This window comes from Actinosynnema sp. NPDC059797 (assembly GCF_042732085.1).
GTDB lineage: Bacteria > Actinomycetota > Actinomycetes > Mycobacteriales > Pseudonocardiaceae > Actinosynnema.
Map to the genome: position 1 here is coordinate 1 of NZ_JBHWIE010000016.1, position 54590 is coordinate 54590.

At 70.3% G+C, this 54590-nt stretch carries 63 protein-coding genes (1 of these 63 running past the window's edge); 9 read left to right on the forward strand and 54 right to left on the reverse strand.

Features of this window, described 5'->3' with window-relative positions; translation table 11 throughout:
- The 3 genes from ACFV4N_RS07465 to eccB all read right to left on the reverse strand — a co-directional run.
- Window positions 1–1095: WXG100 family type VII secretion target (locus tag ACFV4N_RS07465; RefSeq protein ID WP_499671660.1), on the reverse strand; the 1095-nt coding region annotated here is incomplete at its 3' end.
- Complete coding sequence (locus ACFV4N_RS07470; protein ID WP_499671661.1) at window positions 1095–1454, reverse strand: hypothetical protein; 360 nt, start codon at window positions 1452–1454, stop codon at window positions 1095–1097. The genes ACFV4N_RS07470 and ACFV4N_RS07465, both read right to left, overlap by 1 nt.
- Before the next feature lie 56 nt (window positions 1455–1510).
- Window positions 1511–3148 (reverse strand): type VII secretion protein EccB, encoded by a 1638-nt coding sequence (gene eccB / locus ACFV4N_RS07475; protein ID WP_499671662.1) that lies wholly within the window; start codon window positions 3146–3148, stop codon window positions 1511–1513.
- Window positions 3149–3278: 130 nt separating this feature from the next.
- Between eccB and eccE the strand changes: the two genes are divergently transcribed.
- The 4 genes from eccE to ACFV4N_RS07495 all read left to right on the forward strand — a co-directional run bounded on the left by eccE (window position 3279) and on the right by ACFV4N_RS07495 (window position 7929).
- Window positions 3279–4640 (forward strand): type VII secretion protein EccE, encoded by a 1362-nt coding sequence (eccE, locus tag ACFV4N_RS07480; protein WP_499671663.1) that lies wholly within the window; start codon window positions 3279–3281, stop codon window positions 4638–4640.
- On the forward strand, window positions 4637–5359 hold the full coding sequence (locus ACFV4N_RS07485) for a hypothetical protein (protein WP_499671664.1): 723 nt from the start codon (window positions 4637–4639) through the stop codon (window positions 5357–5359). The genes eccE and ACFV4N_RS07485 overlap by 4 nt, the downstream gene beginning before the upstream one ends.
- Window positions 5360–5605: 246 nt before the next feature.
- Window positions 5606–7174, forward strand: coding sequence for a S8 family peptidase (locus ACFV4N_RS07490; protein ID WP_499671665.1), 1569 nt, complete (start codon window positions 5606–5608; stop codon window positions 7172–7174).
- Between the two features lie 155 nt (window positions 7175–7329).
- Window positions 7330–7929 (forward strand): Uma2 family endonuclease, encoded by a 600-nt coding sequence (locus ACFV4N_RS07495; RefSeq protein WP_499671666.1) that lies wholly within the window; start codon window positions 7330–7332, stop codon window positions 7927–7929.
- Window positions 7930–7932: 3 nt separating this feature from the next.
- Here ACFV4N_RS07495 and truA read toward each other — a convergent pair whose 3' ends face one another.
- The 38 genes from truA to rpsL all read right to left on the reverse strand — a co-directional run bounded on the left by truA (window position 7933) and on the right by rpsL (window position 32381).
- Window positions 7933–8721, reverse strand: a complete 789-nt coding sequence (gene truA, locus ACFV4N_RS07500) for a tRNA pseudouridine(38-40) synthase TruA (RefSeq protein WP_499671667.1) — start codon at window positions 8719–8721, stop codon at window positions 7933–7935.
- A 59-nt stretch (window positions 8722–8780) separates the two neighbouring features.
- Window positions 8781–9350 (reverse strand): 50S ribosomal protein L17, encoded by a 570-nt coding sequence (rplQ, locus tag ACFV4N_RS07505; RefSeq protein WP_499671668.1) that lies wholly within the window; start codon window positions 9348–9350, stop codon window positions 8781–8783.
- Between the two features lie 58 nt (window positions 9351–9408).
- Entirely contained in the window at window positions 9409–10467 is a 1059-nt protein-coding gene (locus ACFV4N_RS07510; RefSeq protein ID WP_344036118.1) for a DNA-directed RNA polymerase subunit alpha, read from the reverse strand.
- A 145-nt stretch (window positions 10468–10612) separates the two neighbouring features.
- Window positions 10613–11218, reverse strand: coding sequence for a 30S ribosomal protein S4 (rpsD, locus tag ACFV4N_RS07515; RefSeq protein WP_309117516.1), 606 nt, complete (start codon window positions 11216–11218; stop codon window positions 10613–10615).
- A 23-nt stretch (window positions 11219–11241) separates the two neighbouring features.
- Window positions 11242–11649, reverse strand: coding sequence for a 30S ribosomal protein S11 (gene rpsK / locus ACFV4N_RS07520; RefSeq protein ID WP_015105236.1), 408 nt, complete (start codon window positions 11647–11649; stop codon window positions 11242–11244).
- A gap of 33 nt (window positions 11650–11682) precedes the next feature.
- Window positions 11683–12063, reverse strand: coding sequence for a 30S ribosomal protein S13 (rpsM, locus tag ACFV4N_RS07525; RefSeq protein ID WP_380723443.1), 381 nt, complete (start codon window positions 12061–12063; stop codon window positions 11683–11685).
- A 210-nt stretch (window positions 12064–12273) separates the two neighbouring features.
- Window positions 12274–12387 carry a 50S ribosomal protein L36 gene (rpmJ, locus tag ACFV4N_RS07530; RefSeq protein ID WP_010148647.1) on the reverse strand — a complete coding sequence of 38 codons (114 nt, stop codon included), beginning with the start codon at window positions 12385–12387 and terminating at the stop codon, window positions 12274–12276.
- A gap of 53 nt (window positions 12388–12440) precedes the next feature.
- Complete coding sequence (gene infA / locus ACFV4N_RS07535; RefSeq protein WP_005166804.1) at window positions 12441–12662, reverse strand: translation initiation factor IF-1; 222 nt, start codon at window positions 12660–12662, stop codon at window positions 12441–12443.
- A 166-nt stretch (window positions 12663–12828) separates the two neighbouring features.
- Complete coding sequence (locus tag ACFV4N_RS07540) at window positions 12829–13755, reverse strand: DUF1707 SHOCT-like domain-containing protein (protein WP_499671669.1); 927 nt, start codon at window positions 13753–13755, stop codon at window positions 12829–12831.
- 293 nt (window positions 13756–14048) lie between these two features.
- Complete coding sequence (gene map / locus ACFV4N_RS07545) at window positions 14049–14822, reverse strand: type I methionyl aminopeptidase (protein WP_499671670.1); 774 nt, start codon at window positions 14820–14822, stop codon at window positions 14049–14051.
- 56 nt (window positions 14823–14878) lie between these two features.
- On the reverse strand, window positions 14879–15430 hold the full coding sequence (locus ACFV4N_RS07550) for an adenylate kinase (RefSeq protein ID WP_499671671.1): 552 nt from the start codon (window positions 15428–15430) through the stop codon (window positions 14879–14881).
- Entirely contained in the window at window positions 15430–16740 is a 1311-nt protein-coding gene (secY, locus tag ACFV4N_RS07555) for a preprotein translocase subunit SecY (protein WP_499671672.1), read from the reverse strand. Before secY ends, ACFV4N_RS07550 begins: the two co-directional genes overlap by 1 nt.
- A gap of 340 nt (window positions 16741–17080) precedes the next feature.
- On the reverse strand, window positions 17081–17677 hold the full coding sequence (locus ACFV4N_RS07560; protein WP_499671673.1) for a LysE family translocator: 597 nt from the start codon (window positions 17675–17677) through the stop codon (window positions 17081–17083).
- Window positions 17678–18031: 354 nt separating this feature from the next.
- Window positions 18032–18475 (reverse strand): 50S ribosomal protein L15, encoded by a 444-nt coding sequence (gene rplO / locus ACFV4N_RS07565; protein WP_499671674.1) that lies wholly within the window; start codon window positions 18473–18475, stop codon window positions 18032–18034.
- Window positions 18472–18657, reverse strand: a complete 186-nt coding sequence (gene rpmD, locus ACFV4N_RS07570) for a 50S ribosomal protein L30 (protein ID WP_033428588.1) — start codon at window positions 18655–18657, stop codon at window positions 18472–18474. The genes rplO and rpmD overlap by 4 nt, the downstream gene beginning before the upstream one ends.
- Window position 18658: 1 nt before the next feature.
- Window positions 18659–19267, reverse strand: coding sequence for a 30S ribosomal protein S5 (gene rpsE / locus ACFV4N_RS07575; protein WP_037330379.1), 609 nt, complete (start codon window positions 19265–19267; stop codon window positions 18659–18661).
- A gap of 49 nt (window positions 19268–19316) precedes the next feature.
- Window positions 19317–19715, reverse strand: a complete 399-nt coding sequence (rplR, locus tag ACFV4N_RS07580) for a 50S ribosomal protein L18 (protein ID WP_499671675.1) — start codon at window positions 19713–19715, stop codon at window positions 19317–19319.
- Between the two features lies 1 nt (window position 19716).
- Entirely contained in the window at window positions 19717–20256 is a 540-nt protein-coding gene (rplF, locus tag ACFV4N_RS07585; protein WP_033428587.1) for a 50S ribosomal protein L6, read from the reverse strand.
- Window positions 20257–20272: 16 nt separating this feature from the next.
- Window positions 20273–20671 (reverse strand): 30S ribosomal protein S8, encoded by a 399-nt coding sequence (gene rpsH, locus ACFV4N_RS07590; protein WP_033428586.1) that lies wholly within the window; start codon window positions 20669–20671, stop codon window positions 20273–20275.
- A gap of 106 nt (window positions 20672–20777) precedes the next feature.
- Window positions 20778–20963 (reverse strand): type Z 30S ribosomal protein S14, encoded by a 186-nt coding sequence (locus ACFV4N_RS07595; protein WP_499671676.1) that lies wholly within the window; start codon window positions 20961–20963, stop codon window positions 20778–20780.
- Window position 20964: 1 nt separating this feature from the next.
- Window positions 20965–21528, reverse strand: a complete 564-nt coding sequence (rplE, locus tag ACFV4N_RS07600) for a 50S ribosomal protein L5 (RefSeq protein WP_499671677.1) — start codon at window positions 21526–21528, stop codon at window positions 20965–20967.
- Entirely contained in the window at window positions 21528–21842 is a 315-nt protein-coding gene (rplX, locus tag ACFV4N_RS07605) for a 50S ribosomal protein L24 (protein WP_344036135.1), read from the reverse strand. The genes rplE and rplX overlap by 1 nt, the downstream gene beginning before the upstream one ends.
- 2 nt (window positions 21843–21844) lie before the next feature.
- The gene (rplN, locus tag ACFV4N_RS07610) at window positions 21845–22213 is read right to left on the reverse strand and encodes a 50S ribosomal protein L14 (RefSeq protein ID WP_015805282.1); all 369 of its coding nucleotides are present in this window, start codon (window positions 22211–22213) and stop codon (window positions 21845–21847) included.
- A 63-nt stretch (window positions 22214–22276) separates the two neighbouring features.
- Entirely contained in the window at window positions 22277–22567 is a 291-nt protein-coding gene (gene rpsQ, locus ACFV4N_RS07615; protein WP_344036137.1) for a 30S ribosomal protein S17, read from the reverse strand.
- Window positions 22564–22812 (reverse strand): 50S ribosomal protein L29, encoded by a 249-nt coding sequence (rpmC, locus tag ACFV4N_RS07620; RefSeq protein ID WP_344036138.1) that lies wholly within the window; start codon window positions 22810–22812, stop codon window positions 22564–22566. The genes rpsQ and rpmC overlap by 4 nt, the downstream gene beginning before the upstream one ends.
- Window positions 22812–23231 (reverse strand): 50S ribosomal protein L16, encoded by a 420-nt coding sequence (gene rplP / locus ACFV4N_RS07625; RefSeq protein WP_123745275.1) that lies wholly within the window; start codon window positions 23229–23231, stop codon window positions 22812–22814. Before rplP ends, rpmC begins: the two co-directional genes overlap by 1 nt.
- A gap of 3 nt (window positions 23232–23234) precedes the next feature.
- Window positions 23235–24077: a 30S ribosomal protein S3 gene (gene rpsC / locus ACFV4N_RS07630; RefSeq protein WP_499671678.1), complete on the reverse strand. Its 843-nt coding sequence runs from the start codon at window positions 24075–24077 to the stop codon at window positions 23235–23237.
- On the reverse strand, window positions 24077–24475 hold the full coding sequence (rplV, locus tag ACFV4N_RS07635; protein ID WP_037330377.1) for a 50S ribosomal protein L22: 399 nt from the start codon (window positions 24473–24475) through the stop codon (window positions 24077–24079). Before rplV ends, rpsC begins: the two co-directional genes overlap by 1 nt.
- Before the next feature lie 36 nt (window positions 24476–24511).
- Entirely contained in the window at window positions 24512–24793 is a 282-nt protein-coding gene (gene rpsS / locus ACFV4N_RS07640) for a 30S ribosomal protein S19 (RefSeq protein WP_015105260.1), read from the reverse strand.
- Between the two features lie 18 nt (window positions 24794–24811).
- Window positions 24812–25645 carry a 50S ribosomal protein L2 gene (gene rplB, locus ACFV4N_RS07645; protein ID WP_189224143.1) on the reverse strand — a complete coding sequence of 278 codons (834 nt, stop codon included), beginning with the start codon at window positions 25643–25645 and terminating at the stop codon, window positions 24812–24814.
- A gap of 22 nt (window positions 25646–25667) precedes the next feature.
- Window positions 25668–25967 carry a 50S ribosomal protein L23 gene (gene rplW / locus ACFV4N_RS07650; RefSeq protein WP_499671679.1) on the reverse strand — a complete coding sequence of 100 codons (300 nt, stop codon included), beginning with the start codon at window positions 25965–25967 and terminating at the stop codon, window positions 25668–25670.
- Window positions 25964–26656 (reverse strand): 50S ribosomal protein L4, encoded by a 693-nt coding sequence (gene rplD / locus ACFV4N_RS07655; RefSeq protein ID WP_499671680.1) that lies wholly within the window; start codon window positions 26654–26656, stop codon window positions 25964–25966. Before rplD ends, rplW begins: the two co-directional genes overlap by 4 nt.
- 2 nt (window positions 26657–26658) lie before the next feature.
- Complete coding sequence (gene rplC, locus ACFV4N_RS07660; RefSeq protein ID WP_499671681.1) at window positions 26659–27309, reverse strand: 50S ribosomal protein L3; 651 nt, start codon at window positions 27307–27309, stop codon at window positions 26659–26661.
- 52 nt (window positions 27310–27361) lie between these two features.
- A complete protein-coding gene (gene rpsJ / locus ACFV4N_RS07665; RefSeq protein ID WP_003938093.1) occupies window positions 27362–27667 on the reverse strand; it encodes a 30S ribosomal protein S10 in 306 nt (101 codons plus the stop codon).
- Window positions 27668–27996: 329 nt separating this feature from the next.
- A complete protein-coding gene (gene tuf / locus ACFV4N_RS07670; protein WP_499671682.1) occupies window positions 27997–29190 on the reverse strand; it encodes an elongation factor Tu in 1194 nt (397 codons plus the stop codon).
- A 145-nt stretch (window positions 29191–29335) separates the two neighbouring features.
- Window positions 29336–31438, reverse strand: coding sequence for an elongation factor G (gene fusA, locus ACFV4N_RS07675; protein WP_499671683.1), 2103 nt, complete (start codon window positions 31436–31438; stop codon window positions 29336–29338).
- A 98-nt stretch (window positions 31439–31536) separates the two neighbouring features.
- Window positions 31537–32007 carry a 30S ribosomal protein S7 gene (gene rpsG / locus ACFV4N_RS07680; protein WP_073885923.1) on the reverse strand — a complete coding sequence of 157 codons (471 nt, stop codon included), beginning with the start codon at window positions 32005–32007 and terminating at the stop codon, window positions 31537–31539.
- Window positions 32007–32381 carry a 30S ribosomal protein S12 gene (gene rpsL, locus ACFV4N_RS07685; RefSeq protein ID WP_030473471.1) on the reverse strand — a complete coding sequence of 125 codons (375 nt, stop codon included), beginning with the start codon at window positions 32379–32381 and terminating at the stop codon, window positions 32007–32009. The genes rpsG and rpsL overlap by 1 nt, the downstream gene beginning before the upstream one ends.
- 462 nt (window positions 32382–32843) lie before the next feature.
- Between rpsL and ACFV4N_RS07690 the strand changes: the two genes are divergently transcribed.
- The 4 genes from ACFV4N_RS07690 to ACFV4N_RS07705 all read left to right on the forward strand — a co-directional run bounded on the left by ACFV4N_RS07690 (window position 32844) and on the right by ACFV4N_RS07705 (window position 34991).
- Window positions 32844–33692 carry a phosphotransferase gene (locus ACFV4N_RS07690; RefSeq protein WP_499671684.1) on the forward strand — a complete coding sequence of 283 codons (849 nt, stop codon included), beginning with the start codon at window positions 32844–32846 and terminating at the stop codon, window positions 33690–33692.
- Window positions 33693–33730: 38 nt separating this feature from the next.
- On the forward strand, window positions 33731–34018 hold the full coding sequence (locus tag ACFV4N_RS07695) for a TFIIB-type zinc ribbon-containing protein (protein WP_499671685.1): 288 nt from the start codon (window positions 33731–33733) through the stop codon (window positions 34016–34018).
- Between the two features lie 101 nt (window positions 34019–34119).
- Window positions 34120–34560 carry a hypothetical protein gene (locus ACFV4N_RS07700; RefSeq protein ID WP_499671686.1) on the forward strand — a complete coding sequence of 147 codons (441 nt, stop codon included), beginning with the start codon at window positions 34120–34122 and terminating at the stop codon, window positions 34558–34560.
- Window positions 34561–34580: 20 nt separating this feature from the next.
- On the forward strand, window positions 34581–34991 hold the full coding sequence (locus tag ACFV4N_RS07705; protein WP_499671687.1) for a hypothetical protein: 411 nt from the start codon (window positions 34581–34583) through the stop codon (window positions 34989–34991).
- On the opposite strand, the gene ACFV4N_RS07710 is transcribed toward ACFV4N_RS07705, so the two are convergent.
- A complete protein-coding gene (locus tag ACFV4N_RS07710; RefSeq protein ID WP_499671688.1) occupies window positions 34988–35914 on the reverse strand; it encodes an NmrA/HSCARG family protein in 927 nt (308 codons plus the stop codon). The two genes, ACFV4N_RS07705 and ACFV4N_RS07710, sit on opposite strands and share 4 nt — an antisense overlap.
- Window positions 35915–36015: 101 nt before the next feature.
- Between ACFV4N_RS07710 and ACFV4N_RS07715 the strand changes: the two genes are divergently transcribed.
- Window positions 36016–36615: a TetR/AcrR family transcriptional regulator gene (locus ACFV4N_RS07715; RefSeq protein ID WP_499671689.1), complete on the forward strand. Its 600-nt coding sequence runs from the start codon at window positions 36016–36018 to the stop codon at window positions 36613–36615.
- A gap of 104 nt (window positions 36616–36719) precedes the next feature.
- Here the strand turns inward: ACFV4N_RS07715 and ACFV4N_RS07720 are convergent, their stop codons facing one another.
- The 12 genes from ACFV4N_RS07720 to ACFV4N_RS07775 all read right to left on the reverse strand — a co-directional run.
- Entirely contained in the window at window positions 36720–40616 is a 3897-nt protein-coding gene (locus tag ACFV4N_RS07720) for a DNA-directed RNA polymerase subunit beta' (protein ID WP_499671690.1), read from the reverse strand.
- A gap of 101 nt (window positions 40617–40717) precedes the next feature.
- Entirely contained in the window at window positions 40718–44200 is a 3483-nt protein-coding gene (rpoB, locus tag ACFV4N_RS07725) for a DNA-directed RNA polymerase subunit beta (RefSeq protein ID WP_499671691.1), read from the reverse strand.
- A 626-nt stretch (window positions 44201–44826) separates the two neighbouring features.
- Complete coding sequence (locus ACFV4N_RS07730; protein ID WP_499671692.1) at window positions 44827–45894, reverse strand: hypothetical protein; 1068 nt, start codon at window positions 45892–45894, stop codon at window positions 44827–44829.
- A 16-nt stretch (window positions 45895–45910) separates the two neighbouring features.
- On the reverse strand, window positions 45911–46423 hold the full coding sequence (locus ACFV4N_RS07735) for an Rv1363c family protein (RefSeq protein ID WP_499671693.1): 513 nt from the start codon (window positions 46421–46423) through the stop codon (window positions 45911–45913).
- 11 nt (window positions 46424–46434) lie between these two features.
- Window positions 46435–47664 carry an MCE family protein gene (locus tag ACFV4N_RS07740; RefSeq protein WP_499671694.1) on the reverse strand — a complete coding sequence of 410 codons (1230 nt, stop codon included), beginning with the start codon at window positions 47662–47664 and terminating at the stop codon, window positions 46435–46437.
- Entirely contained in the window at window positions 47661–48824 is a 1164-nt protein-coding gene (locus ACFV4N_RS07745; protein ID WP_499671695.1) for an MCE family protein, read from the reverse strand. The genes ACFV4N_RS07740 and ACFV4N_RS07745 overlap by 4 nt, the downstream gene beginning before the upstream one ends.
- Window positions 48825–48850: 26 nt before the next feature.
- Entirely contained in the window at window positions 48851–50020 is a 1170-nt protein-coding gene (locus ACFV4N_RS07750) for an MCE family protein (RefSeq protein ID WP_499671696.1), read from the reverse strand.
- Window positions 50021–51049: an MCE family protein gene (locus ACFV4N_RS07755; RefSeq protein WP_499671697.1), complete on the reverse strand. Its 1029-nt coding sequence runs from the start codon at window positions 51047–51049 to the stop codon at window positions 50021–50023. It abuts the gene before it with no gap.
- Entirely contained in the window at window positions 51046–52074 is a 1029-nt protein-coding gene (locus tag ACFV4N_RS07760; protein ID WP_499671698.1) for an MCE family protein, read from the reverse strand. Before ACFV4N_RS07760 ends, ACFV4N_RS07755 begins: the two co-directional genes overlap by 4 nt.
- Window positions 52071–53393, reverse strand: a complete 1323-nt coding sequence (locus ACFV4N_RS07765; protein WP_499671699.1) for an MCE family protein — start codon at window positions 53391–53393, stop codon at window positions 52071–52073. The genes ACFV4N_RS07760 and ACFV4N_RS07765 overlap by 4 nt, the downstream gene beginning before the upstream one ends.
- On the reverse strand, window positions 53390–54229 hold the full coding sequence (locus tag ACFV4N_RS07770; RefSeq protein WP_499671700.1) for an MlaE family ABC transporter permease: 840 nt from the start codon (window positions 54227–54229) through the stop codon (window positions 53390–53392). The genes ACFV4N_RS07765 and ACFV4N_RS07770 overlap by 4 nt, the downstream gene beginning before the upstream one ends.
- Before the next feature lies 1 nt (window position 54230).
- Window positions 54231–54590, reverse strand: the final stretch of a protein-coding gene (locus ACFV4N_RS07775; protein WP_344036389.1) for an MlaE family ABC transporter permease. It continues 372 nt past the right edge of the window; only the last 360 of its 732 coding nucleotides appear in the window; its start codon lies off the right edge, out of view — the gene reads right to left on this strand; it ends in the stop codon at window positions 54231–54233.

Below are 54590 nucleotides of genomic sequence, written 5' to 3' on the forward strand. Positions count from 1 at the left end.
CTTCTTGGGCTTGCCGAACAGCTCCTCGGTGGTGCCCGTGATCCGGACCTTCGACTTGTGCTCCTGGTCGCCGCCCTGCTGACCGCCCGCGCCGGCCATCGGCGGCGCCATCATGCCGCCCATCACGCCCGCGCCGGCCGGTGCCGCGCCGCCCGCCGCACCGCCCGCCGCGACCGCCGCCGCCGGTCGGGGCGCGGGCTCGGCGGACGGCCCGGCGACGGTCGTCGAACCGCCCTGCTGCACCTGCTCGGGCGCGCCACCGGCGAGACCGCCACCGCCACCGAGGCCACCGCCCGCGGGCACGCCTCCACCACCCGGGACACCGCCGCCACCACCGCCACCGCCACCGGCCGCGGCGGGCTTCGGGTCGGTGGGCTGGTCTGCTCCGGGCTTGTCGGTTCCGGGCTTGTCGGTTCCGGGCTCCTCCGCGCCGGGCTCCCCCGTCGCGAGCCGGTCGGGCGCGGGCGTCCCGGGCGCGCTGAACGTCCAGTCCCGCTCGGGGTAGCGGTGCTCCAGCTCGACGGAGCCGAACCCCTCCGGGCCGGACACGCCCTCGCAGAGCCGGACGAACGCCTCCAACACGTCGCGCACCGCTTCGTGCAGCTCGCGCGCCGGGTCGTGCAGCTCGTCCAGCGCCTCCACCACGCGCCGGTCGCCGTCCAGCGGCAGGGCCGCCGCGCCCGACACCGCGTCGGCCGCGTCGGCGTACACCCGCGCCATGTCCCGCACGATGCCCCGGACGCCCTCGGCGGTCTGGTCCAGCGCCTCGCCCATGGCGTGCATGGCGTCGGACATGTCCTGCCCGGCCAGGCCGACCTGCCGCATGTGGTCGACGAACGAGTCGGCGTCCCTGCCCTGCCAGGCCGAGTCGAGCTTGCCCAGGGGCCCGGTCAGGTCGCGCGTCACGCGCTCGACCACGACCCCGGCCGCGCGCCACCGCTCGGCCTCGTCCTGCAGCTCGCCCCACTCGCCCAGCACCGGCGCGAAGTACTCGGCGACCAGGTCGCGCACGCCGAGCCGGCGGCTGATGCCGGACAGGTAGTCCAGCTCCGGCCCGACTTCGGCGGCGAGCTGCGCGCCGTCCCCGGCCCGCATCAGCCCGCACCGCCCAAACGCCTGCCGGCGGCGCGGACCAGCGCGACCGCCTCGTCGTCCTGGCTGCCGTAGTGCTCGGACACGCGGTGCAGCCCGTCGGCCGCCGCCGACAGCACCTCGCACGCCCGGTCGAGCTGCTGCCGGAGCACGCCGGCGGCCCGCTGGTAGGCCGGACCGCTGCGCAGCGCGCGCCCCAGCTCGCCGAAACCGCTCGGCGGCACGGGCGCCCGGCGCAGCTCGTCCCGTGCCCGGGACAGCTCCTCCGCGGCGTCCTCGACGCGCTCGGCGTACAGCTCGATCCAGCGCGGGTCGACCGACACACCCGTCGTCGCCGCGGACCTGAGTGGGACCTCGTTCACCCCGACACCTCCGCACCTGTGACGGGGGCCGGCGCGATCCGGTTCCGCCGTCCGGCTCAGCCGCCCTGCTTCGCCTGCTGCTGCTCGGGCAGCAGCCCGTTCTCCTTGGGCACCGGGATGGAGTCCCAGCTGCGGGAGGCGTCGGTGCGGTTGAGCTGGGGCCCGTTGGGCAGCAGCCGCAGGATCGACTCGGGGCCGGGCACGAACCCGTCCACGCCGAGGCCGAGGGCGCCCGCCGTGGTGGTGTCGGGGACGCCGTACTTCACGCCGCGGCCGGTGATCAGGTGGATCGGGCCGGTGCCGAAGTCCTGCGTGGACGTGGCGCTGCGCACCACGGCCGCCTTGCCCGGCGCCATCACGAACTGGCTGACGACCTCACCGGTCGCGCCAACCTGGTTGATGTCCACCGGCGCCACGCCGGACGGGATCGGCAGCGACGGCGAGATGGTCACCCTGGTGTGCTGCGACTTGTTGGCGGAGGTCACGTCCATCGCCTGCCAGCCCAGGCAGATGACCCGGTTGTTCTGGTTGGCCTGGAGCACTTCCGGGACCTCGGTCGGGTAGTCGTCGAAGTCCAGCTCGGTGACCTTCTGCGCGTTGTTGGTCCGGGCGATGTCCACCTGGCGCGGACGCGCGCCCTGCGCGTACTTCGCGCGGATCAGGTCGCCCGCCGCCCGGCTGATCTCCTGCAGGCCGTTGCGCAGCGCCACGTAGAACACCGGCTCGGCGCCGGTGCGCGCCACCTCGATGACCTCGCCGACCTTCAGGCGCTCGCCCGAGACGTAGTCCACGGGCTGGTCGCGGCCCTCGATCTCGGGCGCCACCAGCGGCTTGGCCTCGGGGATCGCGTTGAGCAGGCCGGAGCTGATCGCCCGCGGCCGCTGGTTGTTCAGGTTCAGCGCGGTGAGCACCTCGGGCTGGGTCAGGTCCACCTTGGCCCGCACCGTGGAGGTGGAGGTGACCTTGGAGTTCACCGGCGCCTTGTAGATCAGGTACGCCTGCTTGTCGTCGGTGCCCGCGCGCACCAGCAGGGCCTGGTTGCCGTCCAGCACCTGGTCGCCGCCGCTGTAGCCGGCCAGCACGGTGGTGGTGAACCGGCCCGGCGACGCCGGGTCGTTCAGCGACTCGTCGAGGGTCAGCGCGTCGCACACCGACCAGTCCGCGCCGATCCGGTCCTGCGGGCCGGGCAGCACGTCCGGGCCGTCCGGGATGCCGGTCAGCCGGCCCTTGGGCAGCTTCGCCAGCGCCTTCTCGGTGACCAGCTTCGGCTCGCCGCCCGCGGCCTGCGTCGCGGCCTGGGCGGAGCCCGCCGGCGCGTCCGAACCGCCCACCGCGGCCTGGCTCCTGTCGGGCTGCTGCTGGGCCAGCAGCAACAACCGCGCGGACGCCAGGTTCGTCATCGGGATGAGCGTCCGGGGGTTGCCCTGCCGCACCACGTAGACCTGGCCGGTCTCCTTGGAGATGGCGATCTGCGTCTGGTCGTCCACCTGCGGGTCCGGGGAGAAGAACCCGTAGATCAGGAAACCGATGAGGATCACGATGCCGAGCAGGACGCCGACCGCGGTCGCGCGCGAGTGCGTGCGCATCGGGTCGTGCAGCATCACCGCGTCCCTGCGGACCAGGGCGGACTGCATCCGGCGCAGCACGAATCGGTACGCCTGGACCTGTGACTTGGTGGTGGGTGTTGATGCCATTCTCGGCTCGCTGCTCTCCCAGTCGCGGTACGGTCTTGCACGATAGCCGGACGGCGGGTGGTCCGTGTGCGGGTTGGCCAGACCCGCCCGGTCCGCCCGGCGCACGCCGACGGAAAGAGAACCAGACCGGATGTCCGTCACCACTCCTCGACCGGGTCCCGCCCCGCAGCAGCAGCCGGGGCCGCCCAACCCCGCCGCGGCCCGCCCGCAGTCCGCCGGGAACGCCGTGCGCGCCGCCCTGCTCCGCGCCCGCCGCCGCACCGCCGGCGCGAGCCTGGGCGCGCTGCCGGTCGCCAACCTGGTGGTGCTGGAGGTCGGCATCGCCATCGGCCTGGTGCTGATCGCGGTCGGCGCGACCGGCGACGGCGTCGCGCCCGTGCCCCTGTACGTGGCGGGCGGCGTGGTGCTGATCGCGCTGGTCCTCGCGTTCACGAAGTCCCGGGGCCGCTGGCTGACCCAGTGGATCTCGCTCGTCGTGCGCTACAGCTCCCGCTCGCACACCCGCACCGCCAAGCGCGGCGGCCCGGTGGAGATGAAGCCGCCGTCGGAGGAGGAGAACTCGGTCATCGGCCCGGACGACCCGCGGGTGGCGCTGCTGCGCCTCGCGGTGCCGGACCTGGTGGTGGCCAAGGGCATCGACCACGAGCGCAACCCGCTGGGCCTGGCGTGGCACCAGGGCGCGTGGACCGCCGTGCTGCTGGTCGACCCGGCCCCGAACCTGATCACCGCCGTGGGCAGCGCGCCGTCGCTGCCGCTGGGCGCGCTGGCCCCGACGCTGGAGGACCGCGGCGTGGTGCTGGACGCGATCTCGGTGATCTGGCACTGCTACCCCGGCAGCGCGGCGCTGCCGGTGAACTCCCCGGCGCTGAACTCCTACCTGGAGGTGCTGGGCCCGCTGCCCGCGGCCGCGCGGCGCACCACGTGGATCGCGGTGCGGCTGGACCCGCGGCGGTGCCAGGCGGCGATCCGGGAGCGCGGCGGCGGCGTCGTGGGCGCGCACCGGGCGCTGATCGGCGCGCTGTCCCGGGTGCGCAACGCGCTGGAGTCGACCGGTGTGTCCATCCGGCCCCTGGACCCCGACGAGCTGATCCGCGCGGGCATCTCGGCCGCCGAGCTGACCTCGGTGGCCGGGTCGAACAACTCGGTGTCGCTGCGGGAGAAGTGGTCCGGCGTGACCGCGGGTGGCGTCGGCCACTCCAGCTACGCGATCACCGGCTGGCCGCCGAAGGGCGTGCGCAACAACCTCAACGCCCTGACCGGCGTGCGGGCCCTGTCGTCCACGCTGTCGCTGACCATCTCGCCGAGCACCGAGGAGGGCCAGGTCGGCCTGCGCGGCATGGTGCGGGTCAGCGCGCGGACGCCGTCCGAGCTGGACCGCGCCGACGACCGGCTGAAGGCGCTGGCGAACAAGCTCGACGTCACCCTGACCCCGTTGAACGGCCTCCAGGTCTCGGGCCTGGCCGCGACCCTGCCGCTGGGCGGTGTGGCATGACCAACCCCCGGCTGATGAACTCGCGCGGCGCGGGCGTGGCCCCGGAGTTCCTGGTGTCGCCGCAGATGTTGGACGTGGTGAGCCCGTCGGGCGACCGCGGCGGCATGGTGCTCGGCTCGGGCCTCCAGGGCGAGCCGCTGACGATCTCGGTGCTGCGGTCGACGCCCACCCGCATGGTGGTCGTCGGCGGGCTGTACCTGGCGCGGCAGATCGCGCTGCGGGCCATGGCGACGGGCGCGTGGATCACCATCGCGACCGGCCGCCCGGCGGCGTGGCAGCCGGTGGTGCGCGCGGCGGGCGCGGGCCAGGACGGCCGCCCCTCGCCGCTGGTGCAGCTGCGCCGGCTGAGCCCGGTCGAGCTGCCGCGGCCGTCGGAGGACAGCCCGCTGCTGGTCGTGCACGACGGCGGGCACGTGCCGCAGGAGCTGTTCCCGCCGCGCTCGCCGTGGCAGACCACCATGTACGTGTTGCCGTATTTGCACCCGCAGGCGGCGACCACCGCGAATAGCGCCGACCTGGTGCTGCTCCAGCGGCTGCCGGTCGGGCAGGCGCAGTTGGCGTCCCAGATCTGGCGCCTGCCGCCGCAGATGGCGCACCAGCTCACCACTTTGAAGGACGACCAGGTGATCGCGCTGGGCACGAACCTGTGGCGACCGCTCCGGCTCGTCACCACGCCCGGTGAGCAGCAGATCCTGGGCGCCGTGCGCCGCGGCGACTGACCGCCGACCCGTTTTGCGCCCCCGGACCGCGAGGTTCGGGGGCATATTTTTTGCGATCGGTCCAGGCACTCTCCGCAGCAATTCGTTGACAGCGGCGGAAAAAGTGTTGAATGACCGTTCGTCCTCTGTTTCGGACTAATTCTTGCGCGCGCACCTCAGGGCGAACTAGGAACGAATCACCGTGTTCGGACGGTATCGGGGCCGACACCGTCCGAACACACCCCTGCGAAGAGGAGACGCCGCACCATGGGAGATGCCCACACGTCCTGGACGAGGAGGCTCGGCGCGGCCGGCCTCGCCACCGGCACGGCGTTCGCGGTAACGGCGGCGCTGACCACCTTCAGCGCCGCGGCGGAGGGTGACATCCGCGGGCTCGGCGCGCCGAACGCGGTGAAGGACAGCTACATCGTCGTGCTCAAGGACCTCGGCGCGAACAGCGCGAGCAGCGCGAGCGCGCTGAGCGGCAAGTACGGCGCCGCCGTCAAGCACACCTACACGCGCGCCCTGCGCGGCTTCTCGGCCACCATGACCGAGGCGCAGGCCCGCGAGCTGGCCGCCGACCCGGCGGTGTCGTACGTGCAGCAGGACGGCGAGGTCACGATCTCCGGGACGCAGGCGCCGACCCCGTCGTGGGGCCTGGACCGGGTCGACCAGGCCGCGCTGCCGCTGGACAACTCCTACACCTACCCGAACGAGGGCGCGGGCGTCACCGCGTACATCATCGACACCGGCATCCGGAACTCGCACGGCGACTTCGGCGGGCGCGCGTCCTCCGGCCGCGACACCGTCGACAACGACGACGACGCCTCCGACTGCAACGGCCACGGCACGCACGTGGCGGGCACCGTCGGCGGCACCGCGCACGGCGTGGCGAAGCAGGTCGACCTGGTCGGCGTGCGGGTGCTGAACTGCGCGGGCTCCGGCACCTACGCGGGCGTCATCGCCGGTATCGACTGGGTGACCGCCAACGCGGTCAAGCCGGCCGTGGCGAACATGTCGCTGGGCGGCGGCGCGGACGCCACGGTCGACCAGGCCGTGCGCAACTCCATCGCCTCCGGCGTCACCTACGCCATCGCCGCGGGCAACAGCAACGGCGCGAACGCGTGCAACTACTCGCCCGCGCGCACGGAGGAGGCCATCACGGTCGGCTCCACCACCAACACCGACGCCCGGTCGTCGTTCTCCAACATCGGCACCTGCGTGGACATCTTCGCGCCGGGCTCGTCGATCACCTCGGCCTGGCACACCGGCGACACCGCCACCAACACCATCAGCGGCACGTCCATGGCGTCGCCGCACGTGGCCGGCGCGGCGGCGGTCTACCTGGCCTCCAACCCCACCGCCACCCCGCAGCAGGTGCGGGACGCCCTGGTGAACGGCGCCACGGACGGCGTGGTGGGCAACCCGGGCACCGGTTCGCCGAACAAGCTGCTGCGCGTGGTCGGCGACGTCACCCAGCCGCCCACCGGCTGCGACGCCCAGACCAACGACACGGACGTGGCGGTGCCGGACCAGGGCACGGCGACCAGCTCGATCACCGTGTCGGGCTGCGCGGGCAAGGCCGGCGCGGCGGCGCGGGTCGAGGTGCACGTCAAGCACACCTACCGCGGCGACCTGGCGGTCGACCTGATCACGTCGAGCGGCGCGGTGAAGCGGCTGAAGGTGGAGTCGGGTTCGGACAGCGCGGACAACCTCGACGCGACCTACACGGTGAACCTGTCGGCCGAGGACGCGAACGGCACGTGGCAGCTGCGGGTGCGCGACGCGTACCGGCAGGACACCGGCCACATCGACTCGTGGACGCTCGACCTCTGACGCCCGACCTCTGACGCCCGACCCGTGCGCCCCGGACAACCGGGCGCACACCGCGCGCGGCCCCCTCACCACCTTCCGCCGGTGAGGGGGCCGCCGCGCGTTTCACCTGGTCAGGCGAGTTGTCGGGCCAGTGGGACAACGACAGGCTCATACTCATGTCGATCCTGGAGGTGGAGATGCCCGCAGCTCTGCAGCACCCGATCGGCCCCCACACCGTCGAGGAATGGCTTGACCTGCCCCCTTCGGAGGACGGGTCTCGCACCGAGCTGATCTACGGGTACCTACACGTGTCTCCCCAACCAGCTTGCAGGCACCAGCGGGTGTCGGGCAGGCTCCTCAGGTTCATCGAAGACGCCGTCTGGGCCAACGACCGCCGGGACCTGCACGTCCTGATGGAGCCGGGCGTCAAGATCTCCTCGGTGCTCCGCACCGGCCTCATCCCGGACGTGGCGGTCTTCGACCGCGACCCCGAGCCGGAGGTGGTCCTCCCCCCGGAGTCGCTGCTCCTGGTGGTCGAGGTGTGGTCGCCCGGCAACACGCGGGCCGAGCAGGAGACCAAGCTGGCCGCCTACGCGATGGCCGGTGTGCCTTTCCTGTGGACGCTCGAACTGGAGGACGGGCTGGAGCTGACCACGCATCGGCTGGTCGAGGAGCAGTACCAGGTCCAGGACGTCATCCACGTGGGCGAGCCAGTGACCATCGAGGCCGCGCCGCTCCCGATCACCCTGGACCTGAACCGCCTCGTCAGCTGGTAGCCCTCAGGCCGGCGCCCGGCGCACGTTCCGCGTGACCGCCGCCCGCGCCGCCAGCTCCCCGTCGGCCGGGTAGTCCACCCGCACCAGCGACAACCCGTGCGCCGGCGCCACCGCCACCTCGCTCGACCGCCCGCTCAGCGACAGCAGCGACGCGGGCCACCCCGCGGGCTTCCGCCCCTCCCCCACCGCCAGCAGCGCCCCCACCAGGCTGCGCACCATGGAGTGGCAGAACGCGTCGGCCGACACGAACGCGGTCAGCAGCTCCCCCTCCCGCACCCACTCCAGCCGCTGCAGCTCGCGGATCGTCGTCGCACCCTCCCGGCGACGGCAGAAAGCGCAGAAGTCGTGCTCGCCCAGCAGCAACCGGGACGCCTCGTTCAGCGCGTCGACGTCCAGGGGCCGCGGCCACGCCAGGGTGTCCAGCCGCCGCAGCGGGTGGGCGCCGTGGGGGGCGTCGGTGACCCGGTACTCGTAGTGCCGCCGCAGCGCCGCGAACCGCGCGTCGAACTCCGCCGGCACCACCCGCGCCGAGAACACCCGCACGTCCGCCGGCAGGGCCCGCGCCAGCCTCCTGGGCAGCCCGGCGACGTCCACCTCGGGCGGCAGGTCCACGTGCGCGACCTGGCCCGACGCGTGCACCCCCGCGTCCGTGCGCCCCGCCACGGTCAGGTCCACGTCGAACCGCAGCACCGTGGACATGGTGTCCTCCAGCACGCCGCACACCGTGCGCCGCCCCGGCTGGCGCGCCCACCCCGAGAACTCCGTCCCGTCGTAGGCCAGGTCCAGGCGCACGCGAACGAGCCCGTCACCCCGCGTGGGGGCGACGGGCTCGTCGGCGAAGTGGGAGTCCGTCAGGACTCGTCCTTCTTCTCGGCCTTGGCGGACGCGTCGTCGGCGCCCTCGGCGGGCTCCTCGGCGGCGTCCTTCGTGGCGGACTCGGGCGCCTCGGCGTCCTGGTCCTCCACCTCGTCGGCCTTGGTCTCCTCGGCGGCCGGGGCCTCCTTGGGGGCCTCGTCCTTGGCGAAGCGCGTCTTGCGGGCGCGCTCGGCCTCGGAGGTGACGGTCTGCTCCGCGACCAGCTCGATCACGGCCATGGGGGCGTTGTCGCCCTTGCGCGGCAGCGTCTTGGTGATGCGGGTGTAGCCGCCGCTGCGCTCGGCGAACTGCGGGCCGATCTCGGCGAACAGCTTGTGCACGACGTCCTTGTCGCGGATGACCTTGAGGATCTCGCGACGGTTGTGCAGGTCGCCGACCTTCGCCTTGGTGATCAGCTTCTCGGCGTAGGGCCGAAGCCGCTTCGCCTTCGCCTCCGTGGTCGTGATCCGACCGTGGGTGAACAGGGACGTGGCCAGGTTGGCCAGCATCAGCCGCTCGTGGGCCGGCGAGCCCCCGAGACGGGGTCCCTTAGTCGGGGTGGGCATCGAATTGCTCCTCGGATTTCTTCCTGATCCTCTGCTCCGGCCCGGCCGCTAAGCGGCCTCAGAGCTGCTCGGTCTCCGCGTAGTCCTGGCCGTCGTCGTGGGTGTCCACGGACGTGTCCGCGGCACCCCAACCACCGTCGGTCGGGTAGTCCGACGCGGCGGCCGAGGGGTCGAACCCGGGAGGGCTGTCCTTCAGCGCGAGACCGAGGCCGACGAGCTTCATCTTGACCTCGTCGATCGACTTCGCGCCGAAGTTGCGGATGTCCAGCAGGTCCGCCTCGCTGCGCGAGACCAGCTCGCCCACGGTGTGGATGCCCTCGCGCTTGAGGCAGTTGTAGGACCGGACGGTGAGGTCCAGGTCCTCGATCGGCATCGCGAACGCCGCGATGGTGTCCGCCTCGGCGGGCGAGGGGCCGATCTCGATGCCCTCGGCGTCGACGTTCAGCTCGCGCGCGAGGCCGAACAGCTCCACCAGCGTCTTGCCCGCGGACGCGACGGCGTCGCGCGGCGTGATGGAGGGCTTGGTCTCGACGTCGAGGATCAGCTTGTCGAAGTCGGTCCGCTGCTCGACACGGGTGGCCTCGACCTTGTAGGTCACCTTCATGACGGGCGAGTAGATCGAGTCGACGGGGATGCGGCCGATCTCGGCACCGGCCTGCTTGTTCTGCACGGCGGGGACGTAGCCGCGACCGCGCTCGACCACGAGCTCGATCTCCAGCTTGCCCTTGCCGTTCAGGGTCGCGATGTGCAGGTCGGGGTTGTGCACGGTGACACCGGCCGGGGGCACGATGTCGCCTGCGGTCACCGCACCGGGCCCCTGCTTGCGCAGGTACATGGTCACCGGCTCGTCCTCCTCGGAGCTGACGACCAGCTCCTTGAGGTTGAGGATGATGTCGGTGACGTCTTCCTTCACACCGGGGACGGTCGTGAACTCGTGCAGCACGCCGTCGATGCGGATGCTGGTCACGGCCGCGCCGGGGATGGACGACAGCAGGGTGCGGCGGATGGAGTTGCCGAGGGTGTAGCCGAAGCCCGGCTCCAGCGGCTCGATGACGAACCGGGAGCGGGTCTCGTTGACCGCTTCCTCGCTGAGCGAGGGGCGCTGGGAAATCAGCACTGGGTTCTTCCTCTCCTACCCCGGCGCCCGCCATATGACGCCGTGGGATGCCAGTCGCGGAGACCGGCGAACGCGCGCGGCACACCATTCCGTGCCGCCGCGGGACCCGACCGGGAGGACGACCGGAGCCGTCCTCCCGGGAGGATCACTTCGAGTAGAGCTCGACGATGAGCTGCTCGGTGACGGGCGTGTCGATCTGCGCCCGCTCCGGGAGCTGGTGGACCAGGATGCGCAGGTTCGACTGCACGACCTGGAGCCACGCCGGCACCGGGCGGTCGCCGAACGAGGCGCGAGCGGCCTCGAACGGGAGCGTCGGCAGCGACTTCGGCTTCACGTCGATGATGTCGAACTTCGACACCCGGTAGCTCGGGATGTTCACCTTCTGGCCGTTGACCAGGAAGTGGCCGTGGCTGACCAGCTGGCGGGCCTGGCGACGGGTGCGCGCGAGACCCGCGCGGTACACCACGTTGTCCAGGCGGGACTCCAGGATCTGGAGCAGGTTCTCACCGGTCTTGCCGGTGCGGCGGACCGCTTCCTCGTAGTAGCGCCGGAACTGCTTCTCCAGCACGCCGTACGTGTAACGGGCCTTCTGCTTCTCCTGGAGCTGGAGCAGGTACTCCGACTCCTTGATGCGACCGCGGCCGTGCTGGCCGGGCGGGTAGGGACGGCGCTCGAACGCCTGGTCCCCACCGACGAGGTCGACCTTGAGGCGACGCGAGATGCGCGTGGCCGGTCCGGTGTAGCGAGCCATGGTGTCTTACTCCTCCCCGTACCTCAGACCCGGCGCCGCTTGGGCGGGCGGCAGCCGTTGTGGGGCTGCGGGGTCACGTCCTGGATCGTGCCGACCTCCAGGCCGGCGGCCTGCAGCGAACGGATCGCGGTCTCGCGGCCGGAGCCGGGACCCTTCACGAACACGTCCACCTTGCGCATGCCGTGCTCGGCGGCCTTGCGGGCGGCGTTCTCGGCGGCCATCTGCGCGGCGAAGGGCGTGGACTTGCGGGAGCCCTTGAAGCCGACGTGGCCGGCGGAGGCCCAGCTGATCACGTTGCCCAGCGGGTCCGTGATGGACACGATGGTGTTGTTGAACGTGCTCTTGATGTGGGCCTGGCCGTGCGAGACGTTCTTCTTCTCCTTGCGCCGGACCTTCTTGACCCCGGCGCCCGTGCGGGACTTGGGTGGCATTCTGGGTGATCTCCTACTTGGGGTGCGCGAGGCTTACTTCTTGCCGGCCTTCTTCTTGCCCGCCACGGTCTTCTTCGGACCCTTGCGGGTGCGCGCGTTCGTCTTGGTGCGCTGCCCGCGGACGGGCAGGTTGCGACGGTGGCGCAGGCCCTGGTACGTGCCGATCTCCATCTTGCGACGGATGTCGGCCTGAACCTCGCGGCGGAGGTCACCCTCGACCTTGAAGTTGTTCTCGATGTAGTCCCGCAGCTTCGCCAGGTCGGCGTCACCGAGGTCCTTGACCCGGAGGTCGGGGGACAGCTCGGTGGCGGTCAGCACTTCCTTGGACCGCGTGCGACCGATCCCGAAGATGTAGGTGAGCGCGATCTCCAACCGCTTCTCGCGGGGGAGGTCGACGCCAGCGAGTCGTGCCATACGGCGCTTGCTCCTGTCGGTTTCGTCTCCAGGTCTGCTCCCCGCCCGATTCCGGGACTGACTCGCTGCGTCAGTGCCGGTCGCTCTCGCGACCGGTGTCCCGGCCCCGGCCTGGAGTCCGGGGGTGTGCCTGGGCGTCGTTCACCCAGACAGGTGCGAAGAGGCTTGCTGCTTGTCGCGTCCGCGAAGACTCGACTCGTGCGGCTCTGGTCAGCCCTGGCGCTGCTTGTGGCGCAGGTTCTCGCAGATGACCATGACCCGGCCGTGGCGGCGGATCACCTTGCACTTGTCGCAGATCTTCTTGACGCTCGGCTGGACCTTCACGCCTGAGCTTCTCCTGCGTCAGCCGGCACGCCGCTGGAGCGCGCCGGAGGTCACTACTTGTAGCGGTAGACGATGCGCCCGCGGGACAGGTCGTAGGGCGAGAGCTCCACGACTACCCGGTCCTCGGGGAGGATGCGGATGTAGTGCTGACGCATCTTGCCGCTGATGTGTGCCAGGACCTTGTGCCCGTTCTCCAACTCGACTCGGAACATCGCGTTGGGGAGCGGCTCGACTACGCGGCCCTCGACCTCAATGGCCCCGTCCTTCTTGCCCATGTCCTCCGCGTTTCGTGACGGTGGGTGCTTGCTGGATATCTAGCGCGGGGCACGCGGCACCCCGACTCCGGACAAGGTCCTTGCGAACCTTGTCACCCACCAGGGAGAACCCCCGGGCATGGCGGAACCGGCGCGACGTGTGCGCCACCCGTCCATAGTACGCGCGTCAGCGCCGCATCCCAAATCGGACCAGGTGTGCGGTGAGGACCACGACGCCGAGCGGGCCGGCCACCCACAGCCACCAGGGGTAGATCGAGGTGTCGGACGTGCCGTTGATGATGCCCCAGATGAGGAGGTTGATCGCGCTGGCGAAGAACCAGACGGCGGTCAGGACCGTGAGGAAGACGGTCGTCCGGCTGCGCTTCTGCGGCACGGGCGGCGGCTCGCGCCGCCGGCGCTGGGGGGCGTAGCCGGTGTTGGCGGCGCCGGCGCCGGCCCTGGAGCCCGCCCCGTGGCCGGTGCCCCGGTCGTAGTCGGAGTCGTAGTTCGGGTCGTAGCCCGAGTCGTGGTCCTGGTCGGCGTGGGCCTCCGGGCCGATCCGGGCGCCCGCGGGGCGGGCGTCGCGGGAGCGGGGGTCGCGGGGGGAGGTGCTCCCCCGCGGCGCGTCCTGCCACACCGGGGCGGGCTCGTCGACCGGCTCGTCCCGGCCGCCGGAGCCCGAGGCGTCCTGCCACTCGGGGGCGGGGCGGGCGTCGGCGGGACGGGCGTCGGCGGGGCGTCGGCCGTTGTCCGCCGGGCGGTTGTCCGGGACCTGGTCACCCACCGGGGTGCTGCGCCACACCGGGCCGGCGGCCGTCTCTCCCTGGACCGGGAGCGGTCGGCTCTGCCACTCGGGCTCCGGGCGGCCGGAGGGCGAGGGTGCGGGTGCCGAGCGAGGGGGTGCGGTGGCGGGGCGGCCCGTGCCGGAGCGGTCCGAACCCGGCAGGTCCGCGGTGAGCTGGTGCAGCTCGGCGTAGCTGCGCGCCTCCCACACGGCGCGGCTGCGCTCGTCGAACTCGGCCTGGGTGAGCCTGCCCTCCGCGTGCGCCTTGGCCAGCTTGTCGGCCACCGCTCCGCGATCGTCGTCCGCGGCCTTGAAGTGTGACTCGTTCATGGGCAGCGCACTTCCTCCGGGCGACAGGGCGACGGGCCGTAGCTGTCCGTACCCGGAACAGCCTACGCCCGTAGCCGGCCACGCGGGGCCGGATGATCCACAGCGCAAGACGGTTTTACGAAGCTTTCACCCGAAAAGGGAACGACTGTCGCCCATTGGGTGGTGTGTGGTCACGGATCGTCATCTGCGATGTCTCGCCGCCGGACTTCCCCACCGCCTTCCGCCGGAGGTGCGAAAAGGCACCACCCGCCGCGATGGCGAGTGGTGCCCTTCCCGCCCGCGGGCGGGCGGTGTCAGTCCTCGGGGGCCGTCAGCACCCAGGGGCCGTCGTCGGTGATGGCCACCGAGTGCTCCCAGTGCGCGGCGCGCGAGCCGTCGGCCGTGACGACGGTCCAGCCGTCGTCCAGCTCGACCGTGCGCTCGCTGCCCAGGGTCAGCATCGGCTCGATGGCGATCGCCATGCCGACCTTCAGCCTGGGGCCCTTGCCCGGCTTGCCGTAGTTCGGCAGGAACGGGTCCATGTGCATCTTCGTGCCGATGCCGTGGCCGCCGTAGCCGTCGACGATGCCGTAGTCCACGCCGTGCTCGTCGCCCGCCTCGATCGTGGCCGACTCGATGGCGAAGGAGATGTCGCTCAGCTTGTTGCCCGGCACGGCCGCCGCGATGCCCGCGAGCATCGAGCGGCGCGTGGCCTCGGAGAGCTTCAGCTCGGCCTCAGTCACCGCGCCGACGGGCAGGGTGATGGCCGAGTCGCCGTGCCAGCCCTCCAGGATGGCGCCGCAGTCGATCGAGATCAGGTCGCCCTCGGCGAGGACCTGCGTGCGGCTCGGGATGCCGTGGACGACCTGCTCGTTCACCGACGCGCAGATCGACGCCGGGAAGCCGTGGTAGCCCTTGAACGACGGGATCGCCCCGGCGTCCCGGATCGTCTGCTCGGCCAGCTCGTCCAGCTCGGCGGTGCTGACCCCGGCCTTGGTGTGCGCGGCCAGCAGCGAGAGCGTGCGCGCCACCACCAGGCCGGCGGCCCTCATGGCCTCCAGCTGGCCGCGGCTCTTGATCTCGATCATGCGGTCACGGCCGGCACGACCGGGGACCACGCGCCGTAGTGCATCGACAACACCGTTCACTTCACGTCGCGCAGCGCGCGGACGGCCCGCTCGCTGATCTCTTCCACGTCACCGACCGCGTCGATCGGCACGACGATGTCGGAGTAGTGGTCGAGCAGCGGGGCGGTCTCCGTCCGGTACACCTGCTGGCGGTGCCGGATCACGTCTTCCTTGTCGTCCGTGCGGCCGCGGGCGAGCAGTCGCTCGACCACCACGTCCTCGTCGACCCGGAACTCCAGCACCGCGTCCAGCGAGTGGCCCGCCGCCGACAGCATCTCGCCCAGGACGCCTGCCTGGGCGACGTTGCGCGGGAAGCCGTCGAGCAGGAAGCCGCCGGTGGCGTCGGCCTGCGCGAGCCGACCGCGGACCATCTCGTTGGTGACCTCGTCCGGGACCAGCTCACCGGAGTCCAGGTACTCCTGGACCTCCTTGCCGAGGTCGGTCTGCTGGCTGATGTGAGCGCGGAAGAGGTCCCCGGTGGAGATGTGCGGCACGCCGAGCTTGCTGCTGAGGAGCTGGGCCTGCGTGCCCTTGCCCGCTCCGGGCGGGCCGACGAGAACGATTCGCACTAGCGGAGGAACCCTTCGTAGTTGCGCTGCATGAGCTGGCTCTCGATCTGCTTCACGGTGTCGAGGCCGACACCGACCATGATCAGCACCGCCGTGCCGCCGAACGGGAAGTTCTGGTTCTGGCCCTGGTCGGTCAGCTCCAGGAAGAAGTTGGGCAGGATGGCGACGATGCCCAGGTAGATCGAGCCCGGCAGCGTGATCCGCCCCAGGACGAAGCGGAGGTACTCGGCGGTGGGCCTGCCCGGTCGGATGCCCGGGATGAAGCCACCGAACTTCTTCATCTCGTCGGCGCGCTCGTCCGGGTTGAACGTGATGCCGACGTAGAAGTAGGTGAAGAAGACGATCAGCAGGAAGTACAGCGAGATGTGCACCGGGCTGGACTGCGTCACCAGGTGCGTCGCGACGAAGGTCTCCCACCAGCTCGGCGCGGAACCGTCGGTGGAGGCGGTCAGGCGCGAGATGAGGTCGGGCAGGTACAGCAGCGACGAGGCGAAGATGACCGGGATGACGCCGGCCTGGTTCACCTTCAGCGGCAGGTAGGTCGAGGTGCCGCCGTACATCCGGCGGCCGATCATGCGCTTGGCGTACTGCACGGGGATGCGGCGCTGCGCCTGCTCCACGTAGATGACGCTGGCGATGATCAGCAGGGCCGCGACGCAGACGAGGAAGAAGGTCAGGCCGCCGCGGTCGAAGATGATCTTGCCCTCGATCGGGATGCGGGCCGCGATGCCGCAGAAGATCAGCAACGACATGCCGTTGCCGATGCCCTTCTCGGTGATGATCTCACCGAGCCACATGATCACGCTGGTGCCGGCGGTCATCGCGACCACCAGGACGATCAGGTTGAAGATGCTCTCGTCCGGGATGACCGGCACGGGGCAGTTGGCGAACAGCTGGTCGCGCACCGCCAGGGCGATGATGCCCGTCGACTGGAGGACCGCCAGCGCGATGGTCAGGTAGCGGGTGTACTGGGTCAGCTTGCCCTGACCCGCCTGCCCTTCCTTCTTCAGCTGCTCGAACCGCGGAATCACCACGGTGAGGAGCTGGATGATGATGCTCGCGGTGATGTAGGGCATGATGCCCAGCGCGAAGATCGACAAGTTCAGCAGCGCGCCGCCGCTGAACAGGTTGATCAGCTGGTAGACGCCCTGCTGGTCGACCGCGTCGATGCACTGTTTGACGTTCTTGAAGGAGACGCCCGGCGCGGGCATGGTCGCACCCAACCGGAACACCACGACGATCCCCAGGGTGAAGAGGATCTTCTTGCGTAGGTCCGGCGTCGCGAGAGCCGAGCGGAATGCGCCGAGCACGCGAACCTCCATCAGCGTTGCCGCCCCACCTGGGTCGGCATCCGTGCGGTACCGGCTGTGTTGCCGGCACAGTCTTGCGGGCATACCGCCGGCCAACGCCGACGGTGGCGGAAGCGACGGGTAGCCGCGACCGACCCGGACGACATCCGGGTTCAGCCCGCGACTCTAACAGCCGCGAGGCCGATCGCCGTAGCCAGTCGTCCCACACAGTTCGTACCTGATCGACTACTCGTGCTCGCAAGCCCCCGAATGGATCAAGTTCGGTTGTCGATGCATGTTGTCCGGTTGGCGGCCGGTGGGGGCTTGGTCGGGGTTTGGTCGAGGTTCGAGCAGGTTCCGATCAGATTTTCGACGTGGCCAAGGCCCCCGCCATCCCCAGGAGCACCGCCCCCGTGGCCCGGTCCAGGTATGCCTTCGTCCGCTTGGTCAGGCCCGCCTTGCGGATCACCGCGCCGATGGTCACGTAGGCCGTTCCGGCCAGCAGCTCGGCGGCCAGGTAGACCACGCCGAGGACCGCCAGTTGGAGGGGGATCGGGCCCCGGGAGGGGTCCACGAACTGCGGGAGGAAGGCGGTGAAGATCAGGATGGCCTTCGGGTTGGAGATCGCCACCAGGAACTCCTTGCGGAGCGGATCCGTCCTGACCGCAGGGCTTTCGGCGGTCGGGGTGGCGGTGAGGGCCCTGATCGCGAGGTACACCAGGTAGGCGACGCCGGCCCACTTGATGATCGTCAGCGCCAGGTGGCTCGCGGACAGCACCGGGCCCAGGCCGGCCACCACCGCGGTGATCATGACGGCGAAGGCGGCCAGCCTGCCCGTCAGGGCGGTGACGGCCTTCCCGACGCCGTGGTGGACCCCGTGCTGCATGCCCAGGAGGTTATTCGCACCCGGTGTCAGGGCCACCAACACCGAGGCTCCGAAGAAGACGGCTAGCCACATGTGTCGCACGCTAACCCGGGGTGGCAAGGGGTTTTCTGCTGTGCGCGAACGTCTCGGTTGGTGGGGGGTGGGGAGGGGTGGAGAGGGGTTCACGGGCGGAAAAGACAAAAGCGGCGCTCGCCGCTGGGCAGGCCTCCGGGGGAAGGGCGTTTGCTCGTGGTCTCCCCGTATGGCCTGCCTGAGGCAACCACACTCGTCAAGGGCCCCGCGAAGGGCGTGCGGAACCCTTGACAAGCGCGGTTGGGCTGCGCCCAGGCCATACGGGGAGACCACGAGCTGGGCGGGGTGTGTGTGTTGCACATGCGGAACGGCCCCCGGAGCTTGTGCTCCGGGGGCCGTTTCGGTGTTCTCTGGTCAGAGAACGGTGGTCGTGCCGCCGGCCGCGGCGATCTTCTCGACCGCGCTGCCGGAGAACTTGTTGGCGACGACATCGACCTTGACGCCGTTGAGGTCGCCGTTGCCGAGGACCTTCACCAGCTGGTTCTTGCGGACCAGGCCGGCGTTGATCAGGGCGTCCACGTCCACCCGGCCACCGTCGGGGAACAGGCGCGCGATGTCGCCCACGTTCACCACCTGGTACTCGGTGCGGAACGGGTTGCGGAAGCCCTTGAGCTTCGGCAGCCGCATGTGCAGCGGCATCTGGCCACCCTCGAAGCGCGGCGAGACGTTCTTCCGCGCGCCGGTGCCCTTGGTGCCTCGACCGGCGGTCTTGCCCTTGGAGCCCTCACCGCGACCCACGCGGGTCTTCGCGGTCTTGGCGCCGGGGGCCGGACGCAGGTCGTGGATCTTGATGGTCACGACTGGACCTCCTCGACGACCACCAGGTGGCGCACGGCGTGGATGAGGCCGCGCACCTGCGGCGTGTCCTCGCGGACCACCGACTGGCGGATCTTGCGCAACCCCAGGGTCCGGAGGGACTCACGGTGGTTGTGCTTGGTACCGATGCTGCTCTTGACCTGGGTCACCTTGAGCTGAGCCACGTCAGACCCCCGCCCCTGCGCGAGCGCGCAGCATGCCGGCGGGCGCCACGTCCTCCAGGGGCAGACCGCGACGGGCGGCCACCTCCTCCGGACGCTGGAGGCCCTTCAGGGCCGCCACGGTGGCGTGCACGATGTTGATGGCGTTGTCGGAGCCCAGCGACTTGCTCAGCACGTCGTGGACGCCGGCGCACTCCAGCACCGCGCGGACCGCACCACCGGCGATGACGCCGGTACCGGCCGAGGCCGGGCGGAGCAGGACGACACCGGCCGCCTTCTCGCCCTGGACCGGGTGAGGGATCGTGCCCGCGATGCGGGGGACGCGGAAGAAGTTCTTCTTCGCCTCCTCCACACCCTTGGCGATCGCCGCCGGCACTTCCTTGGCCTTGCCGTAGCCGACACCGACCATGCCGTCGCCGTCGCCGACGACGACCAGGGCGGTGAAGCTGAACCGACGACCACCCTTGACGACCTTGGAGACGCGGTTGATCGCAACCACGCGCTCCAGGTGCGGGGTCTTCTCCTGGGCCGCGCCGCCGCGGCCGCCGTCACGACGGTCGCGACGCTCTCCGCGCTCGCCCCCGCCGCCTTCGCGACGCGTGCGTCCTGGCATCAGGCGTCCCTCTCAATTCCAGTGATTTGCCCAAAAACAAGGCTCATTGTCAGAACTCCAGCCCCGCCTCGCGGGCGGCGTCGGCCAGGGCCGCGATCCGACCGTGGTAGGCGTTGCCGCCGCGGTCGAACACGACCTTGGTGACACCGGCCTCCTTGGCGCGGGCGGCGACCAGCTCGCCGACCTTCGCGGCCTTGGCCTTCTTGTCGCCCTCCAGCGCCCGGACGTCGGCCTCCACCGAGGAGGCGGCGGCCAGGGTGTGGCCGGCCAGGTCGTCGATCAGCTGCACGGAGATGTGCTTCGACGACCGGTGCACCGCCAGGCGCGGGCGCTCCGCGGTGCCGCTGACCTTCTTGCGGAGGCGGAAGTGACGGCGGGTCTTGGCGATGCGGCGAGTGGTCGAGATGTCCTTGCCCACCGGCTTGCGCTTCGTTGCAGTCTCGCTCATGTCACTTACCCGTCTTTCCGACCTTGCGGCGGATCTTCTCGCCCGCGTAGCGCACGCCCTTGCCCTTGTACGGGTCGGGCTTGCGCAGCTTGCGGATGTTGGCGGCGACTTCGCCCACGAGCTGCTTGTCGATGCCGGCGACGGAGAACCGGGTCGGGGTCTCCACCGCGAAGGTGATGCCCGCGGGGGCCTCCACCTTCACCGGGTGGCTGTAGCCCAGCGCGAACTCCAGGTCGGAGCCCTTCAGCGCCACGCGGTAGCCGACGCCGTGGATCTCCATCTTCTTCTCGTAGCCCTGGGTCACGCCGATGACCATGTTCTGCACCAGCGTGCGGGAGAGGCCGTGCAGCGAACGGCTGCGCCGCTCGTCGTTCGGACGCTTCACCTCAAGGGTGCCGTCCTCGGCCTTCTCGATGATGATCGGCTCGGCGATGGTCAGCGACAGGGTGCCCTTGGGCCCCTTCACGCTGACCTCCCGGCCCGCGATGTTCACGTCGACCCCGGAGGGGACGGTGATCGGCAGCTTTCCGATGCGCGACATGCCTGGTCCCCCTCTCCTACCAGACGTAGGCGAGGACTTCGCCGCCCACGCCGGACTTGTTGGCCTGGCGGTCGGTCATAAGACCGCCAGAGGTCGAGATGATCGCGACGCCGAGACCGCCCAGCACCTTCGGCAGGTTGGTCGACTTCGCGTAGACACGCAGACCGGGCTTCGACACGCGGCGGAGGCCGGCGATGCTGCGCTCCCGGTTCGGGCCGTACTTCAGCTCGATCACCAGGTTCTTGGCCACGTCGCCCTGCTCGTCGCGGTAGCTGGCGATGTAGCCCTCGCGCTTGAGGATCTCGGCGATGTTGGCCTTCAACTTCGAGTGCGGCATCACGACCTTGTCGTGGTAAGCCGAGTTCGCGTTCCGCAGACGCGTCAGCATGTCTGCGATCGGGTCGGTCATCGTCATGGTGACCTGGTCAACCTTTCTCGCTGCGGTTCCCCAGTCAGGGTCCGTGTCGGTCGTGAGCGGGCCTACAGCGAAGTGATGTGGAAAAACCTGCCGCCGGCTGGTGCTACCAGCTGGACTTGCTCACACCGGGCAGCTCGCCGCGGTGCGCCATCTCGCGGAGGCAGATCCGGCACAGGCCGAACTTGCGGAACACCGAGTGCGGGCGCCCGCAGCGCTGGCACCGGGTGTAGGCCCGCACCTTGAACTTCGGCTTGGCCGCGGCCTTGTTGATCAGCGCCTTCTTGGCCATGTCAGTTCTCCCTGAACGGGAAGCCCAGGTGCTTCAGCAGCGCCCGGCCCTCCTCGTCGTTCGTGGCGGTGGTGACGACCGTGATGTCCATGCCGCGGGGGCGGTCGATGGCGTCCGGGTCGATCTCGTGGAACATCGACTGCTCGTTGAGACCGAACGTGTAGTTGCCGTTGCCGTCGAACTGCTTGCCCGAGAGGCCGCGGAAGTCGCGGATGCGCGGGAGGGCGATCGTCAGCAGGCGGTCCAGGAACTCCCACATGCGGTCGCCGCGCAGCGTGACGCGGGCGCCGATCGGCATGCCCTCGCGCAGCTTGAACTGGGCGATCGACTTGCGGGCCCGGCGGACCTCGGGGCGCTGGCCGGTGATGATCGAGAGGTCCTTGACGGCGCCCTCGATCAGCTTGCCGTCGCGGGCGGCGTCGCCGACACCCATGTTGACGACGACCTTCACCACGCCCGGGATCTGCATGACGTTGGCGTACTCGAACTGCTTGCGCAGCTCCGCCACGATCTCCTCGCGGTACCGGGTCTTGAGCCGCGGCGTGATCTTCTCTGCGGTGGTCATCAGATGTCCTTCCCGTTACGACGGGAAATGCGCACCCGCTTGCCCTCGTCGTTCGTCCGGTAACCAACGCGGGTCGGCTTGCCGTCCGAGTCCACCACCATCACGTTGGACACGTGGATGGGGGCTTCCTGGGTCACGATGCCGCCCGACTGCGCGCCGCGCTGGGTCTGCGTGATCCGGGTGTGCTTCTTGATGCGGTTGACGCCCTCGACCAGGACGCGGTTGTCGGCGGGGTAGGCCTGGATGACCTTGCCGCGCGCACCCTTGTCCTTGCCGGCGATGACCACGACGGTGTCGCCCTTCTTGACCTTCATGGTCAGAGCACCTCCGGCGCCAACGAGATGATCTTCATGAACTTCTTGTCGCGCAGCTCGCGGCCGACCGGGCCGAAGATGCGGGTGCCGCGCGGCTCGTTGTCGTTCTTGATCAGCACCGCGGCGTTCTCGTCGAACCGGATGTAAGAGCCGTCGGGACGGCGCTTCTCCTTGACGGTGCGGACGACGACGGCCTTCACCACGTCACCCTTCTTCACGCCGGCGCCGGGGATGGCCTGCTTCACCGTCGCGACGATGATGTCCCCGATGCCCGCGTAGCGGCGGCCGGAGCCACCGAGAACACGGATGCAGAGGATCTCCTTCGCACCGGTGTTGTCGGCGACGCGAAGCCGCGACTCCTGCTGGATCACTTACTTCTCCTGACCATTCCTGGCCCGCCAGATTTCCGACCTGACGGGCTCGGTCTTACAGCTTTACTTGGCCTTCTCGAGGATCTCGACGAGGCGCCAGCGCTTGGTGGCCGACAGCGGCCGGGTCTCCATCAGCAGGACCCGGTCGCCGACGCCGGCGGAGTTCTGCTCGTCGTGCGCCTTCACCTTGGTGGTGGAGCGCAGCACCTTGGAGTAGCGGCGGTGCTTCTTGCGGTCCTCCAGCGCCACCACGACCGTCTTGTCCATCTTGTCGGACACGACGTAGCCCTCGCGCACCTTGCGGTAGTTGCGGGCCTCGGTCTCGGTCTCGGTCACTTCGTTGTTCTCGCTCATGCCGCACCCTCACCAGTGGAAACCGCGTCGGGAGAGGACGACAGGCCCAGCTCCCGCTCCCGCATCACGGTGTAGATCCGGGCGATCTCGTGCCGGACCGTCCGCAGGCGGCGGTTGTTGTCGAGCTGCCCGGTGGCCATCTGGAAGCGGAGGTTGAACAGCTCCTCCTTCGCCTCCCTCAGGCGCAGCACGAGCTCTTCCTCGGTGAGCTCACGCAGCTCGGAAGCGGTGGTACCCGCTGCCATCAGAACTCACCACCCTCACGCGTGACGATGCGGCACTTCATCGGGAGCTTGTGGATCGCGCGGCGGAGCGCCTCGCGGGCCACGGCCTCGTTCGGGAAGCTCATCTCGAAGAGCACCCGACCCGGCTTGATGTTGGCCACCCACCACTCCGGGGAGCCCTTGCCGGAACCCATGCGGGTCTCGGCGGGCTTCTTGGTCAGCGGGCGGTCCGGGAAGATGTTGATCCAGACCTTGCCACCACGGCGGATGTGCCGGGTGATGGCGATACGAGCCGACTCGATCTGCCGGTTGGTCACGTAGGCCGGCTCCAGTGCCTGGATGCCGAACTCACCGAAGGTGACCCTCGTGCCGCCCTTCGCAGCACCGGACCGACCGGGGTGGTGCTGCTTGCGGTGCTTGACCCTGCGCGGGATGAGCACTACTCAGCCCTCCGTCTTCGCGACGTCGGGGGCGTTGCTCGTGGCAACGTCACCGGTCGTCTGGTCACTGGCCTGCGCTGCGCGCCCCGCCTCGGTGCTGGTCGCGGTGGTGCCGCTGGCACCGGAGCGACGGGCCCGGTTCGGGCGGTCACCGCGGTCGCGCCGCGGCGCGCGCTCGGCCGACGGGGCGGCGTCGCGCTCGCGCTTGGCGGAGATCCCGCCGACCACGTCGCCCTTGTAGATCCACACCTTCACGCCGATCCGGCCGAACGTGGTGCGGGCCTCGAAGAAGCCGTAGTCGATGTCGGCGCGCAGCGTGTGCAGCGGCACGCGACCGTCGCGGTAGTGCTCCGAGCGGGACATCTCGGCGCCGCCGAGGCGGCCACCGCACTGCACGCGGATGCCCTTGACCTGCGGCGAGCGCATGGCCGACTGGATGGCCTTGCGCATCGCGCGGCGGAAGGCCACGCGGTTGGACAGCTGCTCCGCCACGCCCTGCGCGACGAGCTGCGCGTCCGACTCCGGGCTCTTCACCTCGAGGATGTTGAGCTGCACCTGCTTCTTGGTGAGCTTCTCCAGCTCACCGCGGATGCGGTCGGCCTCGGCACCGCGGCGGCCGATGACGATGCCCGGCCGGGCGGTGTGGATGTCGACGCGGACCCGGTCGCGGGTGCGCTCGATCTCCACCTTGGAAATACCGGCACGCTCCATGCCGCGCGAGAGCAGCTTGCGGATCTTGACATCCTCGGCCACGTACTCGGCGTACTGCTTGTCGGCGTACCAGCGGGACTTCCAGTCGGTGGTGATCCCCAGCCGGAAGCCGTGCGGGTTGATCTTCTGGCCCACTACCGGTTCCCCTTCGCGCTGGTCTTCTTGGGACGGCTCTCCACCTCGACGGTGATGTGGCTCGTCCGCTTGCGGATCCGGTAGGCGCGGCCCTGGGCGCGCGGGCGGAACCGCTTGAGGGTCGGACCCTCGTCCACGTAGACCTTCGACACCCACAGGGTGTCGGGGTCGAGGGACAGGTTGTTCTCGGCGTTGGCCACGGCGCTCGCGAGCACCTTGCGGACCGGCTCAGATGCCGCCTGCGGCGCGAACTGGAGCACGGCCAGGGCCTCGCTGGCGCTACGACCCCTGATGAGCTCGACGACGCGACGCACCTTCATCGGCGTGTCGCGGACGTAGCGAGCCCGAGCCACGGCGCGCGGGTACTCCGGCGCTTCGGCTTCGTTGCGGGCGTTCATCGCTGCTTCCCCTTGCTCTTCCTCTAGTTCGTCGCCTTAGCGGCGGCGCGACTTCCGGTCGTCCTTGATGTGACCCTTGAACGTGCGGGTCGGGGCGAACTCGCCGAGCTTGTGCCCGACCATCGCCTCCGTGACGAACACCGGCACGTGCTTGCGGCCGTCGTGCACCGCGATCGTGTGGCCCAGCATGTCGGGGATGATCGTCGACCGGCGGGACCAGGTCTTGATGACGGTCTTCTTGCCCGACTCGTTGAGGACGTCCACCTTCTTGAGCAGGTGGTCGTCCACGAAGGGGCCCTTCTTAAGGCTGCGAGGCATCCTTCACTCCCTCCCTGCTCAGCGCTTCTTACCGGTGCGACGACGCCGGACGATGAGCTTGTCGCTTGCCTTGCGGCGGCGGGTACGGCCTTCGGGCTTGCCGGCCGGGTTCACCGGGTGGCGACCACCGGAGGTCTTGCCCTCACCACCACCGTGGGGGTGGTCGACCGGGTTCATGGCGACACCGCGGACGGTGGGCTTCTTGCCCTTCCACCGCATGCGGCCGGCCTTGCCCCAGTTGATGTTCTGGTGCTCGGCGTTGCCGACCTCGCCGACCGTGGCGCGGCACCGGACGTCCACGTTGCGGATCTCGCCCGAGGGCATCCGCAGCTGGGCGTAGGGGCCGTCCTTGGCGACGAGCTGCACGCTGGCGCCCGCCGAGCGGGCGATCTTCGCGCCGCCGCCGGGGCGGAGCTCGATCGCGTGGATGACCGTGCCGACCGGGATGTTGCGCAGCGGCAGGTTGTTGCCCGGCTTGATGTCGGCCTTGGGGCCGTTCTCGATCCGGTCGCCCTGCTGCAGCTTGGACGGCGCGATGATGTAGCGCTTCTCGCCGTCGGCGTAGTGCAGCAGCGCGATGCGCGCGGTGCGGTTGGGGTCGTACTCGATGTGCGCGACCTTGGCCGGCACGCCGTCCTTGTCGGTGCGGCGGAAGTCGATGAGGCGGTAGGCCCGCTTGTGGCCGCCGCCCTTGTGGCGCGTGGTGATCTTGCCCGACGCGTTGCGGCCACCTCGGCCGTGCAGCGGGCGGATCAGCGACTTCTCCGGCGTCGACCGAGTGATCTCGGCGAAGTCGGAGACGCTCGCACCGCGACGACCCGGAGTCGTCGGCTTGTACTTGCGAATGCCCATCTCTACGCAGTCCTCGTCGTCATCAGGCGGCCGGGCCGCCGAAGATCTCGATCGGCTTGCTCTCGGCGGACAGCGTCACGATGGCGCGCTTGGTGTCCTTGCGCTTGCCGTAGCCCGTCCGGGTGCGCTTGCGCTTGCCCTGGCGGTTGATCGTGTTGACGCTGACGACCTTGACGCCGAAGACCTTCTCCACGGCGATCTTGATCTGGGTCTTGTTCGCGCCCGGAGCCACCACGAAGGTGTACTTGTTCTCCTCCAGGAGCCCGTAGGACTTCTCGGAGATGACCGGCGCGAGCAGGACGTCCCTGTGGTCGGGGATCACTTCGCGGCCTCCTCGTCCACGTCGGACGCGGTGGCGGTCGCCTCGGCGGAGCCCTTGCCCTGCTGGGCCTTGCTCGCCAGGAAGACGTCGAGCGCGTCCTTGGTGAACACCACGTCGTCGTTGACCAGCACGTCGTAGGTGTTCAGCTGGTCGGGGGCGATGATGTGCACGTGCGGCAGGTTCCGCAGGCTCACCCACGAGACCTCGTCGGTGCGCAGCAGCACGGCCAGCACCCGGCGGGCCTCGGTGACCGTCTCCAGCACCTTGCGGGCCGACTTGGTCGAGGGGGTGTCGCCGGTGACGAAACCGCTCACCACGTGGACCTGGCCGGCACGCGCCCGGTCGGAGAGGGCACCGCGCAGGGCGGCGGCCTTCATCTTCTTGGGGGTGCGCTGGCTGTAGTCGCGCGGCTGCGGGCCGTGGACCGTGCCACCGCCGGCGAACTGCGGCGCGCGGGTCGAGCCCTGGCGGGCGCGGCCGGTGCCCTTCTGCCGGTACGGCTTCTTGCCACCACCGGACACCTCGCCGCGGGTCTTCGTGGCGTGCGTGCCCTGGCGGGCCGCGGCCTGCTGGGCCACGACGACCTGGTGCAGCAGGGCCACGTTGGCCTGCGCGTCGAAGACGGCCGCGGGCAGCTCGACGGAGCCGTCGGTCTTGCCGTCCGGGGTGCGGATCTCAACGGAAGTCATGATCAGGCACCACCCTTCGCAGCGGTCTTGATGAACACGGTGCCGCCCTTGGGACCGGGAACCGCGCCCTTGATGAGCAGCAGGCCGGACTCGGCGTCGACCTTGTGCACCTTGAGGTTCTGGGTCGTCACGCGCACGTTGCCCATGCGGCCCGCCATGCGCAGGCCCTTGAACACGCGGCCGGGCGTGGCGCAGCCGCCGATCGAGCCCGGGGAGCGGTGCTTGCGCTGGGTGCCGTGGCTGGCCCCGAGGCCGCCGAAGCCGTGGCGCTTCATGACACCCGCGGTGCCCTTGCCCTTGCTGGTGCCGACCACGTCGACCACCGCGCCGGCCTCGAACACCTCTGCGGTGATCTCCTGGCCGACCGTGTACTCGGACGCGTCCGTGGTGCGCAGCTCCGCCAGGTGGCGGCGCGGCGTCACGCCGGCCTTGGCGTAGTGCCCCGCGACGGGCTTGTTCACCTTGCGCGGGTCGATGGCGCCGAAGGCCAGCTGCACGGCCGAGTAGCCGTCGTTCTCCTGGGTCCGAACCTGGGTGACCACGTTCGGCTCGGCCTTGACGACGGTAACCGGGACGACCCGGTTGTTCTCGTCGAAGACCTGAGTCATGCCGAGCTTGGTGCCCAGGAGGCCCTTAACCTGCCTGTCAGACATGAGTCTCTTTGCTCTCCGCCCCAAAAGGGATCAACACTGCCGCGTCCAACGCTTACTGGATGTTGACGTCGACGCTCGCCGGCAGGTCGATGCGCATGAGCGCGTCCACCGTCTTCGGCGTCGGGTCGAGGATGTCGATCAGACGCTTGTGCGTGCGCATCTCGAAGTGCTCGCGCGAGTCCTTGTACTTGTGCGGCGAGCGGATGACGCAGTAAACGTTCTTCTCAGTGGGCAGCGGCACAGGCCCGACGACCCGAGCGCCGGTGCGCGTCACGGTCTCGACGATCTTGCGCGCGGACGCGTCGATCGCCTCGTGGTCGTAGGCCTTGAGCCGGATGCGGATCTTCTGTCCCGCCATGATGGCTTGCCGTTCCTCTGCTTCTAGTACCGCCGCGGTGCGGGCACCTTTCGCGAGGTCACGGGACCTCCGGCGCGCTCCGCCCCCTATTCAGGACTGACACCGAGCGGTGTCACGGTGCCCGGTCCACGCGGTCGGGCGTGTCGCCCGCCCGGCCATGGACCGGTCCCACTGATGCAACCCGTGGGATTTTGTCTTGCTCGATCAAACCCCGCTCGTGACGGGGCGGCCGAGTCCAGAACTCGAACCGGCCGCCCCGACGAGCAACCCGTCAATAGTTGCACACGGACGTGCGCGAACCAAATCCGGGGGTGAGATGTGGAGCTAGATCACTTGATGATCTTGGTGACCGAGCCCGCGCCGACGGTGCGGCCACCCTCGCGGATGGCGAACCGCAGACCCTCGTCCATGGCGATCGGCTGGATCAGCTTCACGGACATGGAGGTGGTGTCGCCCGGCATGACCATCTCGGTGCCCTCGGGGAGGGTCACGACGCCGGTCACGTCGGTGGTGCGGAAGTAGAACTGCGGGCGGTAGTTGTTGAAGAACGGCGTGTGGCGGCCGCCCTCGTCCTTGGACAGGATGTAGACCTGCGCCTCGAACTCGGTGTGCGGGGTGGTGGTGCCCGGCTTCACGATCACCATGCCGCGCTCCACCTCCTCGCGCTTGATGCCGCGGAGCAGCAGGGCGGCGTTGTCGCCGGCCTGGCCCTCGTCGAGGAACTTCTTGAACATCTCGATCGAGGTCACAGTCGTCTTGCGCGACTGCTCCTTGATGCCGACGATCTCGACTTCCTCGTTGACCTTGATGATGCCGCGCTCGATGCGGCCGGTCACCACGGTGCCACGACCGGTGATGGTGAACACGTCCTCGACCGGCATCAGGAACGGCCGGTCGACCTCGCGCTCGGGCTCCGGGATGTTCTCGTCCACGGCGTCCATCAGGCCGATGAGCTTCTCGCCCCACTCGGCGTCGCCCTCCAGCGCCTTCAGCGCGGAGACGCGGACCACCGGCAGGTCGTCACCCGGGAACTCGTACTCGGAGAGCAGCTCGCGGACCTCGAGCTCGACGAGCTCCAGGATCTCCTCGTCGTCCACCATGTCGGCCTTGTTCAGGGCCACCACGATGTAGGGCACACCGACCTGGCGGGCCAGGAGCACGTGCTCCTTGGTCTGCGGCATCGGGCCGTCGGTCGCCGCGACCACCAGGATGGCGCCGTCCATCTGCGCCGCACCGGTGATCATGTTCTTGATGTAGTCGGCGTGACCGGGGCAGTCGACGTGCGCGTAGTGGCGCTTGTCGGTCTGGTACTCGATGTGCGCGATCGAGATGGTGATGCCGCGCTGCTTCTCCTCCGGCGCCTTGTCGATCTGGTCGAACGGCGTGAAGGGGTTCAGGTCCGGGTACTTGTCGTGCAGGACCTTGGAGATCGCCGCGGTCAGCGTCGTCTTGCCGTGGTCGATGTGACCGATGGTGCCGATGTTGACGTGCGGCTTCGTCCGCTCGAACTTCGCCTTCGCCACTGGATTGTCCTCCTGGACTTCTGGTGCTGTGCCCGGCGGGTGGTGTGTGGTCTCCACCCGCCGGGCTTCACGTCAAGGGTTGTGCGGACCCCAGGGACTGTTCACCCCGGAGAGCCCGCGTGGTGCTGCGGTGCTCCGGTTGGGGTTACTCGCCCGTCGCCTTCGCGATGATCTCCTTCGAGACGTTCGCGGGAACCTCTGCGTAGGAGTCGAACGTCATCGAGTAGTTCGCACGACCCTGGGTCTTGGACCGCAGGTCGCCGACGTACCCGAACATCTCCGACAGCGGGACCAGCGCCTTGACGACGCGGGTGCCGCTGCGCTCCTCCATGGCCTGGATCTGGCCGCGGCGGGAGTTCAAGTCGCCGATCACGTCGCCCATGTAGTCCTCGGGCGTGGTGACCTCGACGGCCATCAACGGCTCCAGCAGGACCGGGCTCGCCTGGCGGGCGGCCTCCTTGAGCGCCATGGAGCCGGCGATCTTGAAGGCCATTTCCGAGGAGTCGACCTCGTGGTAGGCGCCGTCGAGCAGCGTCACCTTGATGCCGACCAGCGGGTAGCCCGCGAGCACGCCGTACTGCATCGCGTCCTGGGCGCCCGCGTCCACCGACGGGATGTACTCCCGGGGGATGCGACCACCGGTGACGGAGTTGACGAACTCGTAGAGCGCGCCGTCCTCCTGCTTCTCCAGCGGCTCCAGGTCGATGAGGACCTTCGCGAACTGGCCGGAGCCACCGGTCTGCTTCTTGTGGGTGTAGGAGTACTTCTCCACCTTGCGGCGGATGGTCTCCCGGTACGCCACCTGCGGCTTGCCGATGTTGGCCTCGACCTTGAACTCGCGGCGCATGCGGTCCACCAGGATGTCCAGGTGGAGCTCGCCCATGCCGGCGATGATGGTCTGGCCGGTCTCCTGGTCCAGGTTGACCCGGAAGGTCGGGTCCTCCTCGGCCAGCTTCTGGATCGCGGTGCCCAGCTTCTCCTGGTCGGCCTTCGTCTTGGGCTCGATCGCCACCTGGATGACCGGCTCGGGGAAGGTCATGGACTCCAGCACGATGGGCGCCTGCGGGTCGCTCAGCGTCTCACCGGTGGTGGTGTCCTTGAGACCGATCACCGCGTAGATGTGGCCCGCGATGGCCTCGTCGACCGGGTTCTCCTTGTTGGCGTGCATCTGGAAGATCTTCCCGATGCGCTCCTTGCGGTCCTTGGTCGAGTTGATGACCTGGGTGCCGGAGGAGACCTTGCCGGAGTAGACCCGGATGTAGGTCAGCTTGCCGAAGAACGGGTGCACGGCGATCTTGAACGCCAGCGCCGAGAACGGCTCGCTGCTCTCGGGCTTGCGGAACGCCGGCGTCTCGCCGTCCTGCAGCGTGCCCTCGACCGGCGGGAGGTCCAGCGGCGACGGCAGGAAGTCGATCACGGCGTCGAGCATGGGCTGCACGCCCTTGTTCTTGAACGCCGAGCCGCACAGCACCGGGTACGCGGAGCCGTCGTTCACGATCTTGCGGATGCCCGCCTTGATCTGCTCGACGGTCAGCTCCTCGCCACCGAGGTAGGACTCCATCAGGGCGTCGTCGGTCTCGGCGACGGCCTCGATGAGCTGCTCGCGGTACTCGTTGGCCCGGTCGACGAGGTCGGCCGGGATCTCCTCGACCGCGTAGTCCTCGCCCTTCTGGACCTCGCCGCGCCAGGTCAGCGCGCGCATCTCGATCAGGTCGACGACGCCGATGAAGTCGCTCTCGGAGCCGATCGGGATCTGCAGCGGCAGCGGCTTGGCGCCGAGCCGCTCGGAGATGGTGCGGATGGTGAAGTAGAAGTCCGCGCCGAGCTTGTCCATCTTGTTGACGAAGCAGATGCGCGGGACGTCGTACTTGGTCGCCTGCCGCCAGACCTGCTCGGACTGGGGCTCGACGCCCTCCTTGCCGTCGAACACGGCAACGGCGCCGTCGAGGACGCGGAGGTTGCGCTCCACCTCGACGGTGAAGTCCACGTGGCCCGGCGTGTCGATGAGGTTGATCTGGTGGTTCTTCCAGAAGCAGGTCGTCGCGGCGGACGTGATGGTGATGCCGCGCTCCTGCTCCTGCTCCATCCAGTCCATCACCGCGGCGCCGTCGTGGACCTCGCCGATCTTGTAGCTGATCCCCGTGTAGAAGAGGATCCGCTCGGTCGTCGTGGTCTTGCCCGCGTCGATGTGGGCCATGATCCCGATGTTGCGGACCTTGGCCAGGTCGGTGAGCACATCCTGTGCCACGGGTGTTTCCCCTGTCTTGAGCTAGCTGGTCAGCAGGCTCACTAGGGCCGGGAGGCGCCAGGCGGGGTGCACTCGGGGTTACCCCGCCTGGCGGCACGTCACCAGCGGTAGTGGGCGAAGGCCTTGTTCGACTCGGCCATCTTGTGGGTGTCCTCGCGGCGCTTGACGCTCGCGCCCAGGCCGTTGCTCGCGTCGAGCAGCTCGTTCATCAGGCGCTCGATCATGGTCTTCTCACGGCGCTGCCGGGAGAAGGTGATCAGCCAGCGCAGCGCGAGCGTGGTCGAGCGGCCCGGCTTCACCTCGACGGGCACCTGGTAGGTGGCGCCACCGACGCGGCGGGACTTCACCTCGAGCGCCGGCTTGACGTTGTCCAGGGCGCGCTTGAGCGTGACGACCGGGTCGGTGCCGGTCTTCTCGCGGGCGCCTTCGAGGGCGCCGTACACGATCCGCTCGGCCACGGAGCGCTTGCCGTCGACCAGCACCTTGTTGATGAGCTGGGTCACCAGCGGAGAGCTGTAGACCGGGTCGGAGATCAGCGGCCGCTTCGGGGCCGGTCCCTTGCGGGGCATCAGCTCTTCTCCTTCTTCGCGCCGTACCGGCTGCGAGCCTGCTTGCGGTTCTTCACGCCCTGCGTGTCGAGGGAACCACGGATGATCTTGTAACGGACGCCCGGGAGGTCCTTCACACGACCGCCGCGGACGAGCACCATCGAGTGCTCCTGGAGGTTGTGACCCTCACCCGGGATGTAGGCCGTGACCTCGATGCCGCTCGTCAGCTTCACGCGGGCGACCTTGCGCAGCGCCGAGTTCGGCTTCTTGGGCGTGGTGGTGTAGACGCGGGTGCACACACCGCGCCGCTGCGGGCTGCCCTTGAGCGCCGCGGTCTTCTGCTTGGCGACCTTGTCCTGCCGGCCCTTGCGGACCAGCTGCTGGATCGTTGGCATACGCCGGCTGCTTCTTCCGTTCGCGTGCTCGTCGCGTGGGCGGCGAGCTCTGTTTACTTGGTCCCTCTCTGCACCCGAGGTCGGGCGTGTCGCGCCCCTGCCGGTGGAGCCGGGCGGATCAAGCACCACACCTCAGGTCCGCAGGCGACATCCCAGGATGCCCCTACGCGTGGAGGTCACCGCGGCCGGCTTTCCAGCACCACTGGCGCGTAGGCACGCGGAGCGGCCCGACATGGGTCGGGCACGAGTACCAAAGATACCCCGCCTGGTTCCCAAGGGTCAAAACGGATGCCACTCGCCCTTGACACCCGTGCCCCGTCCAACGCCGCACCCGTCCCGCTCATTCCCGTTCGGGTGGTGGCAGGCCGCACTCCCCGCAGGTCAGCACGGGTGGGGTGATCATCGGCCCCACCCCGGTGAACAGGGCACACTGAACGGGTGAATTCCGTTCTCGTCGCGGGCATGGCAGCGCTCGTGGGGCCCGGCCCCGCGCCCGAGGTGCTCGCGGTGCGCGGCGACGTGGTGGTGGTCCGGGTCGGGGACGTGGTGCTCAAGGCCCACGAGGGCGGCACGGACCCCGCCGGGCTGGCCGCTCGGCTGCGCCTGGCCGCCGACCCGCGCCTGGGCGGGCTCCTGCTGCCGCCGCTGCTGGGACCGGAGGTGGTGGCGGGGCGCGTGGTGACGGCGTGGCCGCTGGGGACCCCGGTGCCGCAGGCCGAGCCGGAGGAGCTGCCGATGGAGGCGGCCGGGCGGATGCTGGCCGAGCTGCACCGGTTCACGGTCGCCGACTTCGCGCCGCCCGTGCCGGCGGCGGGCGCGTGGCCGCGGATGCGGCGCGCGGTGCTGGACCTGTCGCTCGACACGCCGGCCGCCGACCTGGTGCGGCGGGCCGCCGCGACGCTGCCCGACGCCCCCGCGGCCGGTTCGGCGCTCATCCACGGCGACTGGCACCTGGGCCAGCTCGTCCGGCGCGACGGCGGGTACCGGCTGATCGACGTGGACGACCTGGGGGTCGGCGACCCGGCGTGGGACCTGGCCCGGCCCGCCGCGCTGCACCTGGCGGGCGTGCTCGACGACGTGGCGTGGGGCCGGCTGCTCGGGGCCTACCACCGGGCGGGCGGCACGGGCGTGCCGGTTGACGACCCGTGGTCGGCGCTGGAGGTGCCGGCCCGCGCCCTGGTGGTGCAGATGGCGGCGCGGGCCCTGTGCGCGGCGGAGCGTGACGGCACGGAGTTGAACGGTGCTCAAGATGCCCTGTTGGAGGCTTGCGCTCGCATCGTGTCCACGCATGGACCGATGCGGCGCGGCTAATATCGGGCACATCGCCCGGAGAGCAGGAGGCTCACACGATGCAGTGCCCCAAGTGTCACGGGAATATGCGCACGTTCGACCGCATGGGCGTGCACATCGAGCAGTGCGACGGCTGCCGCGGGGTCTTCCTCGACTACGGCGAGCTGGAGGCCATCACCCGGCTGGAGCAGCAGATGGCGCCGCCCCCGCCGCCGCCCGTCGCGCCCGCCCCGCAGCAGGTGCACTACGTTCAGCAGCCGCCCCCGCCGGCCTGGGGCTACGGCGGCGGTGGCCACTACGGGCACCGCAAGCACCGCGGCCTGGGCGGGCTGTTCTTCTCGTCCTGATCACGCGCGCGGTGGTGGTCCCGCGCGCGGGACCACCACCACCGCGGTTGCCACTACCGAAAAACAGGGCAATAATCGGTAGTGACTTGAGGAGGTCCACCATGTCCGTCGCCACCGAAGCCGCTCGGATACGGGACCTGTTCCAGCAGGTGGAGGAGATCGAAGAGGTCGCGTCCAGCCTGTCGGAGGACGACGAGCGCCGCCGCAAGCTGCACGGCGTGGTGGCCAAGGCCCTGCGCGGCGCGCCACCGGTGCGCCCCGTGGTCGCCGGCGAGCTGCTGGCGCTGACCGAGAAGACGGTGAAGGCGTGGGCGCGCGAGGGCGTGCTCGCGATCCACACCCAGGAACCGCGGATGCTCCTGGACGCCACCCGCCTGCACGAGGTGCTGCACGTCGTGGGTGAGCTGCGCCGGGCGGGCCGGACGCGCGGCCTGCTCGACGAGGTGCACCGCAGGCTGAGCGACACGGCCCTGCTGGAGCGCGCCGACCTGGCCGCCAGCCTGGCCCAGATGAACCGCGGCGAAGGGCGCGTGGTGCGCTGATCGAGGTCGTCGAAACCCCGGTGGCGGGTGTCCAGGCCGCCGGCCTGCGCGGCGCCGCCCGCGTCGCCTACGACCGGTTCCTCGACGAGCTGGCGCACAGCGGCTGCGCCGCCTTCGGCTACCGGGTGACGGGCCCCGAGCCCCTGCCCCGCCTCTGCGTGAAGCACCTGCGCGGCACCGACCGGGTGGTGGTGGCCTTCCCGTCGCCGCGCACGGCGTGGGTCCTCCTGGTCGGCCCGCACGACGACGACCCGGGCCGCGACCTCTACGAGGTCCTCTACGAGCTGGCCGGCGTCCGGCCACGCCTGGACCAGCGCCGCACCAAGCCGCCGTGCTGCACCGACGCCGCTCCCCCGCTGGCCGGCCGCGACCTGGTCGACGAGCTGGTCGCCAAGGCCCGCGCCCTCACCAAGTCCCGCCGCCGCGCCTAGGACCGGACCGCGGCGAAGCTCTCCCGCGCCCAGGTCTCGAAGTCGGTGAGGGGGATGCCGAGGTCCCGCGCGTACCGGGGGCGGGCGGGCATGTCCACGCCGTTCATCCACTCGTGCGTGGCGCCCATCGCGGGCATCCCGGCGGCGAGGGCCTCCTCCTCGGTCATGTCCGGCGCGGGCAGGGGCGTGCCCAGGGCGCGGGACAGGACCTCGGCGACCTCCGCCATCGACCGCCGGTCGCTCGCCAGCTCCAGCTCGACCCCGTGGAACCGCTCCGGCTCGGCGACGGCCGCGGCGGCCGCCCGGCCGATGTCGTCCACCGCGACCAGGGCCAGCCGGGTGTCGGGCCTGAGCACGCTCACCAGGCCACCCTCGACGCCGCGCGGGAACAGGAACGCCGTGTCCGGCAGGAAGTTCTCCATGAAGAAGCCGGGCTTGAGGATCGTCCAGTGGCGGAAGCCGGCCGCGCGGACCCGGTCCTGGACCGCGCTCTTCGCGCCCAGGGTGGCCGCCATGTACGCCCACCGCCCCTCGGCCCAGCCGGGCGCCTCGGTGTGCCGGCCGGCGCCGCAGACGGACGTGTGCACGAACTGCGGCACCCCGGCGGCCCTGGCGCCCTCCACGAGGTTGACGCCCTGCGCCACCTCGCGCTCGAAGTCGAACCCGGTCTCGGTCAGGGCGGGCAGCTGCACGGAGAAGACGGCGCGGGCACCCTCGGCGGCCCGGACCACGGAGTCGCGGTCGTCGAGGTCGCCGACGACCAACCGGGCGCCGAGCGCCTCGACGGCCCGGGCCCGGTCGGTGGACGGGTCGCGCACCAGGGCCCGGACGGGGACGCCCGCCGCGAGCAGGGCGCGGGCGGTGGCGCCGCCCTGCCGACCGGTCGCGCCGGTGACCAGGACGGGCGCGTGAGCTGCGGACATGGCTCTCCTCAAGGCTCGGGAAATAAGTGGCGGACCCCGCCGTTTATGCTCCCGTACGATAACGGCGGGGCCCGCCACTTAGCAAGCTCGGAGATTCCGCCATGCCCGACCGCCAGCGCGCCGACGCCCGGCGCAACTACGCGCGCATCCTCGCCGTGGCCGAGCAGGAGGTCGCGGCCCACGGCGCGAACGCCTCCCTGGAGCAGATCGCCCGCACCGCCGGCGTCGGCTCGGCGACCGTGCGCCGGCACTTCCCCACCCGCCGCGCGCTGCTGGAGGCGGTCTCGAAGGAGCGGGTCGAGGCGCTGGGCGCCCGGGCCCGCGACCTGACCGGCGGGGACGACAGCCGGGCCGCGCTCCTGGAGTGGATGGGCGAGGTGGTCGCCTACTGCGTCGCCGCCCGGGGGCTGGCGGCCGCCCTGGCCTACGACGGCGCCGAACCCGACCCGGTGCACGAGAACAGCTGCTCGGCGGCGATCGAGGAGGCCGCGGGGCCCCTGCTGCGCCGCGCCGCGCGGGACGGCGCGGTGGCGGCCGACGTCACCGTCTCGGACCTGATCACCCTGGCCGTCGGCATCGTCCTGGCCACCGAGCACCACCCCGACCCGGCCGCCCGCGCGGACCGGCTGTTCCGGCTGGCCGTGGCGGGGCTGAGCCCGGCGAAGCCCGAGCCCGACCAGGTCCAGCCCAGCCAGGACTGAGCCCGGCTGCCTGAGCCCGGCTGCCTGAGCCCGGCGGGGCCCGGGAACGGCGAAGGCCCCCGGAGCGGGAGGCTCCGGGGGCCTTTCACCTACTGACTAGAGCTTCAGCGGTAGTCGCGGCCGAAGTCGTAGTCGTCCAGCGGCACCGCGGCGCCGGTGCCCGTGCCGAAGACGTCCGGCGTGTAGTAGCCGTCGTCGTAGCTCGGGATCGCGTACGCCGCCGCACGCGCCTCCTCGGTCGGCTGCACCTGGATGTTCCGGTACCGGTTGATGCCGGTGCCGGCCGGGATCAGCTTGCCGATGATCACGTTCTCCTTCAGGCCGATCAGCTTGTCCGACCGGCCGTTGATGGCGGCGTCGGTCAGGACTCGCGTGGTCTCCTGGAAGGAGGCCGCGGACAGCCACGAGTCGGTCGCGAGCGACGCCTTCGTGATGCCCATCAGCACCGGGCGGCCGGCCGCGGGCTCGCCGCCCTCGGCCACCACGGCCCGGTTGCCCGACTCGAACTCCGCGCGCTCGACCAGCGAGCCCGGCAGGAACTCGGTCGCACCCGAGTCGATGATCGTCACCCGGCGCAGCATCTGCCGGACGATGACCTCGATGTGCTTGTCGTGGATCGCCACGCCCTGGGCCCGGTAGACCTTCTGGACCTCCTGCACCAGGTGCAGCTGGGCCTCGCGGGGACCCATCACGCGCAGCACCTCGTGCGGGTCGGGCGTGCCCTCCAGCAGCTGCTGGCCGACGGCCACGTGGTCGCCGTCCTGCAGCGGGCCGGTGGCCGTGTTCGCGAGCCGCTGGCGCTTGGACAGCTTCTCGAAGACGATCTCCTCGGACCCGTCGTCCGGGATGAGGGTGATCTTCCAGAACCGGTCGCCGTCCTCGATCCGCACGCGGCCGTCGACGTCCGCGATCGGCGCCTTGCCCTTCGGCACGCGAGCCTCGAACAGCTCCTGCACACGGGGCAGACCCGTCGTGATGTCGTCGCCGGCCACACCGCCCTGGTGGAAGGTGCGCATGGTCAGCTGCGTGCCGGGCTCACCGATCGACTGGGCGGCGACGATGCCGACGGCCTCGCCGACGTCGACCAGCTTGCCGGTCGCCATCGAGCGGCCGTAGCAGGACGCGCACACGCCGACCGCGGACTCGCAGGTCAGCACCGAGCGGACCTTGACCCTGGTCACGCCCGCCTCGACGAGCGTCGCCAGCGCCGGGTCGCCCAGGTCGTCACCCCGGTTGAGGATGACGTTGCCGTTCGCGTCGGTGATGTCCTCCGCGATGGTCCGGGCGTACACGGAGGTCTGCGCGAACTCGTGCAGCACCACCTTGTCGCCGAGCCGCTCGCCCACGGTCATGTTCACGCCGCGCGTGGTGCCGCAGTCGATCTCGCGGATGATGACGTCCTGCGAGACGTCCACCAGACGACGGGTCAGGTAACCCGAGTCGGCGGTCCGCAGCGCGGTGTCGGCCAGACCCTTGCGGGCGCCGTGCGTGGCGATGAAGTACTCCAGCACCGACAGGCCCTCGCGGAACGAGCTCTTGATCGGCCGCGGGATGTACTCGCCCTTCGGGTTGGTCACCAGACCGCGCATGCCGGCCAGCGACCGGACCTGGGTCATGTTGCCCGCCGCGCCGGACTTCACGATCATGCGGATCGAGTTGTCCTCGGGGAAGTTGGCCTCCATGACCTCGGCGACCTCTTCGGTGGCCTTGGTCCACACCTTGACCAGCTCGTTGTTGCGCTCCGTGTAGGAGAGCTGACCGCGCTGGTAGCGCTTCTCGACCGCGTCCGCGAGCTTCTCGTACTCGTCGAGGATGCCCTGCTTGGCCTCCGGCACGAGCACGTCGGAGATCGCGACGGTCACGCCCGACCGGGTGGCCCAGTAGAAACCGGCGTCCTTCAGCTTGTCCAGCGTCCGGGCGACGGTGACCATCGGGTACCGCTCGGCGAGGTCGTTGATGACCATGGCCTGCCGCTTCTTCGGCATGACCTCGTTCAGGAACGGGTAGTCCTGCGGCAGCACCTCGTTGAACAGCACCCGGCCCAGGGTGGTCTCGGCCAGCCACGGCTGACCGGGCTCCCAGCCCTCCGGCTCCTGGCCCTTCGGCGGGTTCTTGTCCGAGATGCGGATCTTGCACATGGCCTGGAGGCCCAGGGCCTTGCGGTCGAACGCCATCTGCGCCTCGGCGGGCGACGAGAACGCGTGGCCCTCGCCGATGTCGCCCTCCTTGTGCCGGGTCAGGTGGTACAGGCCCGTCACCATGTCCAGTCGCGGCATGGCCAGCGGCTTGCCGGACGCGGGCGAGAGGATGTTGTTCGACGACAGCATCAGCACGCGCGCCTCGGCCTGCGCCTCGGCGGACAGCGGCAGGTGGACCGCCATCTGGTCACCGTCGAAGTCCGCGTTGAACGCCTCGCAGACCAGCGGGTGCAGCTGGATGGCCTTGCCCTCGACCAGCTGCGGCTCGAAGGCCTGGATGCCGAGGCGGTGCAGCGTGGGCGCGCGGTTGAGCAGCACCGGGTGCTCGGTGATGACCTCTTCCAGCACGTCCCACACGGCCGGGCGGGCGCGCTCGACCATGCGCTTCGCCGACTTGATGTTCTGCGCGTGGTTGAGGTCGACCAGCCGCTTCATCACGAACGGCTTGAACAGCTCCAGCGCCATCTGCTTGGGCAGGCCGCACTGGTGCAGCTTCAGCTGCGGGCCGACCACGATGACCGAACGGCCGGAGTAGTCGACGCGCTTGCCGAGCAGGTTCTGGCGGAACCGGCCCTGCTTGCCCTTGAGCAGGTCGGACAGCGACTTCAGCGGCCGGTTGCCCGGACCCGTCACCGGCCGGCCGCGGCGGCCGTTGTCGAACAGCGCGTCGACGGCCTCCTGCAGCATCCGCTTCTCGTTGTTGACGATGATCTCGGGCGCGCCGAGGTCGATCAGCCTCTTGAGGCGGTTGTTGCGGTTGATGACGCGGCGGTACAGGTCGTTCAGGTCGGAGGTCGCGAAGCGGCCACCGTCGAGCTGCACCATCGGGCGCAGGTCCGGCGGGATGACCGGCACGCAGTCCAGCACCATGCCCTGCGGGTTGTTGCGGGTCGCCTGGAAGGCGGCCACGACCTTCAGCCGCTTGAGGGCGCGCAGCTTCTTCTGGCCCTTGCCGCTGCGGATGGTCTCGCGCAGCACCTCGGCCTCGGCGTCCACGTCGTAGTCACCCAGGAGCTTCTGGATGGCCTCGGCGCCCATGGCGCCGGTGAAGTAGTCGCCGTAGCGGTCGTACAGCTCGCGGTAGAGCAGCTCGTCCGCGATGAGCTGGGCCTTCTCCAGCTTGGTGAAGGTGGACCAGATCTCGTCGAGGCGGTCCAGCTCGCGCTGGGCGCGGTCGCGGAGCTGCCGCATCTCGCGCTCGCCGCCCTCCTTGACCTTGCGGCGGACGTCGGACTTGGCGCCCTCCGCCTCCAGCTCGGCCAGGTCGGCTTCCAGCTTCTGCGCGCGGGCCTCGACGTCGGCGTCGCGCTTGTTCTCCACGCGCTTGCGCTCGACCTGCATCTCGTTCTCGAGGGTCGGCAGGTCGTTGTGGCGCAGCTCGGCGTTCACGCCCACGATGACGTAGGCGGCGAAGTAGATGATCTTCTCGAGGTCCTTGGGGGCCAGGTCGAGCAGGTAGCCCAACCGGCTCGGGACGCCCTTGAAGTACCAGATGTGCGTGACGGGCGCGGCCAGTTCGATGTGGCCCATGCGCTCGCGGCGGACCTTGGCGCGGGTCACCTCGACGCCGCAGCGCTCGCAGATGATGCCCTTGAAGCGCACGCGCTTGTACTTGCCGCAGTAGCACTCCCAGTCCCGGGTGGGACCGAAGATCTTCTCGCAGAACAAGCCGTCCTTCTCCGGCTTGAGCGTGCGGTAGTTGATGGTCTCGGGCTTCTTGACCTCGCCGTAGGACCACTGGCGGATGTCGTCCGCGGTCGCGAGACCGATGCGGAGCTCATCGAAGAAGTTGACGTCGAGCACGTCTACTCTCTTCCCCTTTTTGGTTCGGTGCTGCTTGGGGTGCTGGTGGCTGGGCCGCCGAGGGGGACGCGGGAGGCGTTCCCCTCGGCGACCGGCGAGGACTAGTTGACGACGTCGTCCACGGACGGCGACTCGGTCCTCGACAGGTTGATGCCGAGGTTCGCGGCCGCGCGCTCCAGGTCTTCGTCGTCGCCGTCGCGCATCTCGATCGCGGCGCCGTCCGAGGACAGCACCTCGACGTTGAGGCACAGCGACTGCAGCTCCTTGAGCAGCACCTTGAAGGACTCCGGGATACCCGGCTCCGGGATGTTCTCGCCCTTTACGATGGCCTCGTAGACCTTCACGCGGCCCAGCACGTCGTCGGACTTGATGGTCAGCAGCTCCTGGAGCGTGTACGCCGCCCCGTAGGCCTGCATCGCCCAGCACTCCATCTCGCCGAAGCGCTGGCCGCCGAACTGGGCCTTACCGCCCAGCGGCTGCTGCGTGATCATCGAGTACGGACCGGTCGACCGGGCGTGGATCTTGTCGTCGACCAGGTGCAGCAGCTTCAGGATGTACATGTAGCCGACCGACACCGGGAAGGGGTACGGCTCGCCGCTGCGCCCGTCGAAGAGCTGCGCCTTGCCGTTCTCCTTGACCATCCGCTCGCCGTCGCGGTTCGGGACCGTCGAGCCGAGCAGGCCCGTGATCTCGTCCTCGCGCGCGCCGTCGAAGACCGGCGTGGCGGTCTTCGTGCCCGGCTCGACGTTCATCAGCTCTTCCGGCAGGTTCTTCGCCCAGTCCGGGTCGCCGTTGATGCTCCAGCCCTGCTTGGCGATCCACCCGAGGTGGGTCTCCAGCACCTGGCCGATGTTCATACGACGCGGCACGCCGTGCGTGTTCAGCACGATGTCGACCGGCGTGCCGTCCTCCAGGAACGGCATGTCCTCGACGGGGAGGATCTTGCCGATGACGCCCTTGTTGCCGTGGCGGCCGGCGAGCTTGTCGCCGTCCTGGATCTTGCGCTTCTGGGCGACGTAGACGCGGACCAGCTCGTTCACGCCGGGGGGCAGCTCGTCGTCGTCCTCGCGGCTGAACACGCGGATGCCGATGACCTTGCCGTACTCGCCGTGCGGCACCTTCAGCGACGTGTCGCGCACCTCGCGGGCCTTCTCGCCGAAGATCGCGCGCAGCAGGCGCTCCTCCGGGGTCAGCTCGGTCTCGCCCTTCGGGGTGACCTTGCCGACCAGGATGTCGCCCGGCTGGACCTCGGCGCCGATGCGGATGATGCCCCGCTCGTCGAGGTCGGCCAGGACCTCCTCGGAGACGTTCGGGATGTCCCGGGTGATCTCCTCGGCGCCCAGCTTGGTGTCCCGCGCGTCGATCTCGTGCTCCTCGATGTGGATCGAGGTCAGGACGTCGTCCTGCACGAGGCGCTGCGACAGGATGATCGCGTCCTCGTAGTTGTGGCCCTCCCACGGCATGATCGCGACGAGCAGGTTCTTGCCCAGCGCCATCTCGCCGTTCTCGGTGCACGGCCCGTCCGCCAGGACCTGGCCCTCCTGCACCCGGTCGCCCTCGTTGACGATGGGCTTCTGGTTGATGCAGGTGCCCTGGTTCGAGCGGCGGAACTTGTGCAGGCCGTAGGTCTGCCGCGAGCCGTCGTCGGCCATGACCGTGACGTAGTCGGCGGAGATCTCCTCGACCACACCGGTCTTCTTGGCCACCACGACGTCACCGGCGTCGACCGCGGCGCGCAGCTCCATGCCCGTGCCGACCAGCGGCGACTCGCTGCGCAGCAGCGGCACGGCCTGGCGCTGCATGTTCGCGCCCATCAGGGCGCGGTTCGCGTCGTCGTGCTCGAGGAACGGGATCATGGCGGTCGCGGCGGACACCATCTGGCGCGGCGAGACGTCCATGTAGTCGACGTCGCGCGGGTCGATCATCTCGACCTCGCCGCCCTTCTTGCGGACCAGGACGCGGTCCTCGAGGAAGTTGCCCTCGTCGTCGATCTTGGCGTTCGCCTGCGCCTTGACGTACCGGTCCTCCTCGTCGGCCGTCAGGTAGTCGACCTGGTCGGTGACCCGACCGTCGACGACCTTGCGGTACGGCGTCTCGATGAAGCCGAACGGGTTGACCCGCCCGTAGGAGGACAGCGAGCCGATCAGGCCGATGTTCGGGCCTTCCGGCGTCTCGATCGGGCACATGCGGCCGTAGTGCGACGGGTGGACGTCGCGGACCTCCATGCCGGCCCGCTCACGGGACAGACCGCCCGGGCCCAGCGCCGACAGGCGGCGCTTGTGGGTCAGGCCCGCGAGCGGGTTCGTCTGGTCCATGAACTGCGACAGCTGGGAGGTGCCGAAGAACTCCTTGATCGCCGCCACCACCGGGCGGATGTTGATCAGGGTCTGCGGCGTGATGGCCTCGACGTCCTGGGTCGTCATGCGCTCGCGCACGACGCGCTCCATGCGGGACAGGCCGACCCGGATCTGGTTCTGGATCAGCTCGCCGACGGTGCGCAGGCGGCGGTTGCCGAAGTGGTCGATGTCGTCGACCTCGACCGGGACCTCGGTCTCGCCCGGCTTCATGGTCGTCTCGCCCGCGTGCAGGCGGACCAGGTACTCGATCGTCGTGACGATGTCGTCCTCGGTCAGCACGCCCGTGGAGATCGGGAGGTCCAGGCCCAGCTTCTTGTTGACCTTGTACCGGCCGACCTTGGCGAGGTCGTAGCGCTTGTCCTTGAAGAACAGGTTCTCCAGCAGGGCCTGCGCGGACTCCTTCGTCGGCGGCTCGCCGGGGCGCAGCTTGCGGTAGATGTCGAGCAGCGCCTCGTCGGTACCCGCGGTGTGGTCCTTCTCCAGCGTGGTCAGCAGCGTCTCGGAGAACGCGAAGCGCTCGCGGATCTGCTCGGTGCTCCAGCCCAGCGCCTTCAGCAGCACGGTCACCGGCTGGCGGCGCTTGCGGTCGATGCGGACGCCGACGGTGTCGCGCTTGTCGACGTCGAACTCCAACCAGGCACCCCGGGACGGGATGATCTTGACGCTGAAGACGTCCTTGTCGGTCGTCTTGTCGATCGCCGTGTCGAAGTAGACACCCGGCGAGCGGACGAGCTGGGACACCACCACGCGCTCGGTGCCGTTGATGATGAACGTGCCCTTGTCCGTCATCATCGGGAAGTCACCCATGAACACCGTCTGGCTCTTGATCTCGCCGGTGGTGTGGTTGGTGAACTCCGCCGTGACGAACAGCGGGGCCGCGTACGTCATGTCCTTGTCCTTGCACTCCTCGACGGAGGCCTTGACCTCGTCGAAGCGCGGGTCGGAGAAGGAGAGCGACATCGAGCCGGAGAAGTCTTCGATCGGGGAGATCTCGTTCAGGACCTCCTCGAGGCCGCCGGTGGGGGCCTCGTCACCTTCGTCGACGCGGCGCTGGAACCACGCCTCGTCGCCGGTGAGCCATTCGAACGACTGGATCTGCAGGTCGAGCAGGTTGGGCGTCTGAAGCGGTTCGTGGATCTTCGCGAAAGAGACTCGCTTCGGCGCTCCGGGGATCCCCGACGTGGAGTTGGTCGCAGCAGTGGCCTTGGTCGCGCGAGAGATCGCCAAGATGCGTCCTTCCAGGGACAGGTAGCTGGCTAGTCAGCGGAACTAGCACGGCTGTCAAGGGTGCGGCGATGCCCGGCAATCCAGCTCTCGGCGAAGGGCAAACGGAAAGAGGGCAGCGCAAAGGGGCAGTCTAGCCGCGCGCACGCCAACTGTCGAGAGGCACGTGGAAGGACCTTTCTCGTGCTCACCGACAGAGTGACCCCGCTGACGCTCGCAGTCAAGATGCCACGCGGCGATCACCCCAGTGGCGCAAGCGGTGATAACGCGGCGTTATCGTCTTGACCTGCAAAAATACATGGACGTGAGCCAGGGTGAACCTTTGGCGGGCAGTGCGGGCCCCTGACGAGGTCGTGGCGATTTCGTTCGGTCACTGACCAAAAAGTGTGACCGAGATCACTGCTCCACCACCTGGTGAACCCGGTCCGGAGGCCCTCTGCGGAGGACACGCCGTGCCGGAGTGGACGACACGCGGTGCCGGAGCGGAGGACACGCGCGATCTTGGGGGTTCGGGCGGGGGGCGGCGGGGTAAGGAGGGGGCGGCGAAGGGAGCGGGGAGGGGTCGGCCGGGGGTCAGGCCCGGATCAGGCCCGGGGGCGGGGCTGGGGCAGGCCGGGGGTCGGGCGGGGTCAGCACTTGGCGGTCTCGGCGGCCTGGTCGCCGCTCTGGCCGAACATCTCCATGTTGTCGACCTTCCACCGGCCGTCGACCTTCCGGGTGCCGACCCGCATCATCGCGATGCCGCCGCCGCTCTGGTTGTCGGTGGTGCGGGTGGTGACCTGGTCCAGGAAGAGCAGGACCGTGGCGCGGTCGCCGGCGAGCGAGGTCACGCCGCTGGAGACCGCCTTCACCGTGACCACCAGCTTCTGCTCCGGCGCGAGGGTGCGGACCGGGCCGAAGATGGCGTTGTACTGGCACTGGGCCTTGCCGACCAGCAGCTCGTTCGCGGCCCTCTCGGTGGAGGCGACGTCGGCGAAGTTGTAGGAGAACGCCTTCTCCACGGCCTCGCGGGCCTGACCCGCGACCTCGGTGGTGCCGGCGCTGTCGACCAGGGCCTGGTCGTAGCGCACGTCACCCGCCTGGCGCTGGAACCACACCCCCAGCCCGACCAGCAGCGCGGCCAGCACGAGCAGGGCCACCGGTAGGACGAGGCCCGAGGACCCCGAGCCCGGGTGGTGGGGTCCGGGGGTCGGCGGGGTCGGCGGGGTGGCGGCGGCCGGCTCGTCGAGCACGCTCGGGGCCACCGCCTCGCCGGCAGGCCGGTGCCGTCCCCAGGGGCGGGGGCTCGGGGCAGGGCCGTCGGTGTCGCCGTCGGTGTCGCCGTCGGGGGCGGAGCTGTCGGGGGCCGGGGCGGTGTCGCCGTCGGGGGTGGGGGTGTCGGTCTCGGTCGTGTCGTCGCGGGGCTCGATCAGGCCCAGCTCCTCGGACGACCGGGCGGGAGCGCCCTCCCCCGCCGCGCTCTCGGCACCCGTGGCCTCGGTGACCTGGGCCTCAGCGGCTCGGGCTTCGGCGGCCCGGGGGGCGGCCTCGGCCTCGGCGGGCAGGGCGGTGGTCCCAGCCTCGGCGGGCCGGGAGTCGGTGGGCTTGGGGTCCGGCTGGGGGTCGGCGGGGGTGGCGCCGGGGCGTTTGCGCAGGCCGGCGACCTTCGGGCGGGCGGTGGGCGGGGTCGGGACCGGGCGGCGGCGGGACGGGGGCACTGTCATCTCCTCGCGTTCACGCGCCGCCGGCCGCGACGGGCCCCAGCGCGCTGAGCTTCCAACCGGCGTCGGTGCGGGTCAGGTCGGTCTGGTAGCGGTTGACCTTCTTGACCGCCTGCCCGCCCTCCGGCGTCACGGTGGTCTCCACCACCGCGATCAGGTGCGCCTTGCCCGCCCGCGAGTCCAGCTCGGTCACGGCCGCGTCGAGCACCCGGCTCGTGGTCACCGTCCTCGCGTCCGCGATCTGCTGCTTCCGGCCGTCCCGGCCGCTCTCGATCTCGGACCTCAGCTCGCCGGTCGACGACTCCAGCCACCGGTCGAGGTCCTCGTCGACCTTCCGGTAGTCCAGCGTGGTGAAGTTGACGACGCCGACCTGCCCGACCCGCAGCACCTCGTCCCGCTCCCGGGAGAACGCCGCGGACTCGTCGGACGACGTGCTCCACCACGACACCCCGGCCCACACCGCGTACCCGGCGGCCAGCACCGCCAGCACGGCCGCGACCGGCAGGAACCAACGCCGAAGTCCCATTCCGTCCCTCCTCAGCCCGGCAGCCCGAGCAGCTGGCCCAGGCTGGTCAGCAGCGGCGCGGCGGTCGCCTGCTCCGCCGGCGGCTCCCGGCCCGGCTGCGTGGTCTCGTCACCGGTAGGTGTGGTCGGGGTGCCACCGTAAGGCGCGTTCTGGGCGCCCCGCACGCCGGTGGCGCTCCCCGGGGCCAGCGCGCAGTAGGCCTGCGTGTTCAGCGGCGCCGCGCTGGTGTCGGTGCCTTGCCTGATCGCGGTGCCCTCGTAACCGACGGTGCACGGCGGCGGGTCGAACACGTTCAGCGCGAGGCCGAAGTGCGCGCCCGTGCCGTCGCCCTTGGCGACGGAGAACCCGCCGCCGACCGCGATCGGGTAGGTCACCGCGATCTGCTCCAGGCCGTCGAGCCTGGTCACCAGGATGTTGCCGGTGGTCAGCAGGTTGGCGAGGACCACGCCGAGGTTCGGCCCGGTCTCGCGCAGCAGCGCCGACACCTGCTCGGCGGCCCCGGGCGACACCGCGATCAGCCGCCTCAGGTCGCCGTCGGAGTTCTTCAGCTGCTCGGCCAGCGCCCGCAGGTCCGCCGAGAACGACCTGATCGCGCTGCCCTGCTGGGCCTGGGTGTTCAGCACGACCAGCCCGTCGTCGATCAGCGCCTTGGTCTGCGGCAGGTGCTCGGTGGCGGCCTGCGTGAACGCCCGCGTGTTGTCCAGCAGCACCTGGAGGTCGGGCCCGGTCCCGGCGAACGCCCGGTCCAGCTCGTCCACCACGGTCCGCAGCGAGTCGGTCGGCACGGAGTTGGCGAACGCGTCGAGGTTGCCGAGCAGCGCGTCCACGGGCGGCGGCGTGCTGGTCGCCGACCTGGGGATGACCGAACCGGCGCCCAGGTACGGCCCGTCCTCGCCGCGCGGCCGCAGGTCGACGTACTGCTCGCCCACCGCGGACCGGTTGGCGACCACGGCCTCCAGGTCGGCCGGGATGGGCGGCGCGCCCGGGTCGATGTCCAGGTCGACGTCGAGCCCGTCGGCGGTCAGCCGCATCTGCGCGACCCGGCCGACGCCGACGCCCCGGTAGGTGACCTCGGCGTTGGTGAACACGCCGCCGGAGTCCTCCAGCTGCATGGTCACCACGTACCCGGTGGCGCCGAACACCCGGCCGAGGCCCGCGTACCGGGCGCCGACGTAGCTGACGCCGACCAGCGCGATCACCACGAACGCGCCGATCTGGAGCCTGGTCTTGCGCGGGATCACCGGCCCACACCCCCCAGCAGCGCGCCGAGCAGGTCGCCGAGCCCCGACCCGCCCGGCGTCACGCCCGGCAGCGGCAGGTTGGGCAGCGGCAGCGGCACCGACGGCGCGGTGCCGGTGATGCCCGGCAGCACCGGCACGTCGGGCAGCACCGACTGCCGCGACCGGCCCAGGTTGTCGACGATCGTGCCCAGGTTCAGGTCGATGTCGGCGTACAGGTTGGTGTAGTCGCCCCGGACGCCCGCCATCGAGGAGTCCGGGAACGGGTAGGTCAGCAGCAGCTCGAACCCGTTGGGCAGGTTCGAGCCCGCCTCGGCCAGCTTCCGCAGGGTCGGCGTCAACGCCCTCAGGTCGGCGACGATGTCGTCCTTCGACCTGTTCACGGTGTCCACGGCCACGTCGGACAGCGCGTCCAGCGACTGGAGCAGCGTCACCAGCTGGGTGCGCTGCTCGCTGAGCACCTTCAGACCCGGCTCCAGCTCGTCGAGCACGCCCTCGATCTGGCCGCGCTGCGCGTTCAGCGCCCCGCCGAGCCGGTTGAGCCCGTCGAGCGCGCGGGTGATCTCGCCCTTGTGCGCGTCCAGGTCGCCGACCAGGGTGTCGAGCCTGCTCAGCAGCGACTTGATCTGCGGCTCGTTGCCCTCCAGGGCGGCGTTCAGCTCGCGCGAGATGTCCTGGAGCTGGGCGATGCCGCCGCCGTTGAGCAGCATGGACAGCGCGCCGAAGACCTCTTCGACCTCGGGGTTGCGGTTGGTCCGCTCGACCGGGATGACCGCGCCGTCGGTCAGCTCGCCCTGCTCGGCGCCCTCGGCCGGGCCGTCCAGCTCCACGTACTTCTCGCCGAGCAGCGCGGACTGGCGCAGCCGGGCGACCGCGTTGCCCGGCAGCCGCACGCCGCCGTTGACCAGCACGGTCACCTCGGCGGTCCAGCCGTCGGCGGCCAGGTCGATGCGGTCGACCCGGCCCACCGGCACGTCGTTGACCTTCACGCCCGCCTGCGGCACGAGGTCCAGCACGTCCTGGAACCGGACCTTCACCGAGTACGGCCGGTCGCCCAGGTCCGCCCCGCCGGGCAGCGGCATGTTGTAGATGCCGTCGAAGCCGCCCGAGCCGCAGCCGGTGAGCAGCAGCGCGCCCGTCGCGAGAACGGCCAGCTTCCTCATCGCGTGGGACCTCATCGCGTCCGACCTCATCGGGGCACCCCCGCGAGCGGCAGGGGCAGCGGCACCTTGCCCTGGGACAGGTCGGACAGCACCTCGGCGGGCGGCTTGAGCGCCACCTGGCCGGACAGGATCGGCTCCAGCTGCCGGCACGCCTGCGCCAGCACCCCGGGCACGCGCCCCGGCTCGATGCCCTGGACCAGCTTGCAGACCAGCACGATCGGCGGCTGGTTCAGCTCGTTGATGTTGGCCCGGGTGTCGAGCGTGCCGGACGCCGCGTTGTAGGTGTTCTGGAGGTTGCCCAGGGCCAGCGGCGCCACGTCCAGCGTCTCGGCCAGCGCGGCCCGCTGGTTCACCAGCACCTGGGTGATGCCGGCCAGCTTGTCGACGTTCGACTTGAGCACCGCCCGGTTGTCCTGGATGAAGCCCTGCACCTGCCCGAGCGCGCCGGCCAGCTCGGAGAGCGCGGCGCCCAGGTTCTCCCGCTCGTCGGCGAGGAACCCGGCGACCTCGGCGAGCTGCCGGTTGACGTCGCGCACCTGGCTGTCGTTGGCGGCGAGCATCCCGGTGAACTTCTGGAGCTGGTCGACGGTGGCGAACAGGTCGTCCCGGGAGCCGGAGAGGGTGCGGGCGGCGTCGCCGAGCTGCTCCACGGTGTCGCCGAGGGCCTGGCCGTTGCCGTCGAGGTTGGCCGCGGCGCTGTCGAGCAGATCGGACAGCGCGCCGTCCCGGTTGGCCCCGTTCGGGCCGAGCGCCGTGGTCAGCTCGTTCAGGCTCTCGTAGAGCTGGTCCAGCTCGACCGGGGTGGCGGTGCGCTCGCGCGGGATGGTCACCCCGTCGCCCAGGGTCGGCCCGCCGGTGTAGGCGGGCGCGAGCTGCACGTACCGGTCGCTGACCACGCTGGGCGCGACCACGACCGCCTGGGCGTCCGCGGGCACCTCCACCGACCGGTCGAGCGACATGGTGACGCGCACCGTCGTGCCCTGCGGCTCCACCTCGTCGATCGAGCCGATCCGCACGCCGAGCACCCGCACGTCCGAGCCGGGGTACACGCCGACGGCCGCGCCGAAGATCGCGGTCACCCTCCTGGTGTTGCCGCCGGCGAACGCCCACCACAGCGCCGCGGCCGCCACCACCACGAGCACGCACGCCATGGCCAGCGCGCGGGTCAGGCCGCGGCCCGCCTTCGTCGTCGCCATCTAGTTCCCACCCCCTGGTGCGGGTGAGCGCTGCGCACCGGGCGGGAGGCAGCCCTCCTCGTTGAAGCCGATCACGCCGAGGTTCACCGACGGCGGCAGCAGGCCGCAGATGTAGACGTCGAACCAGCGGCCGTTGCCGAGGGTGTTGGCGAACACCCGGTAGAACGGCGCGAGCAGGTTCAGGCTGCGCTCCAGCGCGTCCTGGTTGCGCTGCAGCACGGTGGTCACCCGGTCGAGCTGCTCCAGCGCGGGCCGCAGCTGCGCCTGGTTGTCCGAGACCAGCCCGCTCAGCTCCCGGGACAGCTCGCGGGTGCCGCGCAGCAGCGCGGTGATCGCGTCCCGCCGCTTGCGCAGCTCCTCCAGCAGCAGGTTGCCGTCCGCGAGCAGCCGCTCGAACTGCTCGTTGCGGTCGGACAGGGTCTTGGTGACCTGGTTGGTGTTGGCCAGCAGCCGCGCCAGCTGCTCGTCGCGGGAGGAGATCGTCTTCGACAGGGCCGACAGGCCGTCCAGCGCGCCGCGGACGCTGTCGGCCGAGCCCTGGAGGGTCTCCGACAGCACCCGGAAGCTGTCCGCGAGCTGCCCGGTGTCGATCTGGCCGACCGTGGTCGCCAGCCCGTTGAACGCCTCCTGCACGTCGTACGGGGACAGCGTGCGCTCGCGCGGGATGGGCGTGCGCGGGTCCAGCGGCCGCTCGCCCTGCGGGTCCAGGGCCAGGAACTTCTGGCCGAGCAGCGTCTTGATGCGGATGGTCGCGGTGGTGCGGTCGCCGACCCAGGCGTCCTTGACCCGGAACGACACGCGCACCCGGTCGCCGTCCAGCTCGACCTCGGTCACCTTGCCGACCTTGACGCCCGCCACGCGCACCTCGTTCGACTCGACCAGGCCCGCGGCCTCGGTGAACTCGGCCGAGTAGGTGGTGCCGCCGCCGACGATCGGCAGGTCCTCGGAGTTGAGCGCGGCCAGCACCAGCAGCGCGATGACGGTCAGGGACACGACGCCGACCGTGATGGGGTTCCGTTCTGGCTTCACGGGCGGCACCTCGGCTGCGTGACCGGCAGGGCGGTGATGGGGATCGGGTCGTTGATGATCGGCGGCACGGCCACCTGCCCGGTGCCCTCGCACAGGAAGAAGTTGAACCAGGAGCCGTAGGACGCGGTCCGGGCCAGCGACTCCAGCTTGGTCGGCAGGTTCTTGATCACGCCCTCCACGACCGCCTCGTGGTCGGCGAGCGTCTGCGACACCAGGCCCAGGTTGGCGATGTCGTCCTTCAGCGGCTGCCTGGACTCCTCCAGCAGGCCCGCGGTGGTGTCGGTGAGGTCGCCCAGCGCGCTGATCGCCTCGCCGATCGGCTGCCGGTCGCCCGCGAGGCCCGAGGTCAGCTCCTGGAGCGTGGTGACCAGCTCGGACACCTGGTCGGTCCGCCCGTTCACGGTGTCCAGCACGGCGTTGAGGTTGTCGACCACCTCGCCGATGACCTGGTCGCGGCTCGCCAGCGCGGTCGTCAGCGACGCGGTGTGGCGCAGCAGGCTGTCGATCGTGCCGCCCTCGCCCTGGAGGACCTTGACGATCTCCTCGGACAACTGGTTGACGTCCTCCGGGTTCAGCGCCTGGAACAGCGGCTTGAAGCCGTTGAACAGCACGGTCAGGTCCAGCGCGGGCCGGGTGCGCTCCAGCGGGATCACGTCGTCGGGCCGCAGCGGCGACGGGTCGCCCGCGCCCGCCTCCAGCGCGACGTACCGCTGGCCGACGAGGTTGCGGTACTTGATGGTGGCGGTCACCGAGGCGGGCAGGGTGCGGTCGCCCTCCAGGGAGAACTCGACCTCGGCCACCCGCCGGTCCACCACCCGGACCTCCTCCACCTGGCCGACCCGCACGCCCGCGATCCGGACGTCGTCGCCCTCGTTGAGCGCGGTCACGTCGGTGAACCGGGCGGTGTAGGTGGTGGCGCCGTTGAAGCTGACGTTGGCGATGGTCACCGCGAGCAGGGCCGTCGCCAGGACGGTGACCGTGGCGAAGATCCCGAGCTTGACCAGGGGTGCGGCCAGCGACCTCACGCGGTCACCTCCGCGCCCCGGTACAGCGGGCCGAGCAGCAGCGCGGTGAAGCTGGGCATCTGGTCGGGCTCCAGCCCGAACTCCGGCGCCAGCAGGCCGGCCAGGAAGTCCTGCTCGGCGGGCGAGTTGGCGAGCGTCGGCAGGCCCGCGGCCGACGACGGCGAGGTGATGCCGCCGACGCCGGTCGCGGGCGGCAGCACGCCGTCGTTGGCGACCCGGGCGGCCGGCGGGTGCGTGGAGCCGTCCCGGACCGCGCCCTCCGGCGGGTACTGCGGGAACGGGTCGGGCCGCGGCACGAGGTCGTAGCAGCGCGGGCCGCGCTTGTCGGCGTACTCCGGCTCGTCCTTGCCCGGCTCGTACTTGCCGCGGTGGGCGGTGATCTCCAGGGTGATGTGCAGGCCGGGCTCGTCCGTGCCCTTGCCGAACACCTGGTCCATGATCGGCTTGAACTCGGACAGCCCCTTGAGCAGGCACGGGTACTCGGGCGCGTACTTGGCCAGCAGCTCCAGCGTCGGCCGCGACACCTCCGAGAGCTGGATCAGGTTGTTCCGGTTCACCGCGAGGAAGCTCGTCAGGTCGGTGGACGTGGTGGTCAGCGAGCCGTACACGGTGAGCAGGTCCTCGCGCTGCTCGACGAGGGTGCGGCTGGTGACGGTGGCGTCGTCGAGGGCCTGGACCAGGTCGGGCGCGGCGTCGGCGTAGACCTCCGACACGTCGGCCAGGCGGCTGATGCCCTCCTTGAGCGCGGGCAGCTGCGGGTTCAGCTCGCCCAGGTAGGCGTCGAGCTGGACCAGCGTCTCCCCCAGCGGCTCGCCCCGGTTCTCCAGGGCCTGCGACACCGCGGTGAGCGTGGTGGACAGCTTCTCCGGCTGCACGGCCTGGAGCACCGGCATCAGGTCGTGCAGCACGCGCTCCAGCTCGACGGCGCCGCTGGACCGGTCCTGCTCGATCACGTCGCCCTCGTCCAGCGGCGCCTGCCCGCGCTCCGGGAGCACCAGGTTCACGTACCGCTCGCCGAACAGCGTCTTGGGCAGCAGGCGGGCGGAGACGTTGGCCGGGATGTGGCGCACCTGGTCGGGGTCGAGCGCCAGGTCCAGCTCGGCGCCGTCGCCCGCGGTGCGGATGGCGTCGACCTTGCCGACGACCATGCCGCGGACCTTGACGTCCGAGTCGACCAGGAGCTGGTTGCCGACCCGGTCGGTCTTCAGCGTCACCCGCACGACCTCGGTGAACGCGTCGTTGTAGAGGGCGACCGTGAAGGCGAGGAACAGGGCGATCACGGTGAGGAACACGACGCCCAGGGAACGACGTTTGATCATCCAGCGATCCTCACCGTAGTGGTCGTGCCCCAGATCGCCAGGCTGAGGAAGAAGTCCAGCAGGCTCGTCGTGACGATCGCGGTGCGCACCGCCCGGCCGACCGCGACGCCCACGCCCGCCGGGCCGCCGCTGGCGCGGTAGCCGTAGTAGCAGTGGGTCAGGATGATCACGACGGCGAAGACGAGCACCTTGCCGAAGGACCAGAGCACGTCCACCGGGGGTAGGAACAGGTTGAAGTAGTGGTCGTAGGTGCCCGCCGACTGGCCGTAGAACTCCACGGTGATGAACCTCGCCGCGAGGTACGAGGTCAGCAGGCCGATCACGTACAGCGGGATGATCGCGATGAAGCCCGCGATGATCCGGGTGGTGACCAGGTAGGGCAGGCTGGGGATGCCCATGACCTCCAGCGCGTCGATCTCCTCGGAGATCCGCATCGCGCCGAGCTGGGCGGTGAAGCCCGAGCCCACGGTCGCGGACAGCGCGAGGCCCGCCACCAGCGGCGCGATCTCGCGGGTGTTGAAGTAGGCGGACACGAAGCCCGCGAACGCGGACGTGCCGATCTGGTTGAGCGCGGTGAAGCCCTGGAGGCCGACGACCGTGCCGGTGAACACCGACAGGCCGACCATGACGCCGATCGTGCCGCCGATGACGGCCAGCGCGCCCGAGCCGAAGCTCACCTCGGCGAGCAGGCGCAGCGTCTCGCGCAGGTACCGGGTCAGGGTGCGCGGCGTCCAGGCCAGCGCGCGCAGGTAGAACCACAGCTGGTCGCCGAGGGTGTCGAGCACCGAGAGCGGTGCGCCGGCCGCCTTGCGGAACCGGTCGTTGAGCGTGGCCACCTCAGCTCCCCTTCGCCGGGACGACCTGGAGGTAGATCGTGGTCAGCACGAAGTTCACGAAGAACAGCAGCAGGAACGTGATGACCACGGCCTGGTTGACCGCGTCGCCGACGCCCTTGGGCCCGCCCGCCGGGTTGAGGCCCCGGTAGGCGGCCACGATGCCCGCGATGAAGCCGAAGATGAGCGCCTTGATCTCGGAGATCCACAGGTCCGGGAGCTGGGCCAGGGCGCTGAAGCTCGCCAGGTACGCGCCGGGCGTGCCGTCCTGGAGCACGACGTTGAAGAAGTAGCCGCCCATCACGCCGACCACGCTGACCATGCCGTTGAGCAGCACGCTGACCAGCATCGCGGCCAGCACCCG

What these genes read in the sequence shown, in the direction of transcription:
- eccB (WP_499671662.1), bottom strand. Translation starts at nt 3,148, where the DNA reads ATGGCATCAACACCCACCACCAAGTCACAGGTCCAGGCGTACCGATTC.
- eccE (WP_499671663.1), top strand. Translation starts at nt 3,279, where the DNA reads ATGTCCGTCACCACTCCTCGACCGGGTCCCGCCCCGCAGCAGCAGCCG.
- ACFV4N_RS07485 (WP_499671664.1), top strand. Translation starts at nt 4,637, where the DNA reads ATGACCAACCCCCGGCTGATGAACTCGCGCGGCGCGGGCGTGGCCCCG.
- ACFV4N_RS07490 (WP_499671665.1), top strand. Translation starts at nt 5,606, where the DNA reads ATGGGAGATGCCCACACGTCCTGGACGAGGAGGCTCGGCGCGGCCGGC.
- ACFV4N_RS07495 (WP_499671666.1), top strand. Translation starts at nt 7,330, where the DNA reads ATGTCGATCCTGGAGGTGGAGATGCCCGCAGCTCTGCAGCACCCGATC.
- rplQ (WP_499671668.1), bottom strand. Translation starts at nt 9,350, where the DNA reads ATGCCCACCCCGACTAAGGGACCCCGTCTCGGGGGCTCGCCGGCCCAC.
- rpsD (WP_309117516.1), bottom strand. Translation starts at nt 11,218, where the DNA reads ATGGCTCGCTACACCGGACCGGCCACGCGCATCTCGCGTCGCCTCAAG.
- rpsK (WP_015105236.1), bottom strand. Translation starts at nt 11,649, where the DNA reads ATGCCACCCAAGTCCCGCACGGGCGCCGGGGTCAAGAAGGTCCGGCGC.
- rpsM (WP_380723443.1), bottom strand. Translation starts at nt 12,063, where the DNA reads ATGGCACGACTCGCTGGCGTCGACCTCCCCCGCGAGAAGCGGTTGGAG.
- infA (WP_005166804.1), bottom strand. Translation starts at nt 12,662, where the DNA reads ATGGGCAAGAAGGACGGGGCCATTGAGGTCGAGGGCCGCGTAGTCGAG.
- ACFV4N_RS07540 (WP_499671669.1), bottom strand. Translation starts at nt 13,755, where the DNA reads ATGAACGAGTCACACTTCAAGGCCGCGGACGACGATCGCGGAGCGGTG.
- map (WP_499671670.1), bottom strand. Translation starts at nt 14,822, where the DNA reads ATGATCGAGATCAAGAGCCGCGGCCAGCTGGAGGCCATGAGGGCCGCC.
- ACFV4N_RS07560 (WP_499671673.1), bottom strand. Translation starts at nt 17,677, where the DNA reads ATGTGGCTAGCCGTCTTCTTCGGAGCCTCGGTGTTGGTGGCCCTGACA.
- rpsE (WP_037330379.1), bottom strand. Translation starts at nt 19,267, where the DNA reads ATGCCAGGACGCACGCGTCGCGAAGGCGGCGGGGGCGAGCGCGGAGAG.
- rplR (WP_499671675.1), bottom strand. Translation starts at nt 19,715, where the DNA reads ATGAGCGAGACTGCAACGAAGCGCAAGCCGGTGGGCAAGGACATCTCG.
- rplF (WP_033428587.1), bottom strand. Translation starts at nt 20,256, where the DNA reads ATGTCGCGCATCGGAAAGCTGCCGATCACCGTCCCCTCCGGGGTCGAC.
- rpsH (WP_033428586.1), bottom strand. Translation starts at nt 20,671, where the DNA reads ATGACGATGACCGACCCGATCGCAGACATGCTGACGCGTCTGCGGAAC.
- ACFV4N_RS07595 (WP_499671676.1), bottom strand. Translation starts at nt 20,963, where the DNA reads ATGGCCAAGAAGGCGCTGATCAACAAGGCCGCGGCCAAGCCGAAGTTC.
- rplE (WP_499671677.1), bottom strand. Translation starts at nt 21,528, where the DNA reads ATGACCACCGCAGAGAAGATCACGCCGCGGCTCAAGACCCGGTACCGC.
- rplX (WP_344036135.1), bottom strand. Translation starts at nt 21,842, where the DNA reads ATGAAGGTCAAGAAGGGCGACACCGTCGTGGTCATCGCCGGCAAGGAC.
- rpsQ (WP_344036137.1), bottom strand. Translation starts at nt 22,567, where the DNA reads ATGAGCGAGAACAACGAAGTGACCGAGACCGAGACCGAGGCCCGCAAC.
- rpmC (WP_344036138.1), bottom strand. Translation starts at nt 22,812, where the DNA reads ATGGCAGCGGGTACCACCGCTTCCGAGCTGCGTGAGCTCACCGAGGAA.
- rplV (WP_037330377.1), bottom strand. Translation starts at nt 24,475, where the DNA reads ATGAACGCCCGCAACGAAGCCGAAGCGCCGGAGTACCCGCGCGCCGTG.
- rpsS (WP_015105260.1), bottom strand. Translation starts at nt 24,793, where the DNA reads ATGCCTCGCAGCCTTAAGAAGGGCCCCTTCGTGGACGACCACCTGCTC.
- rplB (WP_189224143.1), bottom strand. Translation starts at nt 25,645, where the DNA reads ATGGGCATTCGCAAGTACAAGCCGACGACTCCGGGTCGTCGCGGTGCG.
- rplD (WP_499671680.1), bottom strand. Translation starts at nt 26,656, where the DNA reads ATGACTTCCGTTGAGATCCGCACCCCGGACGGCAAGACCGACGGCTCC.
- rplC (WP_499671681.1), bottom strand. Translation starts at nt 27,309, where the DNA reads ATGTCTGACAGGCAGGTTAAGGGCCTCCTGGGCACCAAGCTCGGCATG.
- rpsJ (WP_003938093.1), bottom strand. Translation starts at nt 27,667, where the DNA reads ATGGCGGGACAGAAGATCCGCATCCGGCTCAAGGCCTACGACCACGAG.
- rpsG (WP_073885923.1), bottom strand. Translation starts at nt 32,007, where the DNA reads ATGCCCCGCAAGGGACCGGCCCCGAAGCGGCCGCTGATCTCCGACCCG.
- rpsL (WP_030473471.1), bottom strand. Translation starts at nt 32,381, where the DNA reads ATGCCAACGATCCAGCAGCTGGTCCGCAAGGGCCGGCAGGACAAGGTC.
- ACFV4N_RS07690 (WP_499671684.1), top strand. Translation starts at nt 32,844, where the DNA reads ATGGCAGCGCTCGTGGGGCCCGGCCCCGCGCCCGAGGTGCTCGCGGTG.
- ACFV4N_RS07695 (WP_499671685.1), top strand. Translation starts at nt 33,731, where the DNA reads ATGCAGTGCCCCAAGTGTCACGGGAATATGCGCACGTTCGACCGCATG.
- ACFV4N_RS07700 (WP_499671686.1), top strand. Translation starts at nt 34,120, where the DNA reads ATGTCCGTCGCCACCGAAGCCGCTCGGATACGGGACCTGTTCCAGCAG.
- ACFV4N_RS07710 (WP_499671688.1), bottom strand. Translation starts at nt 35,914, where the DNA reads ATGTCCGCAGCTCACGCGCCCGTCCTGGTCACCGGCGCGACCGGTCGG.
- ACFV4N_RS07715 (WP_499671689.1), top strand. Translation starts at nt 36,016, where the DNA reads ATGCCCGACCGCCAGCGCGCCGACGCCCGGCGCAACTACGCGCGCATC.
- ACFV4N_RS07735 (WP_499671693.1), bottom strand. Translation starts at nt 46,423, where the DNA reads ATGGGACTTCGGCGTTGGTTCCTGCCGGTCGCGGCCGTGCTGGCGGTG.
- ACFV4N_RS07745 (WP_499671695.1), bottom strand. Translation starts at nt 48,824, where the DNA reads ATGAGGAAGCTGGCCGTTCTCGCGACGGGCGCGCTGCTGCTCACCGGC.
- ACFV4N_RS07750 (WP_499671696.1), bottom strand. Translation starts at nt 50,020, where the DNA reads ATGGCGACGACGAAGGCGGGCCGCGGCCTGACCCGCGCGCTGGCCATG.
- ACFV4N_RS07765 (WP_499671699.1), bottom strand. Translation starts at nt 53,393, where the DNA reads ATGATCAAACGTCGTTCCCTGGGCGTCGTGTTCCTCACCGTGATCGCC.